Source organism: Agathobaculum sp. LCP25S3_E8 (assembly GCF_052117165.1).
Lineage (GTDB): Bacteria > Bacillota > Clostridia > Oscillospirales > Butyricicoccaceae > Agathobaculum.
On record NZ_JBQKJR010000006.1, the window covers coordinates 57,232 to 101,604 of the forward strand.

At 52.9% G+C, this 44,373-nt stretch carries 41 protein-coding genes and 1 riboswitch (1 of these 42 only partly in view); of the genes, 9 read left to right on the forward strand and 32 right to left on the reverse strand.

The features are described from left to right. The 6 genes from ACTQ34_RS03985 to ACTQ34_RS04010 form a co-directional block, all read right to left on the reverse strand. On the reverse strand, window positions 1-29 hold the 5' end (the start) of the coding sequence (locus tag ACTQ34_RS03985; protein ID WP_441362612.1) for a uridine kinase family protein. The gene continues 1,048 nt to the left of window position 1, outside the view; 29 of the gene's 1,077 nt are visible here — the first part of the coding sequence; it begins with the start codon at window positions 27-29; its stop codon lies beyond the left edge, outside the window. After that, the gene (locus tag ACTQ34_RS03990; protein ID WP_441362613.1) at window positions 26-460 is read right to left on the reverse strand and encodes a DUF3842 family protein; all 435 of its coding nucleotides are present in this window, start codon (window positions 458-460) and stop codon (window positions 26-28) included. The genes ACTQ34_RS03985 and ACTQ34_RS03990 overlap by 4 nt, the downstream gene beginning before the upstream one ends. A 202-nt stretch (window positions 461-662) precedes the next feature. Beyond that, window positions 663-887 carry a hypothetical protein gene (locus ACTQ34_RS03995; protein ID WP_441362614.1) on the reverse strand — a complete coding sequence of 75 codons (225 nt, stop codon included), beginning with the start codon at window positions 885-887 and terminating at the stop codon, window positions 663-665. Between the two features lies 1 nt (window position 888). After that, entirely contained in the window at window positions 889-1,125 is a 237-nt protein-coding gene (secG, locus tag ACTQ34_RS04000) for a preprotein translocase subunit SecG (protein WP_441362615.1), read from the reverse strand. A 98-nt stretch (window positions 1,126-1,223) separates the two neighbouring features. Then, the gene (locus ACTQ34_RS04005) at window positions 1,224-1,745 is read right to left on the reverse strand and encodes a hypothetical protein (protein ID WP_441362616.1); all 522 of its coding nucleotides are present in this window, start codon (window positions 1,743-1,745) and stop codon (window positions 1,224-1,226) included. A 14-nt stretch (window positions 1,746-1,759) separates the two neighbouring features. Next, window positions 1,760-2,680 carry a sugar phosphate nucleotidyltransferase gene (locus ACTQ34_RS04010; protein ID WP_441362617.1) on the reverse strand — a complete coding sequence of 307 codons (921 nt, stop codon included), beginning with the start codon at window positions 2,678-2,680 and terminating at the stop codon, window positions 1,760-1,762. A gap of 317 nt (window positions 2,681-2,997) precedes the next feature. On the opposite strand from ACTQ34_RS04010, the gene pyk reads away from it, so the two are divergent. The 3 genes from pyk to ACTQ34_RS04025 all read left to right on the forward strand — a co-directional run bounded on the left by pyk (window position 2,998) and on the right by ACTQ34_RS04025 (window position 7,020). Further along, on the forward strand, window positions 2,998-4,461 hold the full coding sequence (gene pyk, locus ACTQ34_RS04015; protein ID WP_441362618.1) for a pyruvate kinase: 1,464 nt from the start codon (window positions 2,998-3,000) through the stop codon (window positions 4,459-4,461). 4 nt (window positions 4,462-4,465) lie between these two features. After that, window positions 4,466-5,689 carry an LCP family protein gene (locus ACTQ34_RS04020; protein ID WP_441362619.1) on the forward strand — a complete coding sequence of 408 codons (1,224 nt, stop codon included), beginning with the start codon at window positions 4,466-4,468 and terminating at the stop codon, window positions 5,687-5,689. Between the two features lie 83 nt (window positions 5,690-5,772). Continuing rightward, window positions 5,773-7,020, forward strand: a complete 1,248-nt coding sequence (locus ACTQ34_RS04025) for a M16 family metallopeptidase (RefSeq protein ID WP_441362620.1) — start codon at window positions 5,773-5,775, stop codon at window positions 7,018-7,020. 49 nt (window positions 7,021-7,069) lie between these two features. On the opposite strand, the gene ACTQ34_RS04030 is transcribed toward ACTQ34_RS04025, so the two are convergent. After that, window positions 7,070-9,019, reverse strand: a complete 1,950-nt coding sequence (locus tag ACTQ34_RS04030; protein ID WP_441362621.1) for an LTA synthase family protein — start codon at window positions 9,017-9,019, stop codon at window positions 7,070-7,072. 59 nt (window positions 9,020-9,078) lie between these two features. Beyond that, window positions 9,079-10,464: an alanine/glycine:cation symporter family protein gene (locus tag ACTQ34_RS04035; protein WP_441362622.1), complete on the reverse strand. Its 1,386-nt coding sequence runs from the start codon at window positions 10,462-10,464 to the stop codon at window positions 9,079-9,081. A 350-nt stretch (window positions 10,465-10,814) separates the two neighbouring features. Between ACTQ34_RS04035 and ACTQ34_RS04040 the strand changes: the two genes are divergently transcribed. Further along, on the forward strand, window positions 10,815-11,549 hold the full coding sequence (locus ACTQ34_RS04040) for a hypothetical protein (protein ID WP_441362623.1): 735 nt from the start codon (window positions 10,815-10,817) through the stop codon (window positions 11,547-11,549). A 71-nt stretch (window positions 11,550-11,620) separates the two neighbouring features. Here the strand turns inward: ACTQ34_RS04040 and ACTQ34_RS04045 are convergent, their stop codons facing one another. The 3 genes from ACTQ34_RS04045 to ACTQ34_RS04055 all read right to left on the reverse strand — a co-directional run bounded on the left by ACTQ34_RS04045 (window position 11,621) and on the right by ACTQ34_RS04055 (window position 18,423). Further along, window positions 11,621-14,326, reverse strand: coding sequence for an S-layer homology domain-containing protein (locus ACTQ34_RS04045; RefSeq protein ID WP_441362624.1), 2,706 nt, complete (start codon window positions 14,324-14,326; stop codon window positions 11,621-11,623). Between the two features lie 136 nt (window positions 14,327-14,462). Then, entirely contained in the window at window positions 14,463-17,222 is a 2,760-nt protein-coding gene (locus ACTQ34_RS04050; protein ID WP_441362625.1) for an O-antigen ligase family protein, read from the reverse strand. A 76-nt stretch (window positions 17,223-17,298) separates the two neighbouring features. Further along, window positions 17,299-18,423 carry a glycosyltransferase family 4 protein gene (locus ACTQ34_RS04055; RefSeq protein WP_441362626.1) on the reverse strand — a complete coding sequence of 375 codons (1,125 nt, stop codon included), beginning with the start codon at window positions 18,421-18,423 and terminating at the stop codon, window positions 17,299-17,301. Window positions 18,424-18,602: 179 nt separating this feature from the next. Between ACTQ34_RS04055 and ACTQ34_RS04060 the strand changes: the two genes are divergently transcribed. Further along, window positions 18,603-19,982, forward strand: coding sequence for an undecaprenyl-phosphate glucose phosphotransferase (locus tag ACTQ34_RS04060; protein WP_441362627.1), 1,380 nt, complete (start codon window positions 18,603-18,605; stop codon window positions 19,980-19,982). 220 nt (window positions 19,983-20,202) lie between these two features. After that, complete coding sequence (locus ACTQ34_RS04065; RefSeq protein ID WP_441362628.1) at window positions 20,203-21,465, forward strand: HlyC/CorC family transporter; 1,263 nt, start codon at window positions 20,203-20,205, stop codon at window positions 21,463-21,465. A 91-nt stretch (window positions 21,466-21,556) separates the two neighbouring features. Here ACTQ34_RS04065 and ACTQ34_RS04070 read toward each other — a convergent pair whose 3' ends face one another. The 14 genes from ACTQ34_RS04070 to ACTQ34_RS04135 all read right to left on the reverse strand — a co-directional run bounded on the left by ACTQ34_RS04070 (window position 21,557) and on the right by ACTQ34_RS04135 (window position 32,462). Next, entirely contained in the window at window positions 21,557-22,411 is an 855-nt protein-coding gene (locus tag ACTQ34_RS04070) for a DNA/RNA non-specific endonuclease (RefSeq protein ID WP_441362649.1), read from the reverse strand. Beyond that, on the reverse strand, window positions 22,408-22,833 hold the full coding sequence (locus tag ACTQ34_RS04075; RefSeq protein ID WP_441362629.1) for a ribonuclease Z: 426 nt from the start codon (window positions 22,831-22,833) through the stop codon (window positions 22,408-22,410). The genes ACTQ34_RS04070 and ACTQ34_RS04075 overlap by 4 nt, the downstream gene beginning before the upstream one ends. A gap of 292 nt (window positions 22,834-23,125) precedes the next feature. After that, the gene (locus ACTQ34_RS04080; protein ID WP_441362630.1) at window positions 23,126-24,016 is read right to left on the reverse strand and encodes a PHP domain-containing protein; all 891 of its coding nucleotides are present in this window, start codon (window positions 24,014-24,016) and stop codon (window positions 23,126-23,128) included. Between the two features lie 26 nt (window positions 24,017-24,042). After that, window positions 24,043-24,234, reverse strand: coding sequence for a DNA-binding protein (locus ACTQ34_RS04085; protein WP_441362631.1), 192 nt, complete (start codon window positions 24,232-24,234; stop codon window positions 24,043-24,045). Between the two features lie 49 nt (window positions 24,235-24,283). Continuing rightward, complete coding sequence (locus tag ACTQ34_RS04090) at window positions 24,284-25,090, reverse strand: Cof-type HAD-IIB family hydrolase (RefSeq protein WP_441362632.1); 807 nt, start codon at window positions 25,088-25,090, stop codon at window positions 24,284-24,286. Beyond that, window positions 25,087-25,908 (reverse strand): Cof-type HAD-IIB family hydrolase, encoded by an 822-nt coding sequence (locus tag ACTQ34_RS04095; RefSeq protein WP_441362633.1) that lies wholly within the window; start codon window positions 25,906-25,908, stop codon window positions 25,087-25,089. Before ACTQ34_RS04095 ends, ACTQ34_RS04090 begins: the two co-directional genes overlap by 4 nt. Then, window positions 25,905-26,189 carry a hypothetical protein gene (locus ACTQ34_RS04100; protein WP_441362634.1) on the reverse strand — a complete coding sequence of 95 codons (285 nt, stop codon included), beginning with the start codon at window positions 26,187-26,189 and terminating at the stop codon, window positions 25,905-25,907. Before ACTQ34_RS04100 ends, ACTQ34_RS04095 begins: the two co-directional genes overlap by 4 nt. A gap of 28 nt (window positions 26,190-26,217) precedes the next feature. Beyond that, window positions 26,218-27,039, reverse strand: a complete 822-nt coding sequence (locus tag ACTQ34_RS04105; RefSeq protein WP_441362635.1) for a PTS system mannose/fructose/sorbose family transporter subunit IID — start codon at window positions 27,037-27,039, stop codon at window positions 26,218-26,220. 2 nt (window positions 27,040-27,041) lie between these two features. Beyond that, window positions 27,042-27,902: a PTS mannose/fructose/sorbose/N-acetylgalactosamine transporter subunit IIC gene (locus tag ACTQ34_RS04110; RefSeq protein ID WP_441362636.1), complete on the reverse strand. Its 861-nt coding sequence runs from the start codon at window positions 27,900-27,902 to the stop codon at window positions 27,042-27,044. 78 nt (window positions 27,903-27,980) lie between these two features. Then, window positions 27,981-28,478, reverse strand: coding sequence for a PTS system mannose/fructose/N-acetylgalactosamine-transporter subunit IIB (locus ACTQ34_RS04115; RefSeq protein ID WP_441362637.1), 498 nt, complete (start codon window positions 28,476-28,478; stop codon window positions 27,981-27,983). A 36-nt stretch (window positions 28,479-28,514) separates the two neighbouring features. After that, the gene (locus ACTQ34_RS04120; protein WP_373165834.1) at window positions 28,515-28,940 is read right to left on the reverse strand and encodes a PTS sugar transporter subunit IIA; all 426 of its coding nucleotides are present in this window, start codon (window positions 28,938-28,940) and stop codon (window positions 28,515-28,517) included. 212 nt (window positions 28,941-29,152) lie between these two features. Then, entirely contained in the window at window positions 29,153-30,457 is a 1,305-nt protein-coding gene (locus ACTQ34_RS04125) for an ABC transporter substrate-binding protein (RefSeq protein ID WP_441362638.1), read from the reverse strand. Beyond that, entirely contained in the window at window positions 30,454-31,131 is a 678-nt protein-coding gene (locus ACTQ34_RS04130) for a response regulator transcription factor (RefSeq protein ID WP_441362639.1), read from the reverse strand. The genes ACTQ34_RS04125 and ACTQ34_RS04130 overlap by 4 nt, the downstream gene beginning before the upstream one ends. After that, complete coding sequence (locus ACTQ34_RS04135) at window positions 31,128-32,462, reverse strand: sensor histidine kinase (protein WP_441362640.1); 1,335 nt, start codon at window positions 32,460-32,462, stop codon at window positions 31,128-31,130. Before ACTQ34_RS04135 ends, ACTQ34_RS04130 begins: the two co-directional genes overlap by 4 nt. Window positions 32,463-32,751: 289 nt before the next feature. Here ACTQ34_RS04135 and ACTQ34_RS04140 point away from each other — a divergent pair, with 289 nt between their 5' ends. Next, complete coding sequence (locus tag ACTQ34_RS04140; RefSeq protein ID WP_441362641.1) at window positions 32,752-33,699, forward strand: sugar ABC transporter substrate-binding protein; 948 nt, start codon at window positions 32,752-32,754, stop codon at window positions 33,697-33,699. 151 nt (window positions 33,700-33,850) lie between these two features. Further along, window positions 33,851-33,962, forward strand: a riboswitch (FMN riboswitch). Between the two features lie 141 nt (window positions 33,963-34,103). Further along, entirely contained in the window at window positions 34,104-35,480 is a 1,377-nt protein-coding gene (locus tag ACTQ34_RS04145; RefSeq protein ID WP_441362642.1) for an MATE family efflux transporter, read from the forward strand. Between the two features lie 121 nt (window positions 35,481-35,601). Here ACTQ34_RS04145 and groL read toward each other — a convergent pair whose 3' ends face one another. From groL to ACTQ34_RS04180, 7 genes are all read right to left on the reverse strand, one after another. Beyond that, window positions 35,602-37,224 carry a chaperonin GroEL gene (gene groL / locus ACTQ34_RS04150; protein WP_441362643.1) on the reverse strand — a complete coding sequence of 541 codons (1,623 nt, stop codon included), beginning with the start codon at window positions 37,222-37,224 and terminating at the stop codon, window positions 35,602-35,604. A 74-nt stretch (window positions 37,225-37,298) separates the two neighbouring features. Next, on the reverse strand, window positions 37,299-38,951 hold the full coding sequence (locus ACTQ34_RS04155) for a BCCT family transporter (protein WP_441362644.1): 1,653 nt from the start codon (window positions 38,949-38,951) through the stop codon (window positions 37,299-37,301). A gap of 68 nt (window positions 38,952-39,019) precedes the next feature. Continuing rightward, window positions 39,020-39,433: an acyl-CoA thioesterase gene (locus ACTQ34_RS04160; protein WP_373165819.1), complete on the reverse strand. Its 414-nt coding sequence runs from the start codon at window positions 39,431-39,433 to the stop codon at window positions 39,020-39,022. Next, complete coding sequence (locus tag ACTQ34_RS04165; RefSeq protein WP_441362645.1) at window positions 39,430-39,726, reverse strand: 4Fe-4S dicluster domain-containing protein; 297 nt, start codon at window positions 39,724-39,726, stop codon at window positions 39,430-39,432. The genes ACTQ34_RS04160 and ACTQ34_RS04165 overlap by 4 nt, the downstream gene beginning before the upstream one ends. 97 nt (window positions 39,727-39,823) lie before the next feature. Beyond that, window positions 39,824-41,026, reverse strand: a complete 1,203-nt coding sequence (locus ACTQ34_RS04170; RefSeq protein WP_441362646.1) for a CaiB/BaiF CoA transferase family protein — start codon at window positions 41,024-41,026, stop codon at window positions 39,824-39,826. A gap of 35 nt (window positions 41,027-41,061) precedes the next feature. After that, window positions 41,062-42,240, reverse strand: coding sequence for a CaiB/BaiF CoA transferase family protein (locus ACTQ34_RS04175; RefSeq protein WP_441362647.1), 1,179 nt, complete (start codon window positions 42,238-42,240; stop codon window positions 41,062-41,064). A gap of 50 nt (window positions 42,241-42,290) precedes the next feature. Next, window positions 42,291-43,469 carry an acyl-CoA dehydrogenase family protein gene (locus ACTQ34_RS04180; RefSeq protein ID WP_373165812.1) on the reverse strand — a complete coding sequence of 393 codons (1,179 nt, stop codon included), beginning with the start codon at window positions 43,467-43,469 and terminating at the stop codon, window positions 42,291-42,293. A gap of 265 nt (window positions 43,470-43,734) precedes the next feature. On the opposite strand from ACTQ34_RS04180, the gene ACTQ34_RS04185 reads away from it, so the two are divergent. After that, window positions 43,735-44,178, forward strand: a complete 444-nt coding sequence (locus tag ACTQ34_RS04185) for a MarR family winged helix-turn-helix transcriptional regulator (RefSeq protein ID WP_441362648.1) — start codon at window positions 43,735-43,737, stop codon at window positions 44,176-44,178. Window positions 44,179-44,373 lie beyond the last annotated feature (195 nt).

Genomic DNA, 44,373 nt, shown 5'->3' on the forward strand with positions numbered 1-44,373 from the left:
AGCAGCGCCTCATAATTCTCTCCGATCATTCCGCAATAACCTGCATGACAGTCTGCACCGCACGACGCAGGTATTCTTCCAGACGGCAATCCTCTGTGCCCGCCACGTAAATCCCGCAGGTGGAGGACGGAATCAATATTTTCTTTGCGTCCGCGCCCGAAATAGCCGTTGCCATTTGAGGAGAAACCTCCCCCAGAATACCATTGGCCATCACGACGCCGATTGGTCCCAGAATCACATCCGCACGCGCGGCATTAAACACAATGGCGTTTTCTCCTGTTGCGCCATGGTTAGCGCCCGCCTTGAGCATCGCGTTGGTTGCTAATACATTAGTGCCGACACCAATCAATTCGCAACTTTCAGGCAGGCAAGGCCGCAGCAGCTTTACCAACTGACTGCCAATGCCACCGCCCTGTCCGTCAACCACCAGAACCCGGCAGACGTTCGAATGATTCCTCATTTCCTCAAAACTCCCCAATAAGCTGTTCAAAAACAGCAGATATATAAATTATCATACCATATTTCGGTGCAAAAAGGAAGCGATGCCAGACTTCCACCTCTTAAGCTGCCTTCTCGTACAAAATAGGCATCAAAAAAGTGGCGCATCCTCGTCAACGCACCACTTTTACCAATCATTTGTCTCTGGCAACCCAAGACAACACTTACCGGCTCAAAGCCCCGATTACAATATTGACCGCCAGACAGATCGCAGCCCCGACTGCGCAGAGCACTGCGCGCTGCCGACATGCTTTTGCTTTCGGATCTGCCTGCTTATCCTCCGTTCCTTCAACACGGCCGCAAATCATGCCATACCGCATCTGTTGGAAAACCGTCAGCGCTGCCAGCACTGCAAATGCGAGCAGCAGCACGCGCTGTACCGTCTGCATATCAGTGAATCAGATTGAGCACGAGCGCAGCAATAACGAACACTACGCCCACAACCGAGGTCAGGCGGGCAAACACTTTATCTGCTGCGGTAGCCTTGCCGGCACCAAAAAAGGTTTCCGCGCCGCCGGAAATAGCGCCCAAGCCCTGCTGTGCGCCGCTCTGCAGCAGCACCACAATAATCAGGAACAGGCTGGCAACAATCATTACAATCGAAAGTGCAATTTGTGCGGTAGTCATAATTACAATTCCTCCACTGTTTTTCTTTCTGTTATCGCGCCAAAATATGGCACGCTATATTTGCGTCCATGATACTATAGCACAATAAGTGCAAAATTTCAAGTATTTTTTTGCAAAACCGGCTGCAAAATATTCTTCAGTGGTGCGCCCATACGATTTGTGTATATCTTGTGCGCTTCCAAATCGACAACCGCAAAGTGTATGGAAGACCAGCCATACTTGCCATTCTCAAACTGCCGCTCTGCGGTCAACCGACGCACTTTTTTCTGCATATCGCGGTCCACATGCTGCGTCACCAGGATGAAAGACACGATAGAAAAACCGTGCGCAGCATTGGGTTGCACGAGTGCCTGCTCTGCCCGCTTGGCATAGTCCCACCAGTCCGCCAACGCCGCCGTACTCATCTCTGGCTGGGCAAACAGCAGACGGTACTCATGCGCGTGACTGGACGTGCCCATCGACATCATTCCCAGCAGCTTTTTCTGGCTGGTCACATCAAACCGACTGAACAGCGCCGCTGTACGCCCGGCAACCTCAGCATTCTGTGCGGAGACAAACGCAGGGTCCAGTCTCTGCGTCAATCGGTCGCGCAAATCAACAAATTCGGTTGAAAATTCCATTGGTCTCCTCCCACTTACAGTTCTGCCGGATACTCACCCTGTCTGGTCATCTCTGCAATGGCGGCACAGACGGTCGGCTTATCCTCCCGATAGGTAACGCCAAACCAGCGCGCCGTGGTGGTCAGCACCTTGGCAGTCGCGCGTCCCGCTTGAATCAGCTCATCGACTGCAAACGGCAGATAATACTCGCCCTTCATAGGGTTCTGCGGCAGCTTTTCTGCAAAAAAGCGGCGCAGCCCCTCCTCCAATGTTGGAAGGAAGGAAGGCGTAAAGCCCCACAGATTGAGCGAAACCGGTGTGCCCGCCGGGATTTCCCCTGCCGGCGCGTCGCCATCCGCTGCGTAGACAATCCGCCCGTCCGGTGTACGCGAAATCGCGGTGCGCTCGACAATGCCGGTCAGCAGACCGTTTTCATCCGCCGTGCATACCCCGCGCGATACCGTACCGTTTTCGGTCAGGGTATTCTCCACCTGATAGCCGACCATACAGTACCGGTATTTTTCATCGTCCTGCGCAACGGACAGAAAATCATACATTTTGCGGAACGCGTCCGCGCCGTAAAAATCATCCGCATTGATGACCGCAATCGGCGCGCCCGCTGTCAGCTCGCTGGCACACCAGACGGCATGCGCCGTGCCGAGCGGCTTTTCCCGTCCCTCGGGCGCATGCAAACCCTCCGGCAGCTTGTCCAGCGTCTGATAGGCGTAGTCTACCTGCATAAAGCGGCGTGCTTTACGGCCAATGGCCTGCTCAAACGCCTCATGCAGTTCGGGCCGAATAATAAACACAACCCGCTCAAAGCCCGCACGGTGCGCGTCATAAATTGAATAATCCAGAATGATCTGCCCATTCGGACCGACCGGGTCAATCTGCTTGAGTCCGCCGTAACGCGAACCCATACCCGCAGCCATAATCACCAAAACCGGCTTTGCCATTGCGCACTTCTCCTTTTTGCGGCGGCTGCGCCGCCGGATACTTTTTATCCAATCTTTGCTCCAGTAAAACAGGCTTTTTCCATGTTTTTTTCCATGTTTAATCTCCCAGCCTGTCTGGAATACTTCACTATTATACAAGACCATATCATAAAACACAAGATGTTTGCAGCCCACGCGCTCTTTTTTGTCGAAAAGCATGAAAATCCTATTACAGTGCGCCCAACGATTGCAAAACGGCTGGAAAACTGCTAAAATGGTGCTGTTAAAAAAATGTCAGACTAACACACGCGATGATACACAGAGAGGAATATGTTTCGATGCGTAAAACCAAAATTATTTGTACGCTCGGCCCTGCGACCGACGCGGTTCTTCCCGAAATGATCAAGGCAGGCATGAACGTCGCCCGCATGAATTTCAGCCATGGCTCTCATGAAGAGCACAAGGCCCGTATGGATGCTGTCAAGGCAGCGCGCGAAGAACTGGGTATGCCGGTCGGCATCATGCTCGATACCAAGGGTCCGGAAATCCGCACCAAGACGTATAAGGACGGCAAGATTGAAATTGTGGAGGGGCAGGAATTTACCCTGACCACCCGCGACATCGAGGGCGATAACACCATCGTCTCCATCACCTACGAAGGTTTGCCGGCGGATGTACAGCCCGGCACACGCATCCTGATTGACGACGGCCTAGTTGCCTTCGACGTTATCGAAGTCAAGGACGGCACGGACATTGTCTGCCGCGCGCTCAACGGCGGCCCGCTTTCCAACCGCAAGTCCATCAACGTTCCCGGCATCAAGCTGAACATGCAGTTCGTATCCGATAAGGATCGCGCCGATATCGAGTTCGGTCTGGAACAGGGCATTGATTTCATCGCCGCCTCTTTCACCCGTTCCGCACAGGACGTGCGCGACATCAAGGCAATCCTCAAAGCGCATGGCAAGGAAGACGTTGAAATCATCTGCAAGATTGAAAATATGGAAGGCGTCAACAACATTCAGGAAATCCTCGACGAGGCCAACGGCGTCATGGTTGCCCGCGGCGACCTCGGTGTAGAGGTTCCGTTTGAAGTGCTGCCGGAAATTCAGAAGAACATCATTAAGACCTGCATCTCCCGCGGCAAGCGCGTTGTCACTGCGACTCAGATGCTCGAAAGTATGGCCAAGAACCCGCGTCCGACCCGTGCGGAAGTTTCCGACGTTGCAAACGCGGTTTACGACGGCACCAGCGCTATCATGCTGTCCGGCGAGACTTCGGTCGGTAAGTATCCGGTTGAGACCGTCAAGACCATGAGCATGATTGCAGAGAACGCAGAAAAGACCATCCACTACGACCGCCGCCGCGCGACCCGTCTGGAATTCCAGAACATGAATGTTTCCGGCGACCTCAAGACGCTGGCAATTTCGCACGCAACCTGCTCCACCACCGCCGATCTGGGCGCAAAGTGCATTGTTGCGTTCACCGAGTCCGGCTCGACCGCACGCGCAGTATCGACCTATCGCCCCGGCGCACCGATCATCGCTGCCACACCGAACGGCAAGACCTTCCACCATCTGAGCATGTCCTGGGGTGTTCATCCCGTGATGGTTCCCAAGCGTCCCACCTCGGGCACCGAGCTGTATGACCTGTCCGAGCAGGCTGCCATCAGCGCAGTGGATCTGCGCGTAGGCGATATCATCACCATCACTGCCGGTATGCCGGTCGGTCACGTCAACTACACCAACACGCTGCGCGTGCATCAGCTGACCGAGCGGTCGTTCGCGCAGCTCGTACAGGATTGATTTTATGTCTCTCAAACGCTTCCAGCGCAGACTTGTCCGTATACTGACCGTTCTGGTTATTTTGTCCATTGTTTTCTGTCTTGGCCTGTACGCTTATCGGTCATTTTTCGGTTTCACCTATGACGGTTCCCTGTTTGGTCAGGATCTGGCGGCAGGTGTGAAAGCGGATGAAAATATCACCAATATTACGTTGTTTGGTCTGGATACCCGCGAGGGTGACACCCAAAGCCATTCAGACTGCATGATGATCGTCACTGTGGATAATATGCGCGGCAAGATTAAGCTCATCAGCCTGATGCGCGATTCTCTGGTCAATATTGATGACCATGGTGAGGACAAGCTCAACGCCGCCTACTTCCTAGGCGGACCGAGTCTTGCCATCCGTACCATCAACGAGAATTTCGGAACAGACATCACCGAATATATTGCGGTGAATTTTGAGCAACTGGTTGAAATCATCGATGCGCTGGGCGGCGTAGAGATTAATGTAGAAACCACCGCAGAGCTTCTGGAACTGAACCGTGTTATCCGGGATTACGGCATCGAGCAAGGCAAGGAATTTGCCGGCATAGAGCAAACCGGCCTGCAAACGCTGGACGGCGTGCAGGCGCTGTGCTACGGTCGTATCCGTAAGGGCGGCACTGGCGATGACTGGGCGCGTGTGGAACGTCAGAGCATCGTACTGGAAGCCATGTTCACCAAGGTGCAATCCATGGGCGCGAGCGAGTTAATCGGATTGATGCAAAAGATTGTCCCCTATGTGACAACTTCGCTCAAGGCAACCGAAATCGCCCCGCTGATTGTCGGCGCTGTCAAAGATGGTGTCCCCACGCTGGAGCATACCCGCGTTCCGTTGGATGGCGAATGGGATTATTACGGCTCCTCCAGTCAATACATTCTATATGATTTGGATGTGGCCGCTGACCACATCCATGAGTACATATATAATGATGTATTCCCCGGCGAGACTGCTTCCACGTCTTCCTCCGATTCCGGTACCACCAGCACTAGCACGGATACGGCTAATGAACCGCTGGGCGGCGTCGATTTTGACGAACCGCCGACTGCACCGGCTACCACAGATGATACTTCTTCTTCGGACAGTACGGTCGATCCTGCTTCCCTCGCGGAAGAGGGCGGACGCTATGATCCGGCAACAGGGGACTATTATGACTCCGATGGCGACCGTTATTATCTGGACGAATCCGGCAATCGGGTGTATTATTAAATCAATATGATCCATATAGGGGGTATGATACCACGATCATACCCCCTATTTATCACTGACACAGAAAGAGGAAAGCAACCAGTATGTATGTTAAACGTGTTCTTCCCAACGGGGTGCGCCTGATCTCGGAGAAACTGGATACCGTGCGGACGGCATCCGTTGGCATCTGGGTCGGCAACGGCAGCCGGTATGAACCGGCCGCACTGAACGGTATTTCTCATTTCATCGAGCATATGATCTTCAAAGGCACGGAAAAACGCTCTGCTCAGCATATTGCCATTGCCATCGATGCTCTGGGCGGACAGGCCAACGCCTTTACCGATAAAGAATGTACCTGTTACTATATGAAAGTGCTGGACAAACGTCTCAAGACCGGTATCTCGATTCTGGCGGATATGTTCATGCATTCACGTTTTGCACAGGAAGATATTGATTTAGAGCGCGGCGTTGTACTGGAGGAAATCGACATGTATGAGGACTCTCCGGAGGATGTCGCCATTGACAAGCTGTTTGAACAGTGCTATGACGGTTCGGCGCTGGGCCGTCCCATTTTGGGCACGGCGGAAACGCTGCAAACCATCAACTCGGAAGCGATGCACGACTATATGCGTCGTTACTACCGTCCTGCGGATACCGTTGTCGCTGTCTCCGGCCACTTTACCGAGGATGATTTGGATTATATCGCCGAGTTATTTTCGCAAATGGAGGGCGATGGACGCAACCAGATTACGCCCGCCGTCTATCAGCCCAGTCTGATGTTGCGCGAAAAGGATATCGAGCAAAACCATCTGTGTCTAGCCTTTCCCAGCGTATCGCTGCTGTCCGAGGACCGCTTTGCAATGAACTTGCTTAGCTCCATCCTTGGCGGCGGCATGTCCTCCCGCCTGTTCCAAGGGGTACGCGAACAGAACGGCCTCTGCTATTCGATCTACACTTTCACTACGCCGCATCTGGATACCGGTCTGCTGTCCATTTACACCGGTCTCGGCGCGGAAACCGAGCATAAAGCGCTGGATCTGATCGTACGTGAGCTGCACCGCTTCTGCGAGGACGGACCTACTCCTGACGAGCTCTCGCGCTGCCGTGAGCAGGTCAAAACCACGCTGCTGATGGGATTGGAAAGCACCGGTACGCGTATGATGACCATTGGCCGCAGCGAACTGCTGCGCGGACAGGTTGCAGCAGTAGAGCAGGTGCTTGCCGCTTACGACAAGGTCACCGCAGAGGATTTACTTCAGTTGGCGCGCCGCGTATTCGACTTTGAACAGGTTTCGCTCGCTGTAGTCGGTCAGCCCGACCGCGCCGAAAGTTATCGCGCGTTGCTGCAATAATATCTTGCATTCATCAAAAAGAGCCGACGGCTATGCCGTCGGCTCTTTTTCACTCAATGGTTTCATACTTCATGCGGTAATAGGTTCTATCCTGATACTCTTTGACCGCATCTGCGGCCGTCCCATCCAGCGCAGACAGATAGTTCCCCTGCGCGTCCACCGCAGTACCACGCTGCACCACAGGCCATTCACGCCGCAGCTCATTTACAAAGGCAAAGAACTCGTCACTTTGTCCACAGCCCACCGCATCCAGCACAGCAGCACCCAAAAAGCTCGCGCTCAGCATGCCGTCTTGTGGAATACCCAGGCGCTCCGCCAAGGTATCGAAATCCAGCGCATCCGCCCCCGCCTGATTGGCCCACATTACAAACGGCGGCGCATAAGCATCCAGCCAATCCTGCATACTCCGGTCTGCCGTCATGTCCATACCCAGCGCGCGGTAGCACAGGTAATTATCCCCCAAGCTAGGCAGATGGTCGCCATACCAGATCAGCAGCACCGGTTCCTCCTGCTGCTCAAAATAATGGACCAAATCGCCCAGCATCGTATCTGCATCGCGCAGGCCGTGCGTATAAACGGTCAGCATTGTCTTTGCATCTTCCGGCAGTTCTTCCGCCAACTGGAGCTGATACAAATCACGCGCCTTGCCGTATTTGGATTCGGTATATGCCATATGATTTTGTATCGTGGTCACATAGGTAAACTGCGGCTGACCGGTTGCCTGCCGGTTTTGAAAGTCTGTAATCAGGTATTCGGTCAATGATGCGTCGGATACATATCCGCCCTTATAGGTGGCATTGGTAAACGCATCCTCAAACACGATTTCCTGCGCACCCAGCCATTTATAGATATTCTGCCGATTGTAGAACCATGCCTTACCGGGATGGATAAACGCCGTCTGCCAGCCGTTGTCATCGGCAACCCGGAAGATAGAACCCATATTTTTATGCAGTACACGGAACGAAGATACGCTTGCATCCGACAGCATGGCGGTCTGCATACCGGCTAATACATCAAACTCCGTATTCGCCGTGCCTCCGCCATAGTTTGGAACAATCAGCCGTCCGGAAATCGCATGCTCCGACTGCTGCACCGCGTGATAGTTCTTGAGCGGATCGGTGTCCTCCGTCCATGCGAATGCATCCGCATCGGTGATATCGCAAAACGCCTCGCTCATCACAAAGATGACATTCACCGGCTTGGGTTGCGCTGCCGCCGTTTGTGTTTGCGCAATGCGTTCCTCGGTCTCCGCTTTGGAGAATCCTTCCGGTTTTTGCAGATTGTTCTGCGTCACGCTGCGCAAAAATGTATAATGGAAGCCGGTTTCCTGACAAACCGTGGTCATATTAAATCGATTGGTGCAGGGAAAGGAATTGAACAAATCAGCAGAGGCATACACTGTAACCGTCAGCCCAAACAGAATTGCCAAACTGACCAAAGGGCCCACAGCACGACCGCATCGCACCAGCACTCTGCTGCGACTGCTTTTCCGTGTCCGTACCAGCACAGCCGCCACAATTAAAACAATGCATGCCGCGACAAACGCCAACACAAGCGGCAAATCAATACGCAGATCATAGCCACCCGCCGCAGTCAGCGCCTCCCGCAACATGGTCAAATCCTGCGGAACGACCGGATCGTCTCGTGCCTCGATTTTAAGCTGATTGGCAATATTGAATACGCCGAACACGACCATTGTCACTGCCGCCGCACCGAAAACATTGCCAAATGCAAACGTCAACGCAGCCAAAATCAAAAGTACCGGTAGCCAGTTGAGCAACCCCAGTAGCGGCGTGGTAAAGAAGGTGTATGGAATAACCGGCATGGTTTTCAAGCACAAAAACCAGATAGCCGCTGCCAGTACAATCGCCAGCGGAATGTTCCAACCGGCTGCAATCCGCAGTGGGATTCCATGAGTTTCCGCGATATTTGTCTGCTTGCCGGGACGGCGTCGTTTCGCCTCATGCGCGCCCGGTCGCGTTTTCTGAAAATGTATCATCGCTTTATTTTGTCCTTTTGCGGATGGTATTCATCCGTCTGTCTCTGTATCCTTCTGCGTTATTTATCCACAATGGGAATCTCCGTGGTGTCCTTTTCATCCAAATGATTGAGATAATGTTTCGTTTCCTTTGCAATCACACCGGATAACAACAGTACGGCAATCAGATTGGGCACTGCCATCAGTGCGTTCAGAATGTTGGCAATCGTCCATACCAAATCGAGTGACAATACAGGCCCGATTACAATGACCAGAATGAATAACAGCTTATACGGCAGCATTCCTTTTCGACCAAACAGGTATTCACAGCAGCGCTCTCCATAATATGACCAGCCTAAAATCGTAGAGTAAGCAAAGGTGATGATGCCAATCACCAGAATCAGCGGCCCCAACACCGGAATCTGCGAAAATGCCGCCGTAGTCATCTGGCTGCCATCCTCGATCATATCCATATTGATATTGGGATTTTTCATGATAGTGGTGACCAAAACCAGTCCTGTCATCAGACAAACGACAACCGTATCCCAGAAGGTTCCGGTCGCGGAAACCAGTGCCTGCCGCACCGGATTACGCGTCTGCGCAGCACTTGCAACAAGCGGCGCGGAACCCAGACCGGATTCATTGGAAAACAGGCCGCGCGCGACGCCGTATTGCATAGCCAGCCGCAGGCCGCCGCCTACCAATCCGCCCGCTACTGCACCCGGCTTAAATGCCAGCACCAAAATCGTCTGTAATGCCGGCAGAATATAATCCCAGTTGATGCAGAGAACCACCAGGCAGCCAAATACATAAAACGCTGCCATAAACGGCACCAGCTTTTCGCAGACAATTGCAATCGACTGGATGCCTCCAATGATAACCACCGCTGTAATGGCCGCAAAAACGATACCGATGGCCAACGGCGGAATGTAAATCGGGCTGTTACCTTGAATAATTTCCGAAATCGCATTGATCTGCGTGCCGCAGCCGATGCCAAACGAGGCCAGCATAGCCAGCGCTGCAAACGCTATCCCCAGCCATTTCAAGTGCAGCCCGCGCTCTAATGCGTACATCGCGCCGCCCTGCATGCGTCCATCCTTGGTCTGCACGCGGTATTTAACTGCAATCAGGCTCTCGGCATACTTGGTTGCAATGCCAAACACGCCGGTCAGCCAGCACCAAAGCACTGCGCCCGGACCGCCAAGGAATACCGCCGTGCCAACACCAACGATGTTTCCGGTGCCGATGGTCGAAGCCAGCGCGGTTGTCAGCGCTTGAAACTGACTGACATCCCCCGGAGAATCCGGGTCCTTTGTTAGGGACAGCCGAATGCCGGTAAATGTCTTACGTTGAATAAAGCCGGTGCGCAGCGTCATAAAGATGTGTGTGCCAAGCAGCAGCACAATCATCGGCAAGCCCCATATCCGGTTATCAATTGCTGATATGATGCTGGAGAACGTCTCCATACCATTACCCCTTCCCCTCTTTTGGTTTCAAAACAGGAAAGGGAGCGAAGCTTCGGCTTCGCTCCCTTTTCAGTCAGAGGGTATATCCCCCTGCATGCATACCTGCTTACGGGAGCCGCAGCAAGACAATGCTTCCCTGCATTGCTGCTGCGTCATATCATTATTATACAATATTCGTCCCAAAAAGCAAGAAAAAACGCAGGTGTAATCTTTGCTCTTGCGTTTTTTGTATTTTTTCCTATTCTATAGATATGCTTGTCACCCCGTGTAACAAAATATCCGGATATGGCTCCGCGCGTGTTTGCTCGAAGCAAAACACGTGCGGAACTATGCCAAACAAGGAGGTTTCCATGAGCTTCTCGCAAAATAAGCTATTGAATTTCAGCAAAAAAATTTCTTCCCTACGCGACCAGCCTAACATGCAGCCAAGTGAACTGAAAGCATACTTCGACAGCAGTCCTGAGGAGCTGCAACAGGCGCACAACGGTCTGTGCGATGCGCTTGCCGCCATCTCTGCCGCCGCAGGACTCGGTTTTCAACGCACCGCTGGGGTGCCCGCCGACACCGTACAGGCAGCTGTTGAGAATGTGCAGTCTCAGCTTACCGATGCGGTACTGGGCAATATTCCTTCCGGCAGTGTCACCGGTGATAAATTGGCGCAGGACGTACGCGACCGCCTTGCCGCTATCGAAAGCACAGCGGCAGGCGAGGCCTCCACTCGCGCAAGCGCGGACAGCAATTTGCAACAGCAAATCAACACGCATTCGACACAGATCGCTGCCAAATGCGAGGTTTATATCGGCAGCTATGTCGGCGATGGTATTGAACAGCGTACTTTCAATTTGGGTTTTCAGCCGAAGGCTCTTTTGCTGTTAAATCAAAGAGGTGTAACGAATGATAACGGCTACGGCTTTGGCGGGTTAGCTCTGCCCAACATGGCCTGTGGTCCCAGAGAAGACTTTCCCGGTCTCATCATCAATGCAAACGGCTTTACAGTTTATCAAAAATCAGATTTCAGCGGCGCATATATCTATCGAAATTACAACCAGTCCGACATGGGCTACTGCTATATTGCATTTCGATAAAGGAAAACCCCCGGGCGAAAGCCCGGGGGTTTTGTCTTAACAGACTATAAGACTATATTAAAACGTTTGTCTTAATACAGAGCCTTGTTGACCAGATAGGTATTTACATCGGTCGGAACATTCAGCTTGCCGTCGTCTGCATCATAGATCACAGCCACGATCTTGTTGCTGTCAGCCGGATCGTAAACCACATACGCATTCGGTACGTAGTAGGTCGTGCCGCCGATAACAACTTCGGTAGCCGGATAGCTGATGTTAGCCATGGTAGCCTCGATGTCAGCAGCACCCTCGGTCTTATCATCGTTGATTGCGATGAACGTGCAGTCGCTGCTGAACTCGTAGGTGCTCTCTACACCATCATTGCCGATGAAGCGGAGGTTGTCGCCGTCAACGCCCAAGATGAAGGACATGCCGGTGGAAGCTGCCAGGTTAGCGCCCTGATGGCCTACAACCTTAACGTCTTCGATGAACTTGCCGTTAGTAGCGTAGGAGATAACATCGCCAGCTACGCCAACGGAAGCGGAAGAAGCGTCAACATGCAGGGTGGTCTTCTCGGTGCCGGTCCATACCTCGTAAGCGCCCTTGGTCTCGCCGTCTACAGTTTCCTTAGACGGGTTGGACAGCAGGTAAGCGTACGAACGATCCTCGGTAGCGCCCGGAACATTCTCTGCATCAGTGCTGCTCAGAACAGCATACTTAACATACTTGATGCCGTTGGTGTTCTTGGTCAGCATCTGCGTGCCAGCAGCAAAGTTCGGAGCAACGGTATCGCCCCAGTTGTTAATCTGCTTGCCGGTCAGAACCTTGGTCTCATTGCCAGTCTGAACGAATACGATTGCATCGTCAGCAACAGACGTCTTGGAGATCTTCTGATCATTGTAAACAGTGGAACCAGTTGCGATAGTGGTCGCAGCATAATCCATGCCTACCTTATTGCTAGCGCCAACTTCCTTAACGTCATAAGTGCCGTCAGACAGCTCAGCGTAGGTGTACATGGTGCGAGCCTTCAGCTGATCCTTGCCAGCGTAATCTGCATCAGCAACGGTCTTGATCTTCTTGCCGTCGAGCTTGGAAACCTTTACTTCCTTGTCGGTGCCGTCCTGGAAGAACATGCGAACCTTAACAGTGCCGGTGGTTTCGCCCAGAGAAGTCTCCAGCTTGTTTGCCTTGGTGTTGTCGTCAGCCTTGTCGCCAGAATTAGCCTTCTCAATGCCAGAGATGTAAGCAATGCTGGAAGCGGAAGCCGCAGTCTCGTCAGCCGCTACAACAACGCCGCCGATCATGACAAAGTCATAGGAGTTGCCAGTAGTAACAGAAATCAGGCTGCCGTTCTCCTTAGCCAGCTTGTACCAGGTGCCGTCCACGCGAACTTCGTCCGGAGTACCGCGGGTAGCCTCTGCCTTAGCAGAAACAACATCCAGCTTGGTGACCAGATCGTTGCCGCTGGACAGGTTCTCACCCTTAACTACGGTTACATAGTCGTCCTTCGCAACGCCTTCGTAAACGTCAGCGTCATCGAACTTGATGGTGGAAACAGTGCCGTTGTCCAGATTGCGTACGTTGATCGCAGTCTTGGAAACCGCAGTTACCTTAGCAACCATAGCCGGAGTAGCGTAAGCGGAATCAACCTTGCCGTTGCCGTCGTTATCAAGCAGCTTGATTTCGGTAGCAGCGGTAGCAGCATTAACGGTTCCCTTTGCAGAAGCAGTGTACAGGTCGCTCAGCTTCATAGAAGCATCGGTGTCCTTGTTGATGCTGTATACAGACTGATCTGCAGCTTCGCTCTTGTAGGAAGTGCCGTTCAGCTTGATCTTGTCGCCGTCCTTCTCGATCTGGCTGGTGTAGCCGGTAGCTACAACCTTGGAATCCTCGTGTGCGTAAACACCATAAACCTTGGACTTGTCGCCGTCCTTGTACATGATGTTAACGTTCTGGCCGATCAGGTTGGAGTAGTCGTTCGCAACACGGGTGAACTCGCCGCCGTTCAGGGCGTAGGTGTCGCGGCCGTCTTCCTTCTCTACCTTATCCAGGCGGTAGCCCTCTGCGGTAACCAGAGACATGCACTTAGCGCCCATGGTCTCGTTAACCTGAGTGGTAACCCAGTTGCCCGGAGCGCCGTCCTTGCCCGGCATCCAAACGTAACCAGTGGTCTTAACCTTCTCGTAGTCGCCGATGTCGGTGCTCCACTTAACGGTGTCAGCCTTCAGAGCATTGTACATGATCTGAGCAGCGTACTGACGCGGCATAGCAGCCGTTACAGAAGAAGACACATCAACATACAGGCCGTTCTGGGTAGCCAGAGCGTTGGTGCGCTGGGTGTAGCCAGTGCCGGTCAGGCCGGACTTATCAGCCTGATAGCCCATGCAGATCAGCAGCATCTTAGCCAGCTCGGTGCCGGTAACCTTGTCGTCCGGAGCGAACTTGCTGTTGCCCTTACCATTGATGATGCCATTGGTGTAGCAGAAGTTGATGTAGCCTTCTGCCCAGTGGCCGGAGTAAACGTCGGTGAAGATGGACTTGCCTTCAAAAGCAGAGGCATTGTCGTTACCGCCGTTCCAGATGGTGTAGATCATCTTCGCAGCTTCTGCGCGAGAGATCGTGTCGTTGGGCTTGAAAGAGCCATCTTTGTAACCATTGATGACACCCAACGCCGAGAGCATATCCACAGCTTCGGTCTGCTGAATGTCAGCCGAATCCGTGAATGCCGCACCAGCAAACATGGTGAACGCGCAAGCGAACGCCAGCACCAGTGCGAGAACCTTTTTCAGATTCTTCATGGGTTTTTTCCTCCTTAAATTTTTTGAGCATAGTGCTCTTTTCGGAAATTATAATACCACAGGTTTTTTTGAGGGTCAAGCAAAGCGGCGCGAATGTAACACGGGTGTAATATTGCAAATAAACGTCATCGCACTGTTATTCCTTCATATAAGCAACCCGCTGCACCGTTGTTCCCGCCTTGAGCCGCAGGGTAACCGAACTGTTGGTACCGCCGCCCAGCTCATCTTCCGCCGGGCAGGTCCCTGTAGCCGTATCAAATGCAACCGCATGGCCGTCAATTTCGACCTCCGAAATCCCCGATTTATCCTCGCTCTGAATCGTCAGGTCATAGCGGCCTTCATTCTTCAGTATCATGTCAAAGGTTACCAGGCAATCGGTTTCCGCTGTAAACGATCCATCATCGTTCCAAGTCATCTTGCCTTCCTGTACGGTTGCGCAGTCCGGAACACCATCATTATTTACATCCGGCAAGAATGCGCTATCCAGTCCAACTTTGGAGAAAATGTTCAGCGCATCATTAACCGTATAGGGTTCCAGTGCCGCTACTGCCAATAATTTATTCAAAAATGCATTATTTTCCGCAGTCAGCAGCACCTCATCCAGTTGATCGTCGTTGACTGCCTGCAGTTTTTGATAAGCTGCTATCATATACTGTACATAGCTGTCATCCTCCAGCAACTGTACCGCATTAAACTGACCGACCGGATCAATAATGGTTTCATAGATATCAAACATTTGCTGCCAAACTTCTTTATCGGCACGCATATACTCCGAACCGTCCTCCAGCGTATACATTGCCTTGGCAAACTGCCCGGTACCCACATAATACTGGGCAAGCGGAATAGTGATCGAGTTGGATTCCTCCGCCGCCAAATCAGTAGCATACCGATCCGCCACTCCCTCTTCGCTGCCACCGGAAATCAAATAAGACAGCTTATAATCGTTTTTCTCAAACAGGTCAATGGATGCACAGGTTTTCAGTTTATCCAGGGTCAGGCTGTCGCTATGGAAAATACTCTGCGCTATCAAATTCAGGCCAATCAGCACGATAAACACCGCCGATACCGCGGCCACCGGCCAGCGCACCACGCCGCCCGTACTGCTTTCCGGCACTTTGATGCGCAGGCAGTCACCGCAAAACAGCGTTACCAGCGCCAGCACTGCAAAGAACATCGGCAGGCAGCCGCCGACCGACCAGATGACGTCACTGATTGCCTGACCAAACATCTGCAATACGCAAGCCGCAAGCAGCATTACCATGAGCGGCTTTTCTTTACGGCTTTTCACCAGTGCCCAAACAACCGTGCCCAACATTGCAAGGAATGCTGCCAATCCCACCACGCCGAGGTCACACAATGCTTCCACATAATGGTTATGCGCGTATTTGGTTTCATAGTAATAATCCTGTACGGACACAACACCGTTTTCAAAACCGCCAAGACCGCGGCCGAAAACCGGTGCAGTCTGCCACAGTTTGATGGCATCCTTCCAGTACACGCGACGTTGCACCACATTACCGTTGGCAGACAAGTCCTGAATACGGTCGGCAATGAAGGACGGCAGCAGCTTATAACCCAGTTTAATGCTGCCGCTTGTCGCGCCGTCATACACCGCATTGTTCACCGTAACCCCCGGCTCGCTGCAGGAAAAATAGAAAAATACCATTTCACTGTCCTCCGGTACAGTGAAGGCCAGAGGGGCATCCGAGGTACCTGTCACCAAGTTGGTTTCATTGTTCTGAATCAGGTTACTGGTATTCTTATAAGCAATGCGCACACCTACCGGTGCGGTTGCATCTACCGTCAAGGTATATTCTCCTGCGCCGAGCACCGCTGTGCGCCGGAAATCACCTTCCGTACCAAAGGTATAGGCACCCGTAACGGAAAGCGCCGCAACCAGATACACTGCCATCAGCACAATAATGCCAGCGATCACGGCAATCAGCAGTTTTCCTTTGCCGGACAGTGCTTTTGAAACTTTCTCTCGTACAAACAACTCCAGCACACAGGCCAATACGCAGCCCAACACCAACATGAGCATCGGAAGCGGCGAACCCGTTGCAGTATCGCCGAAGCCCTTGACCGATACCGCACCCACGGCCAATGCAACCACAGCCGTCTGCACCAGCAGCAGGAAGAATCCGATGCGCCGCTCTTTGGGGCTGAGCGCAAGCATCAGCAAACATGCCACCACAAACACGCCGAGAGAACCCATGGAAAACGCCAGCAAATAGGATACCGCATTAACCATCAGCAGTATGGTACACAGAATTTTCTGTTTTCTGCTTTCCGCTGTCAGCATCAGCCACAACGAAAGCAGGCAGGCAATCGACATTAAGCCGGCATAAATATTCGGGTTGCCGAAAATTGTGCTCAAGCGCGCATAAAAATTCGAACCGGTATTTCCGTAGCCCGAGCCGATTGCTTCCATCAGTACTCGGAACGGACGCATCAGAATATTGCAGGATGCCGCGTCAATCGAAAGCACACCCACAGGCGCCGCGGCACATGCCAGCACAGCTGCCGTTCGCCGAAAAGCTGTTTTACTCTCTTTTGTATACAAAACAATGCCCATAAATACGGCAAACGCCGCCAGCAGACAGGCAAATTCAGCGATTGCAAATTTGCCGGAGCGTGCATACAACGTTGAAATGCCTGCAAGCAGCATATAAGCAAACACCGCAAAGGCCGTCGGTGTCAGCAACCGCTTAACACGCTGCTTATCTGCAAACAGAAGCGCGCATAACACACCAACCGTACCCAGCCAGCCGACTACTTTCTCCGTATAATAGCTGCCGTTGTTGCTAAAAGTCAATATAATAAACAGTGCGACTGCCGAGATGATGTATATCCACCACCTTTCCTCTTTCATGGGCTGAACTGTTTTCCCCTTCATGTTAAGTGACCTCCCTCACGCCCCCAATTACAGCGGCGTTTTTTTCATGATACCTTATTATATAATAGAATCTTTTTCAGTGAAAGCCTTTTACTGCGTTTTCATACAAGGCTGTCAATTCCGGAAATACCTCGGTGATATCAAACCGCTGCACGAAATGCCTTGCAGCCTGTCCCATGCGCTGCCTCACGTTTGCATCCTGCATGCGCTGTACTGCATTTACAAATTCCCTTTCGTCTCCAAACGGATAGAGAACGCCATTTTCACCTGCACATATCAAGTCCTGATGCCCTTTGATGTCACTGGCAACGACCGGCAGACCGCAAGCCATTGCCTCCATCACATTAAATGGCAGTCCCTCAATCCGGCTGGCGGACACACAGATGTCCGATGCACGATACCAGTTCTCCATATCCCGCACGAATCCCGGAAACCTTATGCGATCTGTCAGCCCGGCCTTTCCCGCCTGCATTCGACACATTTCCCGCATTTCACCCTGTCCGGGCAGCAGCAGTACAACATGCTCCGGCAAGCTTCGCATTGCCTCAATTAGCATACCCTGATTTTTCCTCTTGGAAAACTCCGCTGCATAGATCAAAACCAAATCGGATGGTTTTAGCCCCAATTTCAGCCGCAGTTCCTCTCGCTGATTCTGTGTCGGCGGCGTAAACCGCGTGAAATTCACCCCCATCCCCTTGGTGAGCATTTGTTTTTTCCCCAGATGATACCTGCTGGCGATCTCCGCATCCTGCCGGTTCATGGTTAGTAGCCAATCCGTTACCGATGCTGTGATTCGCTCCGCGCCCAACAGCAGAATCCGTTTTGTCCGCTGCGTATCTTTGTCAAACAAATACCCATGCACTGTATTCATAACGCTTGGCCTGCGTTTTCCCAACGGAGCAACCGCCAGCCGCGCAAAAAACGCTGCAAGAGAAGTATGCAAACTTATCATTTTATACCGTTCCGCCCGCATCAGCCTGTATAGCTCCCATACAGCCGCCAGATTTTTCGGAGAAAACATGCTTTTTTCAAACGGAAGAGAAATAGACCGGCTTACTCCCTCCAAGCGGCACGGGACACCGCCCGCTGCCACATGCACTTCATAGCCTTGGAGGGCAAACCATTGCAGATATGGCTGATGAAAGGACGCGAGATGCCCAAATGTTGAGGCAACATACAATATTTTTCCTTTTGCTCTCATGGCGACACGCCTCCAAAAGAAAACGCAGGCGATTTTCCCCACCCGCGTTCTGTTCTGTATTCGTTTAAAATATTACCGCACACCGCACTTTTTGTCAAGTTCGGAGAGGTTCTGCTGTAGAATATTGCGGTCATATATGGTAAAATAAAAGCATTCCATTCGTTTGGGAGGATCAACCGGTGATCAAAGAAAACCAAAAAACACTTAATCAGATCAATGGCTTCACTGATGTACTGCTATTATTTCCCTGCATGCTGCTGGCATACTTTATCCGTTTTGTGATCTTTCAAGGGGAATCGGGCCATATTGGGCTTTCTTATTATCTGTATGCCACTGTTTGCATTATCCCGCTTCTATGGTTCCTGTACAGTCTGATGGGCCTGTATGATTCTTTTCGTGCCAAAAACTTTTTGACCGAATTCAGCCTGCTGCTCCGCTGCAACGTCATTCTGTTTGGATTGATGCTTGCCTTCTTCTTTGTTTTCAAGGAGTTTCATCTTTCCCGTTGGACTCTGCTATTATTTTTCGCTTTGGCCACACTGTTTATCACCTTTAAGCGCTGGTGTCTGCGGCGTTTTTTGCGCACCCTCCGCGAAAAGGGCTATAACCTCAAGCATGTGCTGCTTATCGGATGCGGCGAGCAGGCGCGCACCTACTATCATGCCATCCAGACGGACCGCACGTTGGGCTTCTCCATCGATCATTACCTCGCTCCCCGCGACTGTCTACCCGGCATCTCCTATCTTGGCAATTACGATGCCCTTTCCAAAGTGCTTGACCGAATCAATCCGGATGAAGTCATCATCGCTTTGGAAGCGGATGAATATCCTTATTTACAAAACATCATTGCAAACAGCGAAAAACATGGCGTCAAAGTCTCCCTGATTCCTTTTTACAGCCGTTTTATGCCCGCACATCCGGTTTACGACGAGGTCGGAGGAATCTCACTGGTTAACATCCGTCATATTCCTCTGGATAATATCGGAAACGCATTTGTCAAACGCGGCATGGACATCATCGGTTCTCTAGTGCTCATTCTGGTCACCTCACCGCTCATGCTGTTTGCCGCGATCGGTGTCAAGCTATCCTCCCCCGGTCCAATTTTATTTAAGCAGGAACGGGTTGGATTGAATAAAAAACCGTTTTACATGTACAAATTCCGCTCCATGCGAGTCAACGACAAGCAAACCACCGGCTGGAGTACAAATGCAGACCCGCGCAAAACCAAATTTGGTTCTTTTATTCGCAAATTCTCCATCGACGAGCTGCCGCAGTTTTTCAATGTGCTCAAAGGGGACATGAGTCTGGTCGGTCCACGTCCCGAGCTTCCCTATTTTGTCAATCAGTTTAAAGAGGAAATCCCGCTTTATATGGTCAAGCATCAAGTGCGCCCGGGTATTACCGGCTGGGCGCAGGTCAACGGCTTCCGCGGCGACACCTCGATTCAGGGACGCATCGAGCACGATCTGTATTATATCGAAAACTGGACGTTTTTGCTGGATATCAAAATCCTGCTCATGACCATTTTCCGCTTTACCAACAGCGAAAAACTGCAATAAACCAACGCAGGCAAAGCGCCTGTCGTTATCTTGACGAAATGCATTAAATTCTGTATAATATACAACATTAACTTGCCATAATTTACACAGAAAGGTGGAATTCAGTTTCTATGTCTGACCCTGATCCTGCGGGCCGATTACCGTTCCGACCGATTGAAGTTTTTTTGGAATAGCACCGATAGCGACTAGACTTAAAAAACACTTTCGAAAGGAACACATCATGAACACATCAGTAGGTATCATTATCATTATCGCCTGCCTTATTATGTCCGCGTTTTTCTCTTCTACAGAGACCGCTTTTTCCTCTCTCAACCGCATTCGCGTCAAAAGCCTTGCCGAAAAAGGCGACAAGCGGGCGGCTTTGGTGCTGCGGCTCTCCGACCAGTATGACAAATTGCTGTCCACCATTCTCATTGGCAACAACATTGTCAATATCGCATCCGCATCTGTCGCAACGGTATTGTTTATCCGTTGGGCAGGCGAGGAAACCGGACCTTCCCTTTCCACCATTGTCACAACCGTTGTTGTGCTGATTTTTGGCGAAATCTCCCCGAAAACCTTGGCAAAGGAATCGCCGGAGCTGTTTGCCCGCTTTTCCGCGCCGATCATTCAGGTTCTCATTTATATTCTCACGCCGATTAATTTCCTGTTTGTCCAGTGGAAAAAGCTGCTCTCCCGGGTTTTCAAAACCTCGGAGGATACCTCTATATCGGAAGAAGAGCTGCTGACCATGGTCGATGAAGCCGAAAGTGAAGGCGGCATCGACGAGCAGGAAGGCGATCTAATCCGCAGTGCAATTGAATTCAGCGATGTGGAAGTCGTGGAAATCTTCACCCCGCGCGTCAATATTGTTGGCATTTCAGAGAACACGGATAATCAAACCATTGCCAAACTGTTCAAGGAAACCGGCTTTTCTCGCTTGCCGGTTTATCGGGATTCCATTGATAATATCATCGGCATCATCCATGAGAAAGACTTCTATAATGAAGTGGCTCCTTCTAACCGCTCGATTGACGTGATTGTCAAGCCTCCGATTTTTGTAGCTAAAACCATGAAAATCGGTGAACTGCTCAAATTGCTGCAAAAAAACAAATCGCATATCGCGGTGGTCGCAGATGAATACGGCGGTACGCTGGGCATTGTAACGCTGGAGGATGTGCTGGAGGAACTGGTCGGTGAAATCTGGGACGAGCACGACCGTGTGGTTGAACAATGCTGGAAAACCGGCAACCATGAATATCTGGCGCGCGGTGCTGCCGATTTCGAGGATGTGCTGACCAACTTCGGTTATGAGGATGACGAGGCAGCGGATACTTATACCACGGTCAACGGCTGGATGATCGATCAGCTGGAACATATCCCCAAGCAGGGCGAAACGCTCACCTATAAAAATCTGGACTTTGTCGTGCAGGATGCCGATGACCGGCATGTCACGCTCATCAAAATTATCGAGCATGAACCTTGCGAAGAGCCAACCGCCTGACAGAAACATGCTCCACTCATACAGACCATAAAGTGAAAGCCGCTTCTCTGCAAACATGCAGAGAAGCGGCTTTTTCCGTCTCATCCCTTTGCTATTTTCCCAGACAGTTGCCGCAGAGCGAATACCCCTGCGCCAGCAAGTCCTCATAGTTTCCGGTATACAACTCCTTATTACTTTCCCCAATGCTCGCCACACTGGCGCAGTCCGGCAGATGGATTTTTTTCGAGGCAGTGTTGAGCACATATTCCTGTGCGTCGCCTGTATTGTCCGTCTGTGCGGTATCCGCTTCACGGCTTTCCCCGGTTGCGTAATCGATCTCCACACCGGGCTGCACATTATAGCAATATACGTTATAGCAGATGCCGTCCCCCTCGTCCTCTACAGACAGGGCCTCCATCTGCACGCCCGAGGCAACAAGATTATCTCCCTCAAAGATGGGTGTGACACGGTACAACACGTGGTTTCCGGTTTCCTTGATGTAATCCGCCACCAGGTTTTCAAACGGGAGCATGCCTTCTACATTTAAATATCGCGTACCGGTGATTAAATTCTCCTCATTTGCATTTTCCGCCGTCAGCTGATAGCCAATCAAATGGCAGCGGTTATACAGATATTTTCCGTCCACGAAATCATATTTCACCGTCTGCCAACCGGACGGCTTGACCTGCCCGATCGATCCGCGTTCCTCGGTCGGCATCAGGTCGGTGGAAATGCAGGCATACGCCGTGCCGCACCGTCCCAAAAAATCCAGCGGGGCATAGCTTTCAAAGGATTGTGGAACTCGGTCCTCCTCCGGAAAATCCGGTACATTGCCGTCGATCTCCACATACGGCTGACCGCTGTACGCCGGAACGTCCTCCAGTGAAACGGCCTGCTGCGGCTGCAGCAGGGCGCAGCCGGAGAGCAAAAGCTGCATGCACAGCAGCACCGGCATGATTCTCTTCATGATTGTTTGCATTTTTCGTATACTTCCTTTGTGATTTTTGCGTGCGAGGAACCGACAAATTCGTCCGTTTCCCGCAAGGTCCAGCCGTGGTCAAGCAGTGAACGGTCAAAATACCGGTCCGCCGGATAAACGCGGTTCCAGCAGAAAAGAATAATATCCTCTATCTTATCCACAAACGGCTCTATCTGCTGATCTTCGACAAAACAGTAGTCTCCCTCTCCTGCCAACACAAGGAAATGGTTGTCAACCCGCAGGCGGGCGCGCTCGCTGTCTGCAAACTGCCCAGCGGAATAATCATTCAGCCACAGCGTCCGCGCACCGCATAAGGACAGGATATGCCTGCGCAAAATACGATCCTGACTCTGCCGCCGATGATTGAACAGCATCCCGTCCTTGTCATCCAAACAGAGGATCACATGCATACCGATTCACCTCCACGCTGTATCCGCTCAAACGGTTTCCTCTTTTCAAGGCCCTATTATCATACCACAGATTTATCGATTTTGTCGATTGGAGCATATCTTCAAGCAGCCAATCCGCACAGAAACAAAGCGGGCCGCCCTCCTGACGGAGAGCGGCCCGCTGCCATTTTATCACCAGAAAGCTCACTCATACATTACAGCTTCGCCGCGCAGGATGCAAAAACCCCAGCCTGTACAGACCGGGGTTTTTGCTGTATCCGTATACAGAAATCAGCATGCCGGATACCTGTTTTCAGTGGGCGTTTTTGATTGCATCCAGCAAAGCTGCTGTTGCCTCGCTTTCGCATCCTTGCCAGTCGACTGCACCAATTCGAATATCCGGTTTGATTCTGCCATGAAAATCGCTGCCGCCGCTGAGCAACAACCCACTTGCTTTTGCTTTTTGCACGTAAGAGCATGCTTGCTGCATTGTATGATAGCTGCTGAAGGCTTCTAAGCCTTCCAGCGGTAATTGAAGCACCATATCCAGCACACTCTCCTGTGCAATGCTAACGCCCGGATGTGCCAATATTGCCACTCCACCGGCTTCATGAATCAGGTCAACCGCCTGTCCGGCCGTCATAAAATCGACCGGCACATGTGCAGGCTTGCCCAGCGCACACACCGACCAATAAAAGTTAACCAGCGGCCTATCTGCCAGTGCACCGCCCGGCAAAAGCGGGCGAATCAACGGATGCGTACGGTTTTCCGGCATTTGCAGTGCGGATTGCGCGATCGTTTCCGCACACACCATGCCATCTCCCGCCAACTCCAGCACCTGCTCCCGGTCAAACCCGATGCCCAGCGCCGCAACGGCATCCATGAGCCGCAGACCGGCCTCGGCTTGCAGCCCATGCACGGCCTGTACCGCATGGAGCAGCGCGGTATTGGCAATATCAATCCCATAGCCTAGCACATGCAAGTGAGTCCCCTCATGCATGCAATCCAGCTCCACGCCGGCAATGGCCTGCACGCCCAACTGCGCGCAGCGCCAAATGAATTCCGCCGTGCCAGCAATATCGTTATGATCGGTCAACGCCGCCAGCGTTACCCCCTCCTGACAGCACAACTCCGCCAGCCCGCGCGGCGAAACCTCGCCGTCCACGCTGACGGAGGAATGCATATGCAGATCGGTCTGCGCCATGGTTTCTCCTCCCGTTCCTGCATATTTTAAGCGGATATACTGCATTTGGACACAGCATATTCGAGTTCAGGCGGCAAAACCGCATCCTCCGGAATCAACCAGCGGCGGCTCAGCCGTACCACCCCACTGATGCGGGCTTTCTCACAACCGATTCGTACCTGCTGCGCACTCACACCCCATTTCACTGCGGCTTCCGGAATGGTGATATAGCTTTTCATGCAAAACGCTCCTCTCATACCAGACCCACAATTGCCTTGCGGCGGGTCCTCACGGAAAAATATGATATACCGCCTGTGCCACGCCGTCATGGTCGCAGTCCTGCGTGACATAGCGCGCCAGCTGCTTGAGCGCGGAATCGGCATTGCCCATCGCCACCGGCATACCGACCGCACGCAGCATGGCGGCATCGTTATCGCTGTCCCCGATGGCAACCATTTCTTCCGGGCGAACGCCAAGCATTTCACCCAGTCGAACCAGCGCTGTCCCTTTATCCACGCCCGCCGGCATGACCTCAAAATTATCGCTGCCCGAGCTGGTAATCGTAATTCCCGGCAGCGGACGAATGGTTTCCAGCGCCTTGTCCAAATCTGCGCGTTCGCCAATCGCATACACCTTGGTCACATCCAGCCCCCGCGCGCGAATTGCGCCCGCGATATCGTCCAGCACAACCTTATTGGCATGAAAACCTTCCACACGGTAATTCTGTACAAAATCGCGGTCGGAAAATGGGTTGATATAGATTTTATCGCCTACGTAAATCATCACGCGCACAGGCAAATCCTGCACAGCGGCAACCGCCTGCGCACCGATTTCGCACGGCATTGCCCAGCTTTCCAGAATGCGCTCGTCAGAAGCCGTCGCAATCGCCGCGCCCCCCGCCGTGACCATCCTATCCTCGCAAGCAATCTCGCGGGCAAACTCCGCCGCTTCTCCGACAATCCGCCCAGTAGACAGCACAACATAAATACCGCGCGCCTTGGCCCACGCCAGTGCCTTGCGGGTTTCAGGCGTAATCTCCTTTTGCGAATTGAGCAGTGTGCCATCCAAATCCAGCGCGAGCAACCGATATTTCATGCGTCTCTCTCCTTTATCCAGTGATAAACCGCCGCCGCCACGCCCGCGTGATCGTTATCCGGCGCAATCCAGTCGGCGGCCTGCCGTGCAGCGTCAGAGCCGTTGCCCATCGCCACGCCGACGCCTGCCGCGCACAACAGCGCGCAGTCGATGTCATGGTCGCCGATTGCCATAGCCTGTTCCGAGGCAATGCCCAGATGGCGGCATACGGTCAGCAGCGCTTCAGCTTTGCCGGCCTGCTGCGGCATAATCTCCAGATACTCATCCTTGGAGCGGAGCAACTCCGCTGCAATCGCTTGCTTTTGCAGAATCTGATAGAAGCTGTCAATGCGTGCGGCCTCACCCATGCACAGCAATTTGTGCGGCGCACCCGCAGCAAGCGTGTCCTCCAGCGTGACAACCGTCGGATGCAGTCCGGTGATGAGGCCTTCCCCCTCGCTCCACCGGTCCTCCCGCTCGACAAACCAATCGGTATCGCGATACAGGCTGAGCGAAACACCTTGCTGCTGCGCCAGTCGAATTACCGTCTGTACCGCATCCACAGGCAGTCTGCGGTCGAAAATCCGTTTTTCTCCCTCTGCAATCAATGCGCCGCCAAAACTTGCAATCGGTCCCGGCACGCCAAGCGCCTGCGCAATCGGCGCGATGGCCTGCGGCGGCCGCGCGGACAGCAGACAGATGCAAACGCCCTTTGCCGCTGCATACTGCACTGCCGCCCGATTTTCGGGCGGCAGCTGATGCGCAGTGTCGAGCAGGGTTCCATCAATGTCTAAACACAACAGACGAAGGGGAAGCGTAACGTCTTTGGTCTTGTTCATGCCTGCTCCACCGCCTTTAGGATATGTGCCACATTGCGGCGGCCGTTGCGAATGCCCAGTCCAAGGAGAGCGGCACAGGCCACACTGATACACGCCAGCACAACCCCGACCACGCCGCATGCCAGACGCAGTCCGGCTCCGCTCAGTCCCCACCAGGCCAGAACCGCAGCACAAGAGGAAAGGAGCATCGCATTCCTCAACCAGATGGACAGCCGCGCCAGCGCGTCCTTCTGCTGCTCCGCTTCCCGGAGCAGCGTTTTCTTACTCAGTTTGGTTTTCATCTGCGAAAACTCCTTTCCAATGCTGTTTTTAGTAGCTCAACTGCGGGTCAAAGAAGCCGAGCAGTACACCAATCAGCGCCACAGCAACCAGAATCAGCATAACAGTTGTCGGCGCCATTTTCTTTTTGCTCATCAGCCAGTAGCAGAACATGACGGCCGCGAGCGGAAGAAGTTTGGGGAAAATTGTGTCCAGCACACCGGTCTGCAAGGCGATATCGCCGGGCAGAACCAAAGGCGTGGTAATCGAAATCCAGGTTGCGGCAACCGCGCCGATAACAACCGTGCCGAGCATAATGACTGATTCACGGATGGCGTTGGCTTTTTCGCCGACAATCAGTTCTACTGCCTTGCCGCCCAGTTCATAGCCCTTATAGTACAGGAAACGCATGCCGAGCGTCAATACGATATTGTAAACCAGAATGTAGAAGATGGCGCCGAGCGGCGAACCGCCGGACGACATGCCCAGCGCAACGCCGAGCAGAATCGGGATGAGCGTACCGACAAGCAAGCTGTCACCGATACCGGCGACCGGACCCATCAGGCCGGCGCGGATACCGTTTATCATTTCGCCGTCAATCTCCTCGCCGTTGGCCTTGGCCTCTTCCAGGCCTGCGGTCATGCCGACGATTACCGTGCCAAGCTGCGGCTCGGTATTAAAGAATGCGGAATAGGTCTGGAGGGCTTCTTTCTGCTCCTCCTTGGTTTCATACAGTTCCTCCACCAGCGGGAGCATGGCGCACAGGTAGCCGAACGTCTGCATATGCTCCTGCGAGAAGCAGGTCAGATGGCCGTAGTACCAGTTGCGGAAGGATTTCGCAAGCGCCTTTTTGGAAAGCTTCTTTTCAGCCATGGTCAAATCTCCTCCTCGTCGTCGTCAAATTCGTCCGTGCCGGCGTCAGATGCGGCAGCAGGTACAGCCTTCTGCATGCTCAGCAGCTTGATGCGGTAGTTGATGACCGCGAAAAAGCCGCCGACAACCGATGCCGCAATCAGGTTCAGGCCCATGCAGGCCGCCAGCGTAAAGCCGAACAGGAACGTCAGCAAATCGACCGGCTTGGTTGCCACCTGCTTGAGCAGAATCGCAATACCGACTGCCGGGAGGAGTGAGCCGACCGTAAACAGCGTTTTCATGGCAATGCCGTCCATCGGCAGATAATCCTTCATCAGGTCAACCATGTTGACGCCGACCTTGGTGATGATAAATGTCGGAATAAACGAGCACAGGATGTGCGAAATCCACGGCAAACCCATATCAACCACATAGAGTTTTCTCAGATTGCCCTTTTCCAGCGCTCTCCAGCCCATGTGCTGCCAAACGAGGTTGACCGTCGCCGTACCGTAAAACAGAACCGTACCCAACGTACCAACAGCCGAACCGAGTGTGACCGCCATTGCCTGACCCTCTGCGGAAGCCGGGTTGAGACCCATGCCGTTTACCGCAACAATCGACAGAGGGATACCGATGTACGAAATGGCACGCACGTCAGCGGATACCGTACCACCGGGCGTAACCAGCGCGATGTAAACGACCTGAATCGCCGCGCCCAGATAGATACCGGTCTGCACGTCGCCCATAATCAGGCCGACGATCAGGCCCGCAACCAACGGACGGCCCAATGTATAGTTGCCAAACACCGTACCGCCAAGGCCGGGCATGGACGCCAAACAGGCGAGTAAGCCGAACAATGCCGCCTGCCATACCTGGATTTCCATAAAATCCTTCACCTAACCTTTCTGTATAGCCCCTTTTTGTTTTTTCTCAAACCCACAGCCGCGCTGCGGTGTTGATACTTATTTATAACCGAACTGACCGCGGAACTTTTTCCAGTTGCCGATGGCCGCTTCCTTAATCAGCGCGAACTCCACTTCGTAGCCCTTCTGCATAATGGCCTCCAGCGCATCCGCCTCTTCCTGCGTGATGGACTGGTTGTTGCCCAGCTTGACCGCACCCTCACGGTCATTGCACGGCCCGATGATAACGGTCTTGACCTCACCGGGGTCAAAGCCATCGTCGACAAGAATGGTTTTCATGGTCTGCGGGTCCTTGGTAATCAGGAAGTAACGGTCCTTGCTTGCCAGCACCTTGCCGCACTTGGCGCGCCACTCATCAAGCGACCAGACAAAGGTCTTTTTATCGCTGGCATTTTTGTATGCCGCTTTCAGCACCGGCGTTTTTGCCGCCTTATCGTTGACGGCAATCAGGCCGTCGCAGGGATATTCGAGCGCCCAACGGGTACAGGTCTGACCGTGAATCATGCGGTCATCTACACGGATAAATGAAATAGACATGAATTTTTCCTCCTTAACAAATGTTGCAATATGCCGTCAAATATCGTCCTCGTCGCCGCCGTCCAGGTCAAACGGCTTGAGCTGACCGCGGCCTTCCTCCATAATCTCTGCCGCAACCTGCGCGAGCGGTGCGTCCGCGTCCGCAAAGGCAGCGGTCAGCACGAGCGGCAGGTTCATGCCGCCGATGGCGGCCGTGTTCGCCAGCAGGCCCTTTTCCGTCAGGACCTCCATCGCAGTCGTCAGCGGCGAGCCGCCGATGATGTCCGCAAACAGCAGGATTTCGTCCTCCGCCGTGATATCCGCAACCAGTTCTGCAAACGCCTTCCGGTAGGTGTCCACATCCATGCCGTCCAGCAGGCTGGTCGAGCGAATGTCCTCGCGGCCCGCACCAGCCATCATGCCGACCGCATTGTGCAGCCCCGGCGCGAAGGTTCCGTGGCTGACCAAAATCAGATAACGCATGCTCATTTTCCCCTTTCTCGTTTGTTGAGACAATTTTACCAATTGCCCCACAATAATACATCTGTCCATTGTCACGAATGACAGATGACAGTTATCCTCTTTTACATGACAAATGTCATTTGCCTTGTAAAAAAGTGCAAAAAAGCCGTCCCCGGCTTTGACACTTTGCCAAAACCGGAGACGGCTATTCCATCCGTTCCCTCTTTGTTTATTTAATGCTGCAGATAGTCCTCCATCTCCCGCTGCACCCGCTGCAACTGAAGGGACAGATTGTGGTCATCCTCCATGGCCGTTGCCACCAGACTTTCCGCGAGCAAAAGCGCCTGATCATAGGCGCGGAAATGCGGCGCGGCAACCGCCTGCTCCATCGCGTCAGACAGGATTTCCAGCCCGAGCTGGCTCTCACCCGGCGTGTCCTGCCGCAGAATCTGCTGGGTCTGCGGCGACTGCGTCACGCGCCGCAGCGCGGATACGCTGTGCGAATCCGTATACAGCATACTCTGCGTTGCATCTGAACAGGTCATTTCTTTGAGAAACTCCCACGCCAGTGCCTGCTGCGAGGAGCGGCTGCTGATTGCCGCCAGCACGGTGCTCAGCTCCGACCGCCCCGTGCCGGACGGCCCGCCCGGCATCTGGATACAGTCCCACTCGAAATCCGAATACCACTTGATACGCCACGGATAGGGCTGATACGTGCGGTAATCCGAAAACAAAAACGGCCGAAACGCGACATGCCCCTCATCAAAGCTGCGCGCCGTGATGTCGCAGTCCACATATAATTCCTCCAGCCGCTGCGCAAACCGCACCGCCTCTACTGATGCCGGCTGTGCAATCAGGCATCTGCTCCCGTTCTCATCAAACAGCGCCGCGCCGTTCGACGCCAACGCATCCCGCCAGGTATAGCCGTAGCTGCCGAACTGGTCAATCGTGCCGTCGCCGTCCGTGTCGCGCGTCACCTGCGCGCAAATCTCGTAAAAATCATCCCACGTCCAGTCATTGTCCGGCACCGGAATATTTTCCGCTTCCAGCAGCGTTTTATTGACAAACATCAGCGTCGGCACACATTCATACGGCAGCGCATACTGCACACCGCCTGCCGCGCCGCTTTCGAGCGCTGCGTCATAGAAATCCGCCGCAGAAACCGCAGAATCGTTTGCCAGCAGGTTATCCAGCGGCTGCAAAGCGCCCTGCTCCGCCAGCATACCAAAATCCTCCGGCAGTACCATGAACACATCCGGCTCCCGACCAAGCAGATATTGGTCAGTCAACCATTCGGAATAATCTCGCTTTAAAATACCGCTTGTATACTCCACGCGCACATTGGGATGCGCCTGCTCAAACCGCGCAATTGCAGCGTCAATCACAGCATAGCAGTTGCCGGTCGGCGCATCCCAATAGCTGCCGGCAATCACGCCGACCGTGAGCACGGTTTCCCGCGACGCACCAAAGGCCGTCCCTGCCAGCGCCGCAGCCGCCAGCAGCACACCGGCTGTCAGCCGTTTCCACATCTGTCTCATGGCTTATCCCCATAAGGATCGGCCGCCACGCCGGTCTGTACCGCCCAGATCGCAAGCTGCGTGCGGTCACGCAAATCGAGTTTGCTCAGCACACTGCTCAAATAGTTGCGCACCGTGCCTTCCGACAGGCAAAGCGCCGCCGCAATCTCCTTGTTGGATTTGCCGCAGCCTACCTCGCGGATGACCCGCCATTCGTTTTCCTGCAAAGCCGCAGTCTGCTGCTTATCCACCGGAATCTGCATGCTGCCGCGTGCCATGCGCGCAAACATATCCAGCGCCTTGGACGCCACGCCAGGCATGATGATCGATCCGCCGCGCACTACCTCGCGCACCGCATTTGCCAGTTCGCTGACCGAAACGCCCTTGAGCAGATAACCGGACGCACCATAGCGCAGCGCACCAAATACGTACTCATCATCATCAAATGTCGTCAGGATAATCACCTTAATTTGCGGATAGGCAGCTTTAATTAGCCGCGTGCATTCCACACCGTCCACCTCGGGCATACGAATATCCATGAGCACCACATCCGGCTTTTCCTTGCGCACCAGCTCAATCGCCTCGCGTCCGTTGGATGCGGTACCAACCATGGCGATATCCGCCTGCGCATCCAGCACAAAGCTCAGGCTCTGACGAATCAACTCCTGATCGTCTGCAATCAATACGCGGATCATATTTCATCCCCCCATCGAAGCGGTATGGAAGCCTCTATCCGGAACCCGTTCTCTCCGTTCACGCGCAGACTGCCGCCAAGCAGACGCAGCCGCTCCCGCATGTGACGCAGCCCAAAGCCTTGTTCGATTTTGGCGCAGCCGATGCCATTATCCTGCACCACAATCGTCATGCATCGTTCCTGACAGGATAGAGACACGTCAATTTCGGTCGCATGCCCATGCCGGATGGCATTGGTCACGCTTTCCTGTACAATCCGGTAGACCGCATCCTCCTCGTCCTGCGAAAGGCGCATATCTGCCGGCTGCGTACTCAGCCGAATATCCGCATGTGAAGTCTGCTGCATCTCGCTGCACAACTTGTCGAGCGCCTCGGACAGGCGAAACCGCTCGAGCGCATCCGGCCTGAGCGCACTGACCGATCGGCGCACTTCATTCATGCCCGCACGGGCGGTTTTCGCAATGAGCTCCATCTGCTTGCGCGCCATGTCCGGCGAAATATCCATCATTTCAATGCAGGCGTCCGCACCAGCGGTGATGCCGGTCAGCGCGTGGCCGAGCGTATCGTGAATCTCGCGCGCCAGACGGTTGCGTTCCCGGGTCTCCGCCATGCGCTCGCTTTCCGCCGCATATTCCTTGAGCTGGCCGTTGAGGATGGACAGCTTATCGTTTGCCCGCGCCAGTTCGCCGTTGAGGCGACGGATGGCGGCATTTTCTTCCGTCCGCCTGCCAACCAGAATCACCATGTATCCAATAAACAAGATCAGATTGAGCGCGCTGAGCAAACCGATGGCCGTCTGCATGAGCTGCCGCGGCTGTCCCTCGTAATAGGCGAGATATGCAGAGACAGAGACCATGCCCAAGCCGGATTGCAAAACGTCCAGACTGGTCAGCAGATAGAGCGAGGTCATCGCGCCGAGGAACAGCATACGCCCCCGCCCATGCAGACTGTCCACCAGATTGACCACGGCGAGCAGCAACAATCCGTTATAGTCCAGATGCAGCGCCAAAAGCACGAGCAAGGCAACTCCCGGTTCCAACCAAAACACCATTCGGCCGTTTCCCAGCCTGCCGCGCCGATATGCAAAGTCGACCACGACAAACGCAAGTAAACTAAGCGCCGCAAAGGACACACTCCACGGAGCAGCCGGCAAAATGCTCAGCCCCTGCAAAAAGCTCACACCCTCGGCCCGCTGCACCGCACGCAGCGGCGTCAGCACAAAAACCGTACCGAGAAAAGCGCAGAGCGCCAGATTGATAAGCAACATCCCCTGCCGCAGCAGGGTCAGACTCTCATCTGTCTGCATCTCGCGATTGGCCGGTCCATCCGACATGCCAGCAGCCCCCTTTTCCCCGTTATGCCTTGTCTTTCTCCTGCAGCAGACAGCCGTTTTTTCTTTTCTGCTGTACTGCGTCGCAGAACGGGTTTCCTATGTATAAATTATAATATATATCCTGCACAAGGTCAAACAACATATCAGCGCATGCATAAAAACAGCAGGCAGCAAATCATATGTGCAGAACCCCTCCGGGAAAGAATCGTCATCCTGTTCAGAACCGGCAAAAAATCGTTTTCATGATTCCCCTAATATGATATGATAAAACAAGTAAGGGGGGCTGGCGATGAAATGGAGACGACTGTTTCTTGCTGTGTGCGGCATCGTGCTGACGGCATGGCTGTGCCTGACGCTGGGCGCATGGAAAGAACAGCAGGAAACACCGCTGCGGATCGGCGCGACCTATATGACAATGAACAACCCGTTTTACAGCGTCATTGACGAGGAGCTGCGGTTGATGATCGAAAGCCGCGGCGATATTCTGCTCACGCGCGACCCTGCACTCGATCAGGATAAACAAAATGACCAGATTCACGAACTGCTTGCAGGTGGAATTGATCTTCTTGTGATTAACCCGGTGGATTTTCAGCAGATTCGTCCTGCACTGGAGGAAGCGCGGGATGCAGACGTTCCGGTTGTGATTGTGGATTCACAGGTGAGTGACCCTTCGCTGGTTGCCTGCACGATCGCTTCGGACAATTACGGCGCGGGTGTATTATGCGCCGAACATCTGATGCGCACCCGTGATTCCGCACGCATCGCCCTACTGGAGCACCCGACCGCTCAGTCGGCGGTCGACCGCATTCAAGGATTTTGCGACACCATCGCCGCGCATCCACAGTATCAGATCGCTGGCCGCGCGAGCAGTGACGGTCAGCTGGAGCTTGCCATGCCGGCGCTGGACGGCCTGCTGGATGCCGACCCGACGATTGATGTGGTGATGGCGCTCAACGATCCGACAGCGTTAGGGGCGATGGCTGCGCTGGAGGAGCGGCATTTACTGGATCGCACGCTGGTTTACGGCGTAGACGGCGCTCCCGAAGCTAAAAATATGATTTTCGAAGGTGTGATGACAGCAACAGTCGCCCAGTCTCCCATTCAAATCGGGCAGACGACAGCGCAGGTCATATACCAGATTCTGTCCGACCAAGCCTACGAAAGCGAAATCATTGTGCCGGTCGAGTTGATTACAGCGGAAAACGTGGAACAGTTCGGCTCAGACGGTTGGCAATGAGAAGGGGTACAGGCAGTACAGCCCCAACCGGTATCTTCGCCGACCGGCCGAACGTTCGTTCATGATGCACAATATTTCTGCACAAAGATTGGTTTTTGGCCGGTTGACAGGGCAGGATTTTCTGCTATAATGGCTTTATAAAATGGTATATTCCTTTCTTCGGAAACGAGAGTATTCTCTACTGGCGGTCAAAGCCCGCGAGCGCAAGCTAACCCGGTGCAATCCCGGGGCCAACAGTCAGGTCTGGATGGGAGAAGAAAGCCGCCGGCATCACCGGCAGCTTCTCGTGCACGATGAAAGAACACGAAGCAGCCGGTATTGCATCCGTTGGATAGCAATCAACGGCTGCTTTACGATTTATCCGGCTTATTCGGTGGCAAGGAACCAAAAAGGAGGCCGTCATCATGGATAAACCGGTACAAAACGCAAACCCGCTGGAAACAGAGCCGATCTCCGCGCTGTTAGTGCGATATTCTATTCCCACAGCACTGACACTCATGGTCAACTATCTTTACAACATCGTTGATCAGATTTTTGTCGGGCAAGGCGTTGGCATCACCGGCATGACAGCTACCAACGTCGCGTTTCCGCTTATGATTCTGGTAAACGCAATTTCGCTGCTGCTGGGGGATGGGGCCGCGGCCAATATCAGTCTGTGCCTGGGCCGCAAGCAGCAGCAAACGGCAGATGCAACCATGTCGCACGCACTGACTTTAATTATCGGCAGCGGCATTCTTTGCGCGCTGGTGTTTGGCATCTTCGCCCCGCAGCTGGTGGTTCTGTGCGGCGTCACGGAAACCGCTTATACGCAGGCAGTCTCCTATCTGCGGGCGATCGCATGGGGCGTGCCGTTCCAGCTGATGTGCCCTGCGTTCACCGCCATCATCCGCGCGGACGGTGCCCCTCAGTACACCATGAAGTGTATGATTGTGGGCGCCGTTATCAACTTGATTCTGGATCCTATTTTCATTTTCCCACTACAAATGGGTGTCGTAGGAGCCGGTATTGCCACAGCGGTGGGACAGACAGCCGCCGGCTGTATGTGCCTCTTTTATCTGCGCCATATGCGTACCGTCCGCATTCGCAAATCCGCTCTGCGCCCCACGCCTGCATTGACCGGACGTATCGTGGCGTTAGGCTTTCCAAGCCTGCTGACGCAGACGATGATGGCACTGGTACAAATCACCATGAACAACCTGATGCGTCAGTACGGTGCATGGAGCGCCTTTGGCAGCGACATTGCCCTTTCGGTTTACGGCATGATGATGAAAGTATACCAAATCGCCCACTCGATGTTTGTGGGTGTCTCCTCCGCCGTACAGCCCATCAACGGCTTTAACTTCGGCGCCAAACACTACACGCGGGTACATCAGACATATCTGCTGGCCAGTCGGATTGCGCTCATCATTTCCGCTGTATGCTTTCTGGTCTTCATGGTACTCCCCCGGCAAATCGGTATGCTCTTTGTCTCGGATAATCCCCTGTATCTGGATTGCGCCGCCCACATTTTCCGGATTTATATGATGACCTTTTTCCTCTACGGTCTGCATATGACCACAGCATCCTTTTTTCAGAGCATCGACAAACCTGTACACTCGCTGATGATTCCTCTGGTACGGCAAGGGGTGTTTCTCATTCCGCTGGCGCTGCTGCTCTCCCGCAGTTTTGGTCTGGATGGTGCTTTATATGCCGTTCCCATTACAGATACGCTGGTTTTTTTGCTCAGCATTGCATTGGCGCTTACGGAGTTTCGTTCCTGGCGTAAAAGCGGATGGCTGTAAGCCACAGTATGAAAAAAACCTCCTGTCGCAGCATTGCTGCAACAGGAGGTTTCTTTTTACTCGTCAGAAAGACTTGCGCTTATCTGCATACTCAAGGTGAATAACGTGCTTTTATCCTCTATCAATGCGTGCTCTTGCGTCGGCTCGCGCCACCGGTGCGCAGCCATTCCTCATCAACCGGATCGATCACATTCACTTCGGTGGTCAGGAAAGTGCTCGCCATGGAAACCGCGTTTTGCAGCGCCAGACGCACCACTTTGGTCGAATCCATAATACCGGCTTCAATCATGTTGACATAAGTATGCGTGCAGACATCCATTCCCATTCCGGGCTCCAGCCGTCGAATCTCTGTCACAACGGAATCGCCGTCTCCGCCGGCATTTTCCACAATCTGAGCAGCCGGCTTGGTCAACGCAGTGCAGATGATCTGCGCGCCGACCTTTTCGTCCCCCGTGAGCTGCGCCGCATATGCCTCAACCTGTGTGCAGGCATCGCAGTAGGCCACGCCGCCGCCGACCACAACGCCTTCCTCCAGCGCAGCGCGGGTGACATTCAGCGCGTCTTCCACGCGATGCTTTTTCTCCTTCAGCTCCAGCTCGGTCGCTGCGCCAACATGGATCAGGCCCACGCCGCCTGCCAGCTTGCCCAAACGCTCACGAGCGCGATCCACCGCGAACTCATCCTTCGCCTGTGCCAGCATGCGCCGGAGCATCTCGATTCGGCTGTCAATTTCGTCACGATTGCCCGCGCCCCCGACGATCAGCGTGCTGTCCTTTCGAATGATGACTTTATCCGCCCGACCAAGCATGTCCATTGTGGCATGGCTCAAATCATAGCCGGTTTCCTCGCGGATGACAACCGCGCCCGAAATCAGCGCAATATCGTCTACCAACGCCTTTTTCCGCTCGCCAAAGCCCGGCGCGCGCACCGCAGCTACATCGATTGCGCCCTTGAGCTTATTGATAATGAGCGCCTTGAGCGCCTCGCCCGTGACATCCTCCGCCACAATGACCAGCGGGCGATGCTGCTGCGCAACCTGATCCAAAATCGGCAGAACTTCTTGCAGTTCGGTGATCTTTTTATCAGTAAACAGGAGATACGCATTCTCGAATACGGTTTCCATCTTCTCCTGATCACTCACCATGTAAGGCGACAGATACCCCTTGTCAAACCGCGTACCGCGAACGATCTCGCAGGAGGTTTCCATCGTGCTGGATTCGTCCACCGTGATCACGCCATCCGCGCCGAGCTGCTCCATAATATCTGCAATCATGCTTCCAATCTGTTCGTCGTCAGCAGAAACACCCGCAATGTGCGCAATATCATCCCGCGTGGCCAGCTTGTACGAATGCTCCTCCAGATACCGTACTACCTCGTCGACCGCGCCTTGCATGCCCCGACGAAGCTGTATGGGATTGGCACCCGCCGCAAGGTTGTGAACCCCTTCGCGAATAATCGCCTGTGTCAGCAGCATCGCGGTAGTCGATCCATCGCCAGCCGCTTCATTGGTGCGGAGTGCGACATGCTTGATCATCTGTGCACCCAGATCTTCCGCAATGTCAGTCAATTGCATATCATTGATAACGCTTGCGCCATCATTTGTAATGAACGGCACTCCGGAAGAACTGTCCACCAAAACATTTCTGCCCAGTGGTCCCAGTGTGATCTTAACTGCATCTACAACTTGATCTACGCCATCTTGAAGCATTTGTCTTGCTTCCTCGCCAAAAAACAAATCTCTCATATGTGTTTCTCCTGACTCCAGAGCAGACAGGCATGCACATGGCACGCCTGTCTGTCCCAGCTGATTGTAATAAATTAGGACTCTTCGACCGTCTCCTGCACGAGAATGTGCTCCTGCACGGGGATCTGTTCCTCCGCAGCTTCGCTATCGCCGGACAGTTCCTCCTGTCTCTGCTCTGCTTCGTGCAGGGCAATGATCTCGGCATGCAGACCAATGCGATCATCGTGCCGTAACCATTTTAACAGACCAACCATGGTTCCTACAAGTATAATTAGGAAAGGCGCCGAAATAATAATGGCAATATTTTTGATCGCCGTGAAATCCGCGCCAACCAGAATGATCGACATGGGGATCACTGCCAGCAGAACACAGAAGAACAACCGAAGCGCCATCTTGGGGGTACCCCGTTTTGTAACTGTTTCTGCCAGCGCCAGTGATGCCGAGTCCATGGACGGCGCCACAAAGCCGACAATAAGCACCAGAATGAGGAACGGCAGAAGCGTTTTGCCCAAAGGCAGCACTTCCAGAATGCTGTAAATCGCCGCGTCTCCGATGCCGCTGTTGACCAGGCCAACCACATCCACAGTTTCCTGCAGATGGGTGAAAATCGAGAAGCTACCATTGATACCGAAAATTCCAATACCGCCGGCCGTCATAACAAAGATTGTGTAGAGCGCAATCTCGCGGATTGTGCGACCCTTGGAAACCTTTGCAATGAAAATGCCCATCATTGCCACATAGTTCAGATAGAACGCAACAAAGTAGATGGTCCAGCTTTCCGCAAAACCGGTGTTATTGATGGGGTCGGTGAAAAGCGCCATGCGCGGCAGCTTTTCAAGCATATGACCGAGCGAGTTAACGATATTTTTGAAAATGAAAGTCGTCGGCCCCATGAACAGTACATACAGGAGGAATACCACACAAACCACGGATGCAATATTGCTGATTGTCTGCATGCCGCGCTTTGTGCCAAGGAACGAGGTGATACTATAAACGATTGCAATGAATACAATAACGCCAATCTGAACCACCGGGGTTGCCTCCCAGCCAAACAGCTGCTTGAGACCGCCGGTTGCCAGCGGGACAGCCAAGCCCAAAGAGGAGCTCAGCGCGCCCAGAATACCAAAAATAACAAGGAAGTCGATGATTTTGCCAATGACCGTTTTGCCCTTGACCTTCTCACCCAGCATAGCGCAGCACACCGCGCTGGTTTGGAACGAGGGCAGTTTCCGTACATAAACGCCATAAGCAATGGCAACGCCCATCACCGTATACATTGCCTGATTGACAATACCCCAGTGATAGAACTGATAACCGAGAGAGGATTCCAGCGCTTCCACGCTGAACGCCTCCATCCCCAGTCCGGGCGACTGATAATAATACGCCCATTCTGTGAACGACCAGTACAGCGCAGCCGAAGCGAGCGATGCCAACAACATCATCGAAAAATAGCTGAAGTTGGAATATTCGGGTTTGCAGTTGCCCAAACGTACCTTGCCATACTTTCCAAATAGCAAATACAAACCGACAAGGAATGCGACAACTGCGATAAGTTCAAAGAACGGCCCCAGCACCGAAATCATCAGATTGAAGAATGAGGAAATGACATTGAGAGTAGACTCCGGATTGAAGATCATGAAGATAATGAAAGCAGCCAGTATTGCCACACTCACAACAATCAAACCGACTTCCACATCCGCATTTTTCTTGTTTTGTTTATTATCCATGGTATTGCTCGCCTCCCCATAGCGTGTTATCTTTCGTGAAAATCGTCGCCTACAGCGCTTTGATGCGGTCAGTTGGTCAACAGAGCACGCATCAGATCGGTAATCGGGCGACTGGTTCGGTTTTCCACATCATAACCAACGTATACGGATTCTGCCCAAAGGAGCAAGTCATCTTCCCCCTGCCGGTATATTTCAAACTGCATGGTGAAGCTTTTCCTGCCGATCTTAATCTTGCTGATACCAACTTCGAGCATATCCCCTTCGTACGCGCTGGCAACAAATTCATAGGTGGATTTTTTGTGACATACTTCTGAACCATGTTTTTCCGCCAGTTCCCGGTAGGAATATCCCTTGGATCGAAGGAACTCCTCGAAAGCCAGATCGGTGTATGCCACGTAATTCCCATTGTATACAATGCCCTGTCTGTCTACTTCGCCAAAGCGGACACGGATCGGGCAAAAAAAGATACAATCCCGTCTCATTTCGATTCTCCTTGCTTCTGTCTGTATTCCCGGGTTCTGTTCAAGCGCTTTTGCGCTGCCCGCTGCGCTGCCGCGGCGTTAATCGAACGCTTACGCACTCTGTGAAGCAGCGCGCCCGGCGCACAGACATCCACGCAGTAGCCGCAGTTGATGCATGTTAAAAATGCTTTGCCAACCGCACGGGGATACCCTTCCTCATCCATCTCGATGACACGCATGGGGCAGATATCAATGCAGGCAGAACATTTCACACATTGTTGCTTATCCGGAGAAATCAGTTCAACAGCTTTCACAAACATATCCCTTTCAAAAAAATCCACCCAATGCACCGTTTCCTTCTTGACAGGTTACGAGCATCAGGTGGATCATTCATCTGATTTACAGCAATTATCAAACCGCTTGCGCAACAGCACCGCTTGCTATCAGGCTGTCGATCTTCTCGCTGCTGTATCCCAGCTCACTGAGGATTTCCCTGCTGTTCGCACCCGGGAATCCGGCCGCAGAAGCATTGCAATCAACCGGAGTCTTGCTGAATAGGATAGGCGTATTGGTTACAGTGCACTCCCCTACGCCTTCTTGGGTGACCTGAGTGATAACATTGAGCTGTCTGGTCTGCGGATCGTTGTCAAACTCTTGCAGCGACTGCACCGCCGCTGCGGGAACTCCGCTTCTGTGCAGCTTTTCTTCCATCTCATATCGACCCATTGTGCTTGTCGCTTTTTCAAGCTCCGCAATCAGTGCATCCCGGTTGGCCACACGCTGCTCGTTATTGATAAAGCGAGGATCCGCTGCAAGTGCATCCAGCCCCAACGTGCTGCACAAAGTCTGCCATGCGTCCTCGTCTGTCACCGCGATTACGATATTTCCATCCTTCGCAGCAAATTCTCCATAAGGAGCATACCACGCATGGTGATTGCCGGTTCTTTCAGAAAACTTGCCGGTCAGTGAGTGTTCCAACACAGATGCTTCGCACATGTAGAACGCACAGTCCAACATGGCAATATCTACGCGAAGCCCTTTTCCCGTCCTTTGCTTATACAGCAGTGCCATCGATAAACCGCGCAGCAACTGTAGTCCGGCCCATGTATCGCACATGGAGAATCCGGGTTTTATCGGCGCATCGCCTGCCTGACCGCTCTGTGCGACAAGGCCACTTCGTGCGGCCGCAATAATGTCCATGCATGGCAGGTGGGAAAGCGGCCCATATGTGCCAAAACCGGAAATCGAACCATAAATCAGGCCGGGATTGACCTCTATCATTTTATCATAGCCGATTCCAAGCTTTTCGAGGGTTCCTGCTTTAAAGTTCTCTATGACAACATCTACTTGAGAGACAAGATCCAGTACAACGCGCTTGCCTTCCTCCGAACGCATATCAATTGCGATTCCCTTTTTCCCACGGTTATATTGGCAGAAGTACAAGCTGATGTCATTGACATAGGGTCCATACTCACGCGATATATCACCGGCGCCGGGACGCTCTATTTTGATCACTTCCGCACCCATGTCTGCCAGCATCATTCCACAGAACGGAGCGGAAAGCACCTGTGAAAAATCGAGCACCTTGATTCCTTTGAGAGGTCCGTTCTTCATTTGTCACTCTCCTTCAGTATTCGTTGCGCCGCCACTCAAATTACACCCTGCTCATGCAAGGCAGCCTGTGCAGACAAATCCAATCCGAGCGCTGCGTAAAGTTCCTTGTTCTGCTCTCCCACAGTAGGTGCTGCGCGCAGGTCATCCTCCTCCTGCCCGGCGAACTTGACCGGCTTGCCCGGCATCTCAACCGCGCCCAGCTCGGCATCATTGACCGAAACAATCATGTTGCGCACCCTAAGCTGTGGCTGCTGCAATGCTTCCTTGGTGGTGCTGCACATCGTACCCGGAATCAGTGTTTCATCACAAATATCCGCAATTTCCTGCATCGTGTAATTAGAGAACAAATCTTCCAGTTTGACACGCAGGTCGCCGAAATAATGGTAGCCACGCACCAAATTGGAGCAGTATAATTCATCTACCTTCCATTCAGGACGCCCGAATGCATCGCAGAATTTCGCCCATTGCGCATCGGAAGAAATGCCCATGGCCACATAACCATCCTTGCATTTGAGGATGTCATATGGATTTATCAGCGGATGTGCATTGCCGGTACGCATCGGATCTTCGTGTTCTGCGCCATAAGTAATCACCTTATCCTCCGAAATCGCAATCGCGGAACCACAAAGCGTTGTTTCCACGATCTGCCCCTCGCCCGTGCTTTTCGCATGATAAAGGGCAATACATACAGCCGAGGAAAGGAAGCTGGCTGCATATCGTTCGGAGATTGAAAAGCCGATACGGGTCGGCGGGTTTTCCGGAAATCCGGTGAAGTGCATCACACCGCTTTTTGCCTGCGCAAGCAGATCATACTGCGGCAAATCTGTCTTTTCTCCGGTCGAACCGTATGCGGAAATACGTCCATATACGAGAGATGGCTTGATAGCTGACAGCACATCATATCCTAAGCCCAGTTCGTCCATCCAATTGGGTGGGAAATTTTCCAAAACGACATCTGCCTGTGCCACCAGCTTTTTGAAAATCTCTTTTCCCTCAGGATGTGTCAGATCCAGCGTGATACTTTTTTTGCCACGATCGCGGAAGGCATGATGAACACTGGCGCCATTTTTTAATGGCGCCAGTGCCCGCAGCGGATCACCGGTATTCGGAGATTCCACCTTGATAACTTCCGCTCCGTAATCAGCCAGTTCCATCCCGCAGTAACCGGAAAGTGTCATCAAATCGAGCACTTTTATTCCTTCTAAAGGAAACATAGCAACCTCCTATTACTGTGAGAAGAAAGCCTCACGGTTAGATGATTCAATTACTCCTCGTAAGCCCAGCCAGTGTACAGCTCGATGCCGCGCTTCTTGATCTGACCGCCGATAACGTTGCGCTGAATCTCGGAAGTGCCTTCCCAGATACGGTCAACGCGCTGGTCACGCCACAGACGCTCGATAGCGTTCTCTCTCATGTAGCCGCGGCCGCCCAGAATCTGAACGCCCTTGTCGGTTACGCGGTTGACCATCTCGGAGCACCACAGCTTGATAGCGGATGCACGAGCGTGCTTGAGCTTGCGATCCATATCGCCGGAAATCTCCCAGCATACACGATACAGCAGACTCTTTGCAGCCATGATATCCATGGTCATGTCAACCAGCATATGCTCGATTACCTGGTAGTCACGGATGACGTGGCCGCCCTGTACGCGGGTAGCTGCCCAGTCGTTTGCTTCCTTCAGTACGCGCTGTGCACCGCCGACGCAGCGAGCGGCAATGCCCAAGCGAGCCTCTACGAACCAGTCCTTGGTCATGTTGAAGCCTTCGCCGATGCCCTTGAGGATCTTGGATTCGTCAACTACAACATCCTCGAACAGGAATTCCGGATGCTTGAACGCAAAGTGGTGGGTGTATTCCGGCGTGCGCTTGATGCTGACGCCCGGAGCATCCTTTTCAACAAAGAATACGGTTGCCTTATTCGGGTCACCGTCCAGATGGGTATGTACCAGCAGGAAGTCTGCGATATCACCAACGGTTACGTACCACTTTTCACCATTGATCTTATAACCGCCGTCGCACTTGACTGCGGTGGTCTGGCACTGAGTCGGGTCAGAGCCGGCGTCCGCCTCGGTGATTGCATACGCATCACGGCGCTTGCACTGGCAGGTCGGAATCAGATACTCTTCGATTTGCTCCTGCGTACCGAACTTCATCGGGAAGGAAGGCTGCGGAACTGCATCCCAGATAGCGCCCGTCGCCATACCGAGCTGCTCGCTGATCAGTGCCTGCTCAAACAGGGTATAACCAGTGCCGCCGTGCTCCTTGGAATGGTTGGTTGCGTTGAAGCCCCACTCCATAACCTGAGAAGTGATATACTTATGTGTCTCGGGGGAAATACCGTTGTTTTGTTCACACTCCAACTCATACGGGAACAGTACCTGCTCGGTGAACTCTCTTGCTTTTTCCTGCAACGCGCGATGCTCTTTGCTCAGTGTAAAATCCATTCTAATGCTCCCTTTCTCTTTGTTCGATATTTGATTGTCCTTACCCAGTCAATCCGATTTCAGCTTGTCTGATATCGGATGATTTAATTATATAACTTAACCCAAAAAAATCAAGTGGTTTTACCGCTATTTATTTATTTTGTATACTTGACTAGAAAACCCACCTCGTTTTTGTTCTGTATGCTTATGGTATTGACTGGAATATCATAATTAGCGTATAATAAATAAAGGGATCTATTAAACAATATTAAGGTGTGAAACTGTGATGGAGCGTTGGGAAAACGATTTATTTGAACGATATTACAAAAGTTGGAGAGGAATAGATGCCGCCTACGATCAGATAGCGACTTCCTGCGGCGTGACCTCTAACATCATGAATATTCTGACCCTGCTGTACAAGCATCGTACACCCATGACACAAAACGAATTGAGCCGGGAGCTGCATTTGTCCCGTCAAACGGTTACCAGTGTGGTGGATAGTCTGGAGCAGCGCGGTCTGGTCAGCCGCAGCATTGCGGAAAACGATCGCCGCAGTCGTGTAATCACTTTGACCGAAGAAGGACGTGCCTCCGGACGCCGCATCGGCAGAACGATGCGAAATGTGGAGTTGTCCGCATTCAAAAAGCTGTCAAGTGAAGAACAAAATGCGCTGGTGGATATCATGGAAAAGCTATGGCATAGCATGGAACAGACTCTGGCGGACACATGAGCAATTTAAACTTCCGATTCCAGTTGCTTTTGACTGCAAATTAGACAAAAGAAGGCGTTGCAGAATGCATTATTCTGCAACGCTCAGTCTGTCGAAAAAGTCCAGCAAAAGCTGGGCTTTTTCGTTTGAGCGCGGTAAAATAGGAATAGGTGGTGAGAGCAATGCTGGAACGAGGAAAAATGGATCGGGATGTAG

Bases quoted from the DNA above. Each gene is read 5' to 3' on its own strand.
- ACTQ34_RS03990 (WP_441362613.1), bottom strand. From the start codon at position 460: ATGAGGAATCATTCGAACGTCTGCCGGGTTCTGGTGGTTGACGGACAG.
- ACTQ34_RS03995 (WP_441362614.1), bottom strand. From the start codon at position 887: ATGCAGACGGTACAGCGCGTGCTGCTGCTCGCATTTGCAGTGCTGGCA.
- secG (WP_441362615.1), bottom strand. From the start codon at position 1,125: ATGACTACCGCACAAATTGCACTTTCGATTGTAATGATTGTTGCCAGC.
- ACTQ34_RS04005 (WP_441362616.1), bottom strand. From the start codon at position 1,745: ATGGAATTTTCAACCGAATTTGTTGATTTGCGCGACCGATTGACGCAG.
- ACTQ34_RS04010 (WP_441362617.1), bottom strand. From the start codon at position 2,680: ATGGCAAAGCCGGTTTTGGTGATTATGGCTGCGGGTATGGGTTCGCGT.
- pyk (WP_441362618.1), top strand. From the start codon at position 2,998: ATGCGTAAAACCAAAATTATTTGTACGCTCGGCCCTGCGACCGACGCG.
- ACTQ34_RS04020 (WP_441362619.1), top strand. From the start codon at position 4,466: ATGTCTCTCAAACGCTTCCAGCGCAGACTTGTCCGTATACTGACCGTT.
- ACTQ34_RS04025 (WP_441362620.1), top strand. From the start codon at position 5,773: ATGTATGTTAAACGTGTTCTTCCCAACGGGGTGCGCCTGATCTCGGAG.
- ACTQ34_RS04030 (WP_441362621.1), bottom strand. From the start codon at position 9,019: ATGATACATTTTCAGAAAACGCGACCGGGCGCGCATGAGGCGAAACGA.
- ACTQ34_RS04035 (WP_441362622.1), bottom strand. From the start codon at position 10,464: ATGGAGACGTTCTCCAGCATCATATCAGCAATTGATAACCGGATATGG.
- ACTQ34_RS04040 (WP_441362623.1), top strand. From the start codon at position 10,815: ATGAGCTTCTCGCAAAATAAGCTATTGAATTTCAGCAAAAAAATTTCT.
- ACTQ34_RS04045 (WP_441362624.1), bottom strand. From the start codon at position 14,326: ATGAAGAATCTGAAAAAGGTTCTCGCACTGGTGCTGGCGTTCGCTTGC.
- ACTQ34_RS04050 (WP_441362625.1), bottom strand. From the start codon at position 17,222: ATGAAGGGGAAAACAGTTCAGCCCATGAAAGAGGAAAGGTGGTGGATA.
- ACTQ34_RS04055 (WP_441362626.1), bottom strand. From the start codon at position 18,423: ATGAGAGCAAAAGGAAAAATATTGTATGTTGCCTCAACATTTGGGCAT.
- ACTQ34_RS04065 (WP_441362628.1), top strand. From the start codon at position 20,203: ATGAACACATCAGTAGGTATCATTATCATTATCGCCTGCCTTATTATG.
- ACTQ34_RS04070 (WP_441362649.1), bottom strand. From the start codon at position 22,411: ATGAAGAGAATCATGCCGGTGCTGCTGTGCATGCAGCTTTTGCTCTCC.
- ACTQ34_RS04075 (WP_441362629.1), bottom strand. From the start codon at position 22,833: ATGCATGTGATCCTCTGTTTGGATGACAAGGACGGGATGCTGTTCAAT.
- ACTQ34_RS04080 (WP_441362630.1), bottom strand. From the start codon at position 24,016: ATGGCGCAGACCGATCTGCATATGCATTCCTCCGTCAGCGTGGACGGC.
- ACTQ34_RS04085 (WP_441362631.1), bottom strand. From the start codon at position 24,234: ATGAAAAGCTATATCACCATTCCGGAAGCCGCAGTGAAATGGGGTGTG.
- ACTQ34_RS04090 (WP_441362632.1), bottom strand. From the start codon at position 25,090: ATGAAATATCGGTTGCTCGCGCTGGATTTGGATGGCACACTGCTCAAT.
- ACTQ34_RS04095 (WP_441362633.1), bottom strand. From the start codon at position 25,908: ATGAACAAGACCAAAGACGTTACGCTTCCCCTTCGTCTGTTGTGTTTA.
- ACTQ34_RS04100 (WP_441362634.1), bottom strand. From the start codon at position 26,189: ATGAAAACCAAACTGAGTAAGAAAACGCTGCTCCGGGAAGCGGAGCAG.
- ACTQ34_RS04105 (WP_441362635.1), bottom strand. From the start codon at position 27,039: ATGGCTGAAAAGAAGCTTTCCAAAAAGGCGCTTGCGAAATCCTTCCGC.
- ACTQ34_RS04110 (WP_441362636.1), bottom strand. From the start codon at position 27,902: ATGGAAATCCAGGTATGGCAGGCGGCATTGTTCGGCTTACTCGCCTGT.
- ACTQ34_RS04115 (WP_441362637.1), bottom strand. From the start codon at position 28,478: ATGTCTATTTCATTTATCCGTGTAGATGACCGCATGATTCACGGTCAG.
- ACTQ34_RS04120 (WP_373165834.1), bottom strand. From the start codon at position 28,940: ATGCGTTATCTGATTTTGGTCAGCCACGGAACCTTCGCGCCGGGGCTG.
- ACTQ34_RS04125 (WP_441362638.1), bottom strand. From the start codon at position 30,457: ATGAGACAGATGTGGAAACGGCTGACAGCCGGTGTGCTGCTGGCGGCT.
- ACTQ34_RS04130 (WP_441362639.1), bottom strand. From the start codon at position 31,131: ATGATCCGCGTATTGATTGCAGACGATCAGGAGTTGATTCGTCAGAGC.
- ACTQ34_RS04135 (WP_441362640.1), bottom strand. From the start codon at position 32,462: ATGTCGGATGGACCGGCCAATCGCGAGATGCAGACAGATGAGAGTCTG.
- ACTQ34_RS04140 (WP_441362641.1), top strand. From the start codon at position 32,752: ATGAAATGGAGACGACTGTTTCTTGCTGTGTGCGGCATCGTGCTGACG.
- ACTQ34_RS04145 (WP_441362642.1), top strand. From the start codon at position 34,104: ATGGATAAACCGGTACAAAACGCAAACCCGCTGGAAACAGAGCCGATC.
- groL (WP_441362643.1), bottom strand. From the start codon at position 37,224: ATGAGAGATTTGTTTTTTGGCGAGGAAGCAAGACAAATGCTTCAAGAT.
- ACTQ34_RS04155 (WP_441362644.1), bottom strand. From the start codon at position 38,951: ATGGATAATAAACAAAACAAGAAAAATGCGGATGTGGAAGTCGGTTTG.
- ACTQ34_RS04160 (WP_373165819.1), bottom strand. From the start codon at position 39,433: ATGAGACGGGATTGTATCTTTTTTTGCCCGATCCGTGTCCGCTTTGGC.
- ACTQ34_RS04170 (WP_441362646.1), bottom strand. From the start codon at position 41,026: ATGAAGAACGGACCTCTCAAAGGAATCAAGGTGCTCGATTTTTCACAG.
- ACTQ34_RS04175 (WP_441362647.1), bottom strand. From the start codon at position 42,240: ATGTTTCCTTTAGAAGGAATAAAAGTGCTCGATTTGATGACACTTTCC.
- ACTQ34_RS04180 (WP_373165812.1), bottom strand. From the start codon at position 43,469: ATGGATTTTACACTGAGCAAAGAGCATCGCGCGTTGCAGGAAAAAGCA.
- ACTQ34_RS04185 (WP_441362648.1), top strand. From the start codon at position 43,735: ATGGAGCGTTGGGAAAACGATTTATTTGAACGATATTACAAAAGTTGG.